52 protein-coding genes and 1 pseudogene (2 of these 53 cut by a window edge) are annotated in these 57,671 nt (G+C 63.9%); 35 read left to right on the top strand and 18 right to left on the bottom strand.

Translation table 11 applies throughout. The features are described 5' to 3' along the window. The 5 genes from FJ943_RS20545 to FJ943_RS20565 form a co-directional block, all read left to right on the top strand. A protein-coding gene (locus tag FJ943_RS20545; RefSeq protein ID WP_015319115.1) for a DUF427 domain-containing protein crosses the window boundary here: on the top strand, window positions 1-183 show its 3' portion. The gene continues 228 nt to the left of window position 1, outside the view; only the last 183 of its 411 coding nucleotides appear in the window; the start codon falls outside the window, past its left edge; its stop codon occupies window positions 181-183. Between the two features lie 277 nt (window positions 184-460). Continuing rightward, complete coding sequence (locus FJ943_RS20550) at window positions 461-1,081, top strand: (2Fe-2S)-binding protein (RefSeq protein ID WP_015319114.1); 621 nt, start codon at window positions 461-463, stop codon at window positions 1,079-1,081. 1 nt (window position 1,082) lies between these two features. Continuing rightward, on the top strand, window positions 1,083-2,105 hold the full coding sequence (locus tag FJ943_RS20555; protein ID WP_140724296.1) for a xanthine dehydrogenase family protein subunit M: 1,023 nt from the start codon (window positions 1,083-1,085) through the stop codon (window positions 2,103-2,105). A 2-nt stretch (window positions 2,106-2,107) separates the two neighbouring features. Continuing rightward, window positions 2,108-4,387 (top strand): xanthine dehydrogenase family protein molybdopterin-binding subunit, encoded by a 2,280-nt coding sequence (locus FJ943_RS20560; RefSeq protein ID WP_140724299.1) that lies wholly within the window; start codon window positions 2,108-2,110, stop codon window positions 4,385-4,387. A gap of 119 nt (window positions 4,388-4,506) precedes the next feature. Beyond that, a complete protein-coding gene (locus tag FJ943_RS20565) occupies window positions 4,507-4,710 on the top strand; it encodes a hypothetical protein (RefSeq protein WP_140661611.1) in 204 nt (67 codons plus the stop codon). A 299-nt stretch (window positions 4,711-5,009) separates the two neighbouring features. Here FJ943_RS20565 and FJ943_RS20575 read toward each other — a convergent pair whose 3' ends face one another. From FJ943_RS20575 to FJ943_RS20610, 8 genes are all read right to left on the bottom strand, one after another. Further along, a complete protein-coding gene (locus tag FJ943_RS20575) occupies window positions 5,010-5,285 on the bottom strand; it encodes a hypothetical protein (RefSeq protein WP_015319109.1) in 276 nt (91 codons plus the stop codon). A gap of 68 nt (window positions 5,286-5,353) precedes the next feature. Continuing rightward, window positions 5,354-5,872, bottom strand: a complete 519-nt coding sequence (locus tag FJ943_RS20580; RefSeq protein ID WP_015319108.1) for a ferritin-like domain-containing protein — start codon at window positions 5,870-5,872, stop codon at window positions 5,354-5,356. Between the two features lie 157 nt (window positions 5,873-6,029). Further along, a complete protein-coding gene (locus FJ943_RS20585; RefSeq protein ID WP_140724302.1) occupies window positions 6,030-7,031 on the bottom strand; it encodes an ATP-dependent DNA ligase in 1,002 nt (333 codons plus the stop codon). Window positions 7,032-7,098: 67 nt separating this feature from the next. Beyond that, on the bottom strand, window positions 7,099-7,542 hold the full coding sequence (locus FJ943_RS20590; RefSeq protein WP_015319106.1) for a PPC domain-containing DNA-binding protein: 444 nt from the start codon (window positions 7,540-7,542) through the stop codon (window positions 7,099-7,101). 25 nt (window positions 7,543-7,567) lie between these two features. Beyond that, window positions 7,568-7,885: a hypothetical protein gene (locus FJ943_RS20595; RefSeq protein WP_015319105.1), complete on the bottom strand. Its 318-nt coding sequence runs from the start codon at window positions 7,883-7,885 to the stop codon at window positions 7,568-7,570. A 112-nt stretch (window positions 7,886-7,997) separates the two neighbouring features. Next, window positions 7,998-8,183: a hypothetical protein gene (locus FJ943_RS20600; protein WP_140617515.1), complete on the bottom strand. Its 186-nt coding sequence runs from the start codon at window positions 8,181-8,183 to the stop codon at window positions 7,998-8,000. 20 nt (window positions 8,184-8,203) lie between these two features. Beyond that, window positions 8,204-9,916, bottom strand: a complete 1,713-nt coding sequence (locus FJ943_RS20605; RefSeq protein ID WP_140724305.1) for an HAD family hydrolase — start codon at window positions 9,914-9,916, stop codon at window positions 8,204-8,206. A 10-nt stretch (window positions 9,917-9,926) separates the two neighbouring features. After that, complete coding sequence (locus tag FJ943_RS20610) at window positions 9,927-10,898, bottom strand: SDR family oxidoreductase (RefSeq protein WP_140724308.1); 972 nt, start codon at window positions 10,896-10,898, stop codon at window positions 9,927-9,929. Between the two features lie 707 nt (window positions 10,899-11,605). On the opposite strand from FJ943_RS20610, the gene msuE reads away from it, so the two are divergent. Then, window positions 11,606-12,166: an FMN reductase gene (gene msuE / locus FJ943_RS20620; protein WP_015319100.1), complete on the top strand. Its 561-nt coding sequence runs from the start codon at window positions 11,606-11,608 to the stop codon at window positions 12,164-12,166. 201 nt (window positions 12,167-12,367) lie between these two features. Here msuE and FJ943_RS20625 read toward each other — a convergent pair whose 3' ends face one another. Beyond that, entirely contained in the window at window positions 12,368-13,651 is a 1,284-nt protein-coding gene (locus FJ943_RS20625) for an FAD-binding oxidoreductase (protein ID WP_140724313.1), read from the bottom strand. 304 nt (window positions 13,652-13,955) lie between these two features. Between FJ943_RS20625 and FJ943_RS20630 the strand changes: the two genes are divergently transcribed. The 7 genes from FJ943_RS20630 (at window position 13,956) to FJ943_RS20660 (ending at window position 20,869) form a co-directional block, all read left to right on the top strand. After that, window positions 13,956-14,729 carry a glucose 1-dehydrogenase gene (locus FJ943_RS20630; protein WP_140724316.1) on the top strand — a complete coding sequence of 258 codons (774 nt, stop codon included), beginning with the start codon at window positions 13,956-13,958 and terminating at the stop codon, window positions 14,727-14,729. Between the two features lie 79 nt (window positions 14,730-14,808). Further along, window positions 14,809-16,131 carry a histidinol dehydrogenase gene (hisD, locus tag FJ943_RS20635; protein ID WP_140724319.1) on the top strand — a complete coding sequence of 441 codons (1,323 nt, stop codon included), beginning with the start codon at window positions 14,809-14,811 and terminating at the stop codon, window positions 16,129-16,131. Between the two features lie 15 nt (window positions 16,132-16,146). After that, window positions 16,147-17,175 carry an alcohol dehydrogenase catalytic domain-containing protein gene (locus tag FJ943_RS20640; RefSeq protein ID WP_140724322.1) on the top strand — a complete coding sequence of 343 codons (1,029 nt, stop codon included), beginning with the start codon at window positions 16,147-16,149 and terminating at the stop codon, window positions 17,173-17,175. A gap of 1 nt (window position 17,176) precedes the next feature. After that, the gene (hutC, locus tag FJ943_RS20645) at window positions 17,177-17,908 is read left to right on the top strand and encodes a histidine utilization repressor (protein WP_140724325.1); all 732 of its coding nucleotides are present in this window, start codon (window positions 17,177-17,179) and stop codon (window positions 17,906-17,908) included. A gap of 265 nt (window positions 17,909-18,173) precedes the next feature. Beyond that, a complete protein-coding gene (locus FJ943_RS20650; RefSeq protein ID WP_140724328.1) occupies window positions 18,174-19,184 on the top strand; it encodes an ABC transporter substrate-binding protein in 1,011 nt (336 codons plus the stop codon). A 28-nt stretch (window positions 19,185-19,212) separates the two neighbouring features. After that, window positions 19,213-20,076 (top strand): ABC transporter permease, encoded by an 864-nt coding sequence (locus FJ943_RS20655; protein ID WP_041163526.1) that lies wholly within the window; start codon window positions 19,213-19,215, stop codon window positions 20,074-20,076. Window positions 20,077-20,086: 10 nt separating this feature from the next. Beyond that, window positions 20,087-20,869, top strand: coding sequence for an ABC transporter ATP-binding protein (locus FJ943_RS20660; RefSeq protein WP_140617505.1), 783 nt, complete (start codon window positions 20,087-20,089; stop codon window positions 20,867-20,869). Window positions 20,870-20,904: 35 nt separating this feature from the next. Here the strand turns inward: FJ943_RS20660 and FJ943_RS20665 are convergent, their stop codons facing one another. Further along, on the bottom strand, window positions 20,905-21,234 hold the full coding sequence (locus tag FJ943_RS20665; RefSeq protein ID WP_140724331.1) for a hypothetical protein: 330 nt from the start codon (window positions 21,232-21,234) through the stop codon (window positions 20,905-20,907). A gap of 280 nt (window positions 21,235-21,514) precedes the next feature. Here FJ943_RS20665 and FJ943_RS20670 point away from each other — a divergent pair, with 280 nt between their 5' ends. Beyond that, window positions 21,515-22,960, top strand: coding sequence for a DHA2 family efflux MFS transporter permease subunit (locus tag FJ943_RS20670; RefSeq protein WP_140724334.1), 1,446 nt, complete (start codon window positions 21,515-21,517; stop codon window positions 22,958-22,960). A 53-nt stretch (window positions 22,961-23,013) separates the two neighbouring features. Here FJ943_RS20670 and FJ943_RS20675 read toward each other — a convergent pair whose 3' ends face one another. Then, window positions 23,014-24,903, bottom strand: coding sequence for an ABC transporter ATP-binding protein (locus tag FJ943_RS20675; RefSeq protein WP_181174593.1), 1,890 nt, complete (start codon window positions 24,901-24,903; stop codon window positions 23,014-23,016). Then, window positions 24,903-26,756: an ABC transporter ATP-binding protein gene (locus FJ943_RS20680; RefSeq protein ID WP_140724339.1), complete on the bottom strand. Its 1,854-nt coding sequence runs from the start codon at window positions 26,754-26,756 to the stop codon at window positions 24,903-24,905. Before FJ943_RS20680 ends, FJ943_RS20675 begins: the two co-directional genes overlap by 1 nt. Window positions 26,757-27,057: 301 nt before the next feature. Between FJ943_RS20680 and FJ943_RS20685 the strand changes: the two are divergent. Continuing rightward, window positions 27,058-28,462, top strand: a pseudogene (locus FJ943_RS20685) (2-hydroxyacid dehydrogenase); the annotation flags it as partial. Between the two features lie 8 nt (window positions 28,463-28,470). Here FJ943_RS20685 and hutH read toward each other — a convergent pair. From hutH to FJ943_RS20710, 5 genes are all read right to left on the bottom strand, one after another. After that, window positions 28,471-29,967 (bottom strand): histidine ammonia-lyase, encoded by a 1,497-nt coding sequence (gene hutH / locus FJ943_RS20690; protein ID WP_140724342.1) that lies wholly within the window; start codon window positions 29,965-29,967, stop codon window positions 28,471-28,473. A gap of 148 nt (window positions 29,968-30,115) precedes the next feature. Next, window positions 30,116-31,210 (bottom strand): alcohol dehydrogenase family protein, encoded by a 1,095-nt coding sequence (locus FJ943_RS20695; protein WP_140724345.1) that lies wholly within the window; start codon window positions 31,208-31,210, stop codon window positions 30,116-30,118. Between the two features lie 8 nt (window positions 31,211-31,218). Beyond that, complete coding sequence (locus FJ943_RS20700; protein ID WP_140724348.1) at window positions 31,219-32,598, bottom strand: aspartate aminotransferase family protein; 1,380 nt, start codon at window positions 32,596-32,598, stop codon at window positions 31,219-31,221. A 33-nt stretch (window positions 32,599-32,631) separates the two neighbouring features. Beyond that, entirely contained in the window at window positions 32,632-34,125 is a 1,494-nt protein-coding gene (locus FJ943_RS20705; protein ID WP_140724351.1) for an NAD-dependent succinate-semialdehyde dehydrogenase, read from the bottom strand. A gap of 129 nt (window positions 34,126-34,254) precedes the next feature. After that, window positions 34,255-34,746, bottom strand: a complete 492-nt coding sequence (locus FJ943_RS20710) for an Lrp/AsnC family transcriptional regulator (RefSeq protein ID WP_140724354.1) — start codon at window positions 34,744-34,746, stop codon at window positions 34,255-34,257. An 83-nt stretch (window positions 34,747-34,829) separates the two neighbouring features. On the opposite strand from FJ943_RS20710, the gene FJ943_RS20715 reads away from it, so the two are divergent. The 13 genes from FJ943_RS20715 to FJ943_RS20775 all read left to right on the top strand — a co-directional run bounded on the left by FJ943_RS20715 (window position 34,830) and on the right by FJ943_RS20775 (window position 48,417). Then, a complete protein-coding gene (locus FJ943_RS20715) occupies window positions 34,830-36,215 on the top strand; it encodes a PLP-dependent aminotransferase family protein (RefSeq protein ID WP_140724357.1) in 1,386 nt (461 codons plus the stop codon). A 178-nt stretch (window positions 36,216-36,393) separates the two neighbouring features. Beyond that, window positions 36,394-37,185, top strand: coding sequence for an ectoine/hydroxyectoine ABC transporter ATP-binding protein EhuA (ehuA, locus tag FJ943_RS20720; protein ID WP_015319080.1), 792 nt, complete (start codon window positions 36,394-36,396; stop codon window positions 37,183-37,185). A 91-nt stretch (window positions 37,186-37,276) separates the two neighbouring features. Then, on the top strand, window positions 37,277-38,128 hold the full coding sequence (gene ehuB, locus FJ943_RS20725) for an ectoine/hydroxyectoine ABC transporter substrate-binding protein EhuB (protein ID WP_140724360.1): 852 nt from the start codon (window positions 37,277-37,279) through the stop codon (window positions 38,126-38,128). A gap of 172 nt (window positions 38,129-38,300) precedes the next feature. After that, window positions 38,301-38,960, top strand: coding sequence for an ectoine/hydroxyectoine ABC transporter permease subunit EhuC (gene ehuC / locus FJ943_RS20730; RefSeq protein WP_015319078.1), 660 nt, complete (start codon window positions 38,301-38,303; stop codon window positions 38,958-38,960). A gap of 34 nt (window positions 38,961-38,994) precedes the next feature. Continuing rightward, window positions 38,995-39,654, top strand: coding sequence for an ectoine/hydroxyectoine ABC transporter permease subunit EhuD (ehuD, locus tag FJ943_RS20735; RefSeq protein WP_140724363.1), 660 nt, complete (start codon window positions 38,995-38,997; stop codon window positions 39,652-39,654). A 3-nt stretch (window positions 39,655-39,657) separates the two neighbouring features. Next, window positions 39,658-40,437 (top strand): ectoine utilization protein EutA, encoded by a 780-nt coding sequence (eutA, locus tag FJ943_RS20740; protein WP_140724366.1) that lies wholly within the window; start codon window positions 39,658-39,660, stop codon window positions 40,435-40,437. A 5-nt stretch (window positions 40,438-40,442) separates the two neighbouring features. Then, entirely contained in the window at window positions 40,443-41,435 is a 993-nt protein-coding gene (gene eutB, locus FJ943_RS20745) for a hydroxyectoine utilization dehydratase EutB (RefSeq protein WP_140724369.1), read from the top strand. Then, window positions 41,432-42,424 (top strand): ectoine utilization protein EutC, encoded by a 993-nt coding sequence (eutC, locus tag FJ943_RS20750; protein WP_140724372.1) that lies wholly within the window; start codon window positions 41,432-41,434, stop codon window positions 42,422-42,424. Before eutB ends, eutC begins: the two co-directional genes overlap by 4 nt. A 135-nt stretch (window positions 42,425-42,559) precedes the next feature. Continuing rightward, window positions 42,560-43,738: an ectoine hydrolase DoeA gene (gene doeA, locus FJ943_RS20755; RefSeq protein WP_140724375.1), complete on the top strand. Its 1,179-nt coding sequence runs from the start codon at window positions 42,560-42,562 to the stop codon at window positions 43,736-43,738. Window positions 43,739-43,743: 5 nt separating this feature from the next. Beyond that, window positions 43,744-44,745: a N(2)-acetyl-L-2,4-diaminobutanoate deacetylase DoeB gene (gene doeB / locus FJ943_RS20760; RefSeq protein ID WP_140724378.1), complete on the top strand. Its 1,002-nt coding sequence runs from the start codon at window positions 43,744-43,746 to the stop codon at window positions 44,743-44,745. Continuing rightward, window positions 44,742-44,969, top strand: a complete 228-nt coding sequence (locus FJ943_RS20765; RefSeq protein ID WP_246671912.1) for an FCD domain-containing protein — start codon at window positions 44,742-44,744, stop codon at window positions 44,967-44,969. The genes doeB and FJ943_RS20765 overlap by 4 nt, the downstream gene beginning before the upstream one ends. A 99-nt stretch (window positions 44,970-45,068) precedes the next feature. After that, window positions 45,069-45,857, top strand: coding sequence for a DeoR/GlpR family DNA-binding transcription regulator (locus tag FJ943_RS20770; RefSeq protein WP_041163907.1), 789 nt, complete (start codon window positions 45,069-45,071; stop codon window positions 45,855-45,857). A gap of 82 nt (window positions 45,858-45,939) precedes the next feature. Next, window positions 45,940-48,417, top strand: a complete 2,478-nt coding sequence (locus FJ943_RS20775) for an FAD-dependent oxidoreductase (protein ID WP_140724380.1) — start codon at window positions 45,940-45,942, stop codon at window positions 48,415-48,417. Here FJ943_RS20775 and FJ943_RS20780 read toward each other — a convergent pair. Further along, window positions 48,414-49,283 (bottom strand): LysR substrate-binding domain-containing protein, encoded by an 870-nt coding sequence (locus FJ943_RS20780; protein ID WP_140724383.1) that lies wholly within the window; start codon window positions 49,281-49,283, stop codon window positions 48,414-48,416. The two genes, FJ943_RS20775 and FJ943_RS20780, sit on opposite strands and share 4 nt — an antisense overlap. A 265-nt stretch (window positions 49,284-49,548) precedes the next feature. Here FJ943_RS20780 and FJ943_RS20785 point away from each other — a divergent pair, with 265 nt between their 5' ends. The 7 genes from FJ943_RS20785 to FJ943_RS20815 all read left to right on the top strand — a co-directional run. Then, window positions 49,549-50,748, top strand: a complete 1,200-nt coding sequence (locus FJ943_RS20785) for a 2-aminoethylphosphonate--pyruvate transaminase (protein ID WP_140724386.1) — start codon at window positions 49,549-49,551, stop codon at window positions 50,746-50,748. A 24-nt stretch (window positions 50,749-50,772) separates the two neighbouring features. Further along, a complete protein-coding gene (phnA, locus tag FJ943_RS20790) occupies window positions 50,773-52,029 on the top strand; it encodes a phosphonoacetate hydrolase (RefSeq protein WP_140724388.1) in 1,257 nt (418 codons plus the stop codon). A 266-nt stretch (window positions 52,030-52,295) separates the two neighbouring features. Next, on the top strand, window positions 52,296-53,753 hold the full coding sequence (gene phnY, locus FJ943_RS20795; RefSeq protein WP_140724391.1) for a phosphonoacetaldehyde dehydrogenase: 1,458 nt from the start codon (window positions 52,296-52,298) through the stop codon (window positions 53,751-53,753). 73 nt (window positions 53,754-53,826) lie between these two features. Continuing rightward, a complete protein-coding gene (locus FJ943_RS20800; protein WP_140724394.1) occupies window positions 53,827-55,185 on the top strand; it encodes an aspartate aminotransferase family protein in 1,359 nt (452 codons plus the stop codon). Window positions 55,186-55,187: 2 nt separating this feature from the next. Beyond that, complete coding sequence (locus FJ943_RS20805) at window positions 55,188-56,201, top strand: NAD(P)-dependent oxidoreductase (RefSeq protein ID WP_140724397.1); 1,014 nt, start codon at window positions 55,188-55,190, stop codon at window positions 56,199-56,201. Window positions 56,202-56,451: 250 nt separating this feature from the next. Beyond that, complete coding sequence (locus FJ943_RS20810; RefSeq protein WP_140724400.1) at window positions 56,452-57,480, top strand: 2-aminoethylphosphonate ABC transporter substrate-binding protein; 1,029 nt, start codon at window positions 56,452-56,454, stop codon at window positions 57,478-57,480. A gap of 32 nt (window positions 57,481-57,512) precedes the next feature. Then, a protein-coding gene (locus FJ943_RS20815; RefSeq protein WP_140724403.1) for an ATP-binding cassette domain-containing protein crosses the window boundary here: on the top strand, window positions 57,513-57,671 show its start. The gene runs 987 nt beyond the window's last position; the window shows 159 of its 1,146 coding nt (coding positions 1-159); it begins with the start codon at window positions 57,513-57,515; its stop codon lies beyond the right edge, outside the window.

The raw sequence follows: 57,671 nt of genomic DNA on the forward strand, positions 1-57,671 counted from the left end.
ACAGCGAGCTATTGGCGTGTTCATGCTGTCGGCGGCTCGGCCGATGACTTCATGTGGGCGTATGAGACGCCGGATACCGCGGCCCTGGCCATCGCGCGTCATGGCGCCTTCGATCCGAAAAAGGCACGTATTGACGTCGATCCGAAGGAGGATAAGCGGCACACTCCACATGTCATGGAGTAGGATGCCGCCTCGACCGTCGTTCTTCTTGCTTGCCGGCATGCCGGCAAGTGGCCGCCGCCAGGGTCAGCGGCACCGGTGCGAGTCCGAGCCTTCCCCTCATCGATCCACCCTCCACCAAGAAGCCTCGTTGCGGCCGCTTCGATCGGGTTTAGCCGCGCCTCACCGCCATGCCGGAGCAAAATCACTCTTTCGCGATCAGGCAGGGTTTTGTCGCACTGCATTCGGAACAATGCCCGGAGTGAAAGGTTAGCGGCGAAAGCCAGCCCAGGAGCGAGCCATGTCCGAAACCCTCGTCCCAAAGCCAATTAGCCTCAGCCGGAGACGTTTCATGACGGGCACGGTTTCGGCCGCTGCGGTCGCACCGCTCCTGTCTCCTGAGGCCAAGGCGGAGGAAGTGGCCGCGTCCCGTTCCAAGCTGCGGGAGCCGGTCGTCACCTCGCTTCGTATCAACAGGCAAGCTTACGAGCTTTCGCTCGACACCAGGACCAGCCTGCTCGACGCCTTGCGTGACCACGTTGGGCTGACCGGGACGAAAAAGGGCTGCGACCATGGGCAATGCGGTGCATGCACCGTGCTCGTCGACGGAAAACGGGTCCTCTCCTGCCTGAGCTTCGCGGTGATGATGCAGGGCAAGGATGTGACGACCGTGGAGGGGCTCGCCTCGCGCGACGGCGCCCTGCATCCGATGCAGCAGGCCTTTATCGACCATGACGCCTTCCAGTGCGGCTATTGCACGCCGGGCCAGATTCTGTCGGCCATCGGCTGTGTCAACGAAGGCCACGCCGGTTCCGAGGCCGATATCCGGGAATACATGAGCGGCAACATCTGCCGGTGCGCCGCATACCCCAACATCGTGGCCGCGATCGTGCAGGCTCGCGACGAAACCGGGAGAGCCTGACATGCGTCCTTTCGTTCTCGAGCAACCGGCCAACATCCCGGCGGCTATCGCCCTCGCTTCGAACTTTGCCGCGCCGGATCGGCCGCCGACCCAGTCAGACATGCAATTCATCGCTGGCGGCACCAATCTGGCCGACTACATGAAGCTCGACGTTGCCCGGCCGAACCGCCTGCTCGATCTCAATCGTCTCTCCGAGCCGGCGCTTCGGCAAATCCGAGTCACCACCGAAGGGGTTCGTTTCGGCGCGCTGGTGCGGATGGGCGAGGCGGCTGACGATAAAGACGTCAAGCTCCACTATCCGGTCATTGCCGACAGCCTCAGGCTGGCAGCCAGCGGCCAACTCCGCAACATGGCCAGCCTTGCCGGCAACGTGCTGCAACGGACGCGGTGCGAGTATTTCAGGGAGATCTCATGGGCCTGCAACAAGCGCCAGCCGGGTTCGGGCTGCGCGGCAATGGACGGTTTCAATAGGCAACACGCGGTGCTGGGCGTCAGTGACGCCTGCATCGCCACCTATCATGGTGATTTCGCCCAGGCACTGATTGCCCTTGACGCCAACCTCCATGTCGAGGGTTCTGGCGGCGCGCGCGAAATCCGGTTCGCCAACCTGCATCGCCTGCCCGGCGATACCCCTCATGTCGAGACCGGCCTCGCCGCTGACGAGATCATCACCGCCATCGATGTGCCCGCGGGTCCTTGGACCCGGCGTTCCCGCTACCTTAAGGTTCGTGACCGCGAATCCTATGCCTTCGCCCTGGCTTCCGCGGCGGTCGCTCTCGACCTCGACGGCAACAGCGTCCGCGAGGCACGCATAGCCCTTGGCGGCGTCGCCACGGTCCCGTGGCGGGCGAGGGAAGCGGAAGCGGTCCTGCACGGCAAGATGCTGGACGAGGCAATGGCGCGGGCGGCCGCGGAGACGGCTTTCGCCGATGCCAGGCCGCGCGGCCACAATGCGTTCAAGATCGAGCTTGGCAAACGGACGCTGGTGCGGGCGCTCCTCGAAACCCGTGACATGAAGGTGTGATCATGAACGCAGCCGCTCCGCAGCCCAAGGAGAACATGGGTGTCCCGCTGCCGCGCATCGACGGGCGGCTGAAGGTGACCGGCCAGGCGAGTTATCCGGCGGACCTCGCGGCGGCCAATGTCGCCTATGGCGCGCTGGCCACCAGCAGTATCGCCAGGGGCACGGTGACGGCACTTCACCTGGACAATGCCCGAGCGGTGCCGGGCGTGCTCGACATCGTGACCTATGGCGACATGGACGCGGTGGACAAGCCGAAATTCGGCAATACCGCCGCCGCCTCGATCGCGCCGCTGCATGACCGGAAAGTCTTTCACGATGGGCAGATCATTGCCTTGGTGGTCGCCGAGACCTTCGAGGCGGCGGAGGAGGCTGCGCTGCTGATCCGCGCCGACTACGCCGAGGAGAAACCGAGTGCGGGCTTCGACAGCCCTGGAGCAACGACCATTGCCGCCGCGGGCAAAAGCCCGATGTTCAAGGAAGACGTCAAGGTCGGCGATTTCGATGCTGCCTATGCCGCTGCTCCGGTCAGGATCGATGCACGCTATTCGACACCGACGCAGCACCACAATCCGATCGAACTGTTTTCGACGACGGCAATGTGGCAGGGCGATCAACTCACCATTCATGAGCCGTCCCAGAACGTCACCGGCTGGAAGGCCGAACTTGCCAGGCAGTTGAAGATCGATCCGGCGAAGGTGCGCATTGTCAGCCCATATATCGGCGGCGCATTCGGCTCGAAGGGACCGATGACGGCCCGCACGGCGATCGTCGCGGTCGCGGCAAGGCGTCTCGGCCGGCCGGTGCGTTGCGTGGTCAGCCGCATGCAGGCGTTTGGTACACAGACCTATCGCGCCGAGACCAGGCACCGGATCCGCATGGGCGCAGACAAGGACGGCCGCATAACCGCTTTCGCGCATGAGGGCTGGGAGGTGACATCGCGCCCCGATCCCTACGTGGTCGGGGGAACGTCGGCGACCGGCCGCATGTATGATTACGGCGCGGTGCTTACGCACGTGTCGCTGGTCCAGGCGGACCGCAACACGCCCGGCTACATGCGTTCGCCTCCCGAGACGCCTTACGTCTATGCGCTGGAGAACGCCATGGACGAGATGGCGGTGGCCCTGGCCATGGACCCGGTGGAGTTCCGGAGGGTGAACGAGCCAAAAGCCGAGCCGATTGGGAGAAAGCCGTTCTCGAGCCGCTCGCTGATGCAATGCTACGATCAGGCGGCGGACGCGTTCGGCTGGACGAAACGGGACGCCAAGGTCGGATCGACGCACGACGGCGACTGGTTGATCGGCATGGGTTGCGCGACGGCAGTCTATCCGACCTCGTCGGCTCCCTGCGCTGCGCGCGTATGGCTGACCGTCGACGGCGATGTGCGCGTCCAGAGCGGCTCGCATGAAATCGGCACCGGCGTGCGCACGGTCGCCGGCCAGATGGCAGCAGAGCGCCTCGGTGTCGCCATGGACAGGGTGAGCGTCGAGATGGGCGACAGCACCTTGCCCCCGGCGCCCGTGTCGGGAGGGTCTATCTCCACGGCAAGCGTCTGTTCGGCGGTGCTCAAGGCCTGCGACGCGATCAGGACGAAGCTGTTTGCCGCGGCGATCGGCGAAGGTGGTCCGCTTGCCGGCGCCCACAATGAGGAACTGGATATCCTCGATGGCAAAATCATTGCCAAGGGCGGCGCTTCGGCAAAAGTCGGGGACGTCTTGAAAGCCATGCGGGTGGGGGCGATCGAGGAGTATGCCGAGTATGCGCCCAAGGGGGCGAGCCCCGAAGCGCTCAAGAAGCTCTATGCCGGCCAGCCGGAGTTTCACGGCGGCGAGCAGGACGAGGATTCGGTGAAATATGCATTCGGCGCGGAATTCGTCGAAGTTCGCATCAATCGCCTTACCAGGGAAATCCGCGTGCCGCGCATTGTCGGGGCCTTTGCCGCCGGCCGCATCATGAACACGCGCACGGCGCGCAGCCAGCTGATGGGCGGAATGATCTGGGGCATCGGCCAGGCGCTGCATGAGGCGACCGAGGTCGACAGCCGCTATGCCCGCTACGTCAATAGAGATCTGCAGGACTACCTCGTGCCGGTCAATGCCGACATCAAGGATCTCCAGGTGATTCTGGTTCCGGAGATTGACCACGAGGTCAATCCGGCAGGCGTCAAAGGCCTCGGAGAACTGGGCAATGTCGGCACGGCGGCCGCCGTTGCCAGCGCGGTCTACCATGCGACTGGCAAACGCATCCGCGATCTTCCGATCAGGATCGAGCAGCTTATCGTCTGATCTGGCCTACCCCATGGGCGGTCCGATTCACGAAATATTACGTGAGGGAACGTCCGGGCCGCCAGCGTCTTTGACCCTTGAGGCGGTTGATCGCCTCGCATAACTCAAAGGAGAAGAAGATGCCCAATCAAGGTGGTAGCCATGAGCAACATGTGAAAGCAGGCCAGCAGAGCCACAAGAACATGGACGATAAGAACCGCCGTCAGCAGCAGGCGGCCGGTGACAACCATCGCCAACAAGGCGGCGACAGCGCCGGCACGACGCGTGGCGGAACCCATGAACAGCATGTGAGAGCTGGCGAGCAAAGCCACAAGAATCGCTAGCAAACCTGTGTGGCTCCGTGCCCGTCCCGAGCGCTCGGGACGGGCTCTGCATGCGACCGTGCTGGGCAGAGCCGACCCGCACAGTTCGCCGAAAGAAAGAGAGACAGATTTGATGCCCGATCCGAGAGAACCCGACCCCAACCGCGACGTACCCATGCCGGCTCCCAATTGGAAGCCCAAGCCGATCGGCGAACCGGAGCCGGAAGGATTGCCCGATGAGGCGCCGTTACCCAATCCTGACGAGAACGAAGAGCCCCCAATGCACGCGGTCGGCTGAGCGGAATCCGCCCGTAGTTTGGTCACTCCTCGTCGAAGCGGCCGCCTTCCCTTGAAGGATCGCGTGACAGCACCGCTTCCTCGACATCGTCGGGCAATGCCTCGTCGCTTTCCTGGTAGGCGTTGTCGTCATCTTCCTCGGGCAATTCGCCGTCGGCCTCGTCTTCCACCTCGACGTCATCCGGTAGGATTTTCGCGCCTGCTAGCGCGTCCCAGTCCTGCTGCTCTACCGTGGGACCTTCAGTCTCCGTCGGGTCTTCCGTCTGAACTGCGGGTTGCTCTCTTTTGCGGGGGTCCATTGTCGTTCTCCGAAATCCGGGGAGTTTGCCCCGGATCGCCTGAAGCGCCCGGGGCAACAGCTCGCCAGCTAGGCGGCCTGTTCCAGGGCACGCTCGTTGACGCCACCCTCGCCAAGGCTGGAAAGTGCCTCGTCGGTCGCCGTCTCCTCCTCGAGAGTCTCGTTCAGGAGTTTGACCACGTCGCTCTTGCCTAGCTGTTCAGCCCAGGCGATCAGCGTCCCGTAGCGCGCGATCTCGTAGTGTTCGACGGCCTGCGCCGCCCCGACCAGCCCAGCATCCAGCGCGGGGTCGCCCTTGTATTCCTGAAGGATTTCCGAACCCTCCTCGATGATGCCGTCGATGGCCGGACAGGTCTTGCCCCGGGCCGGCTTGTCGAGGAGTTCGAAGATCTGTTCGAGGCGGTCGACCTGGCCCTCAGTCTCCTGCAGGTGTTTCTCGAATGCTGCCGAAACATCTTCGGATTCGGCGCCTTTTGCCATTTTCGGCAGCGCCTTCAGGATTTTCTTCTCGGCGTAGTAGATGTCCTTCAGCCCGTCGAGGAACAGGGCTTCAAGCCCTTTCGTTGCCGCTTTCTTCGCAGTCGCCATGATTGTCATCTCCAATTGTCGTGAAGCCCACCAGCGGTGTAGCTGGAGCACAACTTGCCGTGAGGACGGTTGTTCCAGCCATCTCGCAAAGAGGCGACCGTTGCGTCGGCTCTCATCGCGACCGGGCGTCGCAAGCGCGTCCGCGGCACGAACTCCATCACTGGATCTGTTGCATGGTGCATTGACGCGGCGCCTTGTCCGGCCGCCAGCGCAACAGTTTGGTGCCATGCCGGAACCTGTCGCCGGTGACATGGTCGAAGCGGACCTCGACCACCAGTTCCGGCCGCAGGGGCTCCCATTCGCCGCTGCGCTGCGTGCTCCAGCGGCTAGGCCCGCCCGGCGCCTTGCCGGTGAAGCCGGGTCCGCCACGCAGCTTTTCCAGCTTTCGGGTGACGCCAGCCCGGTCATCCCTGCCGATGGTCGAGGTAAAGCCGACATGGTCGAGCTTGCCCCTATCATCGTAAAGGCCGAGCAGGAGCGAGCCGACCTCCTTGCTGCCGGTCAGATAGCGGAATCCTCCAACCACGCAGTCGGCCGTACGCAACCGTTTGACCTTGACCATCGCGCGTTCCCCTGGACGGTAGGGGTCGGCCAGCAATTTGGCGACCACGCCGTCGGTGGAACCATGGCCGGCTTCCTCAAGCCAGCGTCTGGCGGCCGCCGGTTCGGTCGTGCTGGGCGAGAGCCGCAAGCCAGGCTCGGCGTAGTCCTGAACGAAGCCCTCGACCGCCCGGCGTCGTTGCGACAACGGCTCGCCGAGCAGGATCGTGCCGCCCGGCGCGACCGGCATGTCGAACAGGATCAGCCGGGCAGGCGTTTGCGCGCTCAGCTTGCGGATGCGGCTTTCGGCTGGGTGAAGCCGCATCTGCAGCGCGTCGAAAGAAAGCTGGCCTTCGAGCTCGATGACGATCTCGCCATCGGCCACGAAATTGCGGGCCTCGACTTGCCGCAGCATGGCGACGAGCTCCGGGAAGTAACGACCGAGCGGTTTGCCGGATTTGGCGCGCAAGTCGACATCCGTGTCGCCTTTGAAGGCGAGGCAGCGAAACCCGTCCCATTTGGGCTCGTATTGCCAAAAGCCTTCCCTATCCGGCAGAGCGTCGGCTGCCTTGGCCTCCATGGGGGGCGTGTTCAGGGGTAGGGCAAAGCTGTCCGTCATTGCCTTTACGTCGCTTTCTGGGGCACGCGCCAGCGGCGAAGCCCGCCAACCGACACCCGCGGCAGCTTCAGGCACCGAGATCGATCAAAGCCACGCCGAATTCGGCTCGCTTGCGGCGGCGCAGGTGACCCGGCGCTTCCACCACGGTAATTTCCAATGTCGGCCGAACGGTGCCTTCGAGCAGATGGCCGCCTTTGGTCGTGCCGTCGCTCAAGCCAAGCACCGCGTGGACATGAAGGCTTGGCTTGCCATCATCGCCCGTCGCGACATCACCGATCGCGCTCAGGACCTCGCATTGTTCGTCGATCGGGATTTTTCGATAGCTCTTCGCCTCCAGGTCGAACCAACCGACGGTGGCCCGTTGGAACGCGCCGATCGCCGTCAGGGAGGCGCTGCCGATCTTCTGCTCGACCGCGAAGCTGGTCAGTGCCGCGAACGCTTCCTCGCCCGGGTCGAGCACCACGACAAATGTCCGTTGGCCATTGGCCTCGTTGACGAGTCGCGATTTCATGCCGGCGTCCAATCCTCGCGGTCGGTCAGTGGGCGTGGTGTTCGGCGTTCCTCTTGCGGGTCGCCGCCGCCTTCTTTGCCGATTCGGACCGGCTGGCGGCCGATCGGGAAGCGGACGCCTTTCCGCCGCTTTTGCCGCCCTTGTGCGCCGCTGGGTGACCTGTGTGCTTGCCACGCCCGGAGCCGCCTTCCTTCTTGCCGCCACCATCGTCCTTGTTGACCGTCGCCCATGCGCGCCGCTCGGCTTCCTTGTCGGAGACGCCACGCTTCTCGTAGCCTTCGGCAATATGGTCGGCCTTGCGTTCCTGCTTGTCGGTGTATTTGGATTTATCGCCTCGGGGCATGATCGTTTCTCCTTCTCGATGGAGGTTGAACGCCAAGTCGGCGCCCGGGTTCCAATCGCGGTCAGCCTTGCCCGACACACCCTGTCGCGGCGGCTGCTGCAACAAGGCAGGTTCAACCGATCGCGAACCTGACCACCGCCGCCAGGATCAGGATGCCGACCAGTCCTGCCACGAAGATGATCCGGCGCGTGCGGGTTCGCAGGATGATCTCGCCTTGCGAAGCCTGGCGCGCGGAGAAGACAGGTCCATTTTCGCCGCGTCCGTCTTTGTCGTCTTTGCCATGCCGGTCGTCGCTCATGACCGCCTCCTGTCGGGCTGTTACGCCTCGGGCGCCGTCGCGGGTGCCGTGTAGCGCCGCCGAACGGCATCGAGCACCCGTTTGCGGCTCTCGTCAGCCGAAAGCTTGCTGTCCTTTTCCGCCTCGGCGGTTTCGCGGGCGAGGTCCTTGTCCCTGATCTGGTGGCGGAACCATTTCGAATAGTCGCCCGCGCGCAAATGGAACTCCCAGGTCTTGTCGTCTATGCCTTCGGCCATCTGAGCAAAGATCATCAGATTATGGGCCCTGAGGTTCATCGCGTCGTCGGGACCGCGGAAATAGAAGCTGCCTGTCTCATCGAGTTGACCCTCGGCATATTTGCGGCTGTGGCGCTTGAGCGACTGGCGAGGTTCTATGACCTTGACCATTGTGAGTTTTTTGCGCGCCCCCGGCCGCCAGAACAGAACCCGATCGCCCTTGGGCGTGGGAATGTCCTTCGGCGGCTCGATGCCGGTCTCATGGCAGAAGGTCTTCACCACGTCCTTCGCCTTCGGGCCAAGGGCGATGACGGCCGTCATCAGGCGCAGGGCGTCGGTCGAAATCGCCTCGGGATGGACGGTGATCAGGATCGTGCCCGGCAGTTCCAGGGAGAGCACGGCGCGGGTGTCGTCGCGCCGCTTCGGAAGAAGATGGTGCGCTTCGTCGATGATCAGCCAATGCGGCCTTGCGGTGCGGCGACGGAAACTGCCAAGGCCAGGCAGCAGGTCGGCAAAGAAGTCTGGCCGTTCGTTGACACGCAGCGCCAGCCCGTTGACGACGACATTGCTGTCGGCCTTGGCGATCAGGTCGAGCACCTGCGCCTTTGTCGGCGCGCTCGATGCATCCCCCAGCCGAACGGCGCCCTCGAGGCCGTCATAGTCACCCTCTGGATCGAAGACGCAAAATTGAAATTGGCTGTCGACGAAGCGTTCCGTCAGTGCGGTGGCCAAAGTGGATTTGCCGATGCCCGAACTGCCGGCGATGAGCACGCTTTCGGTCGGCGACGGATAAATGTCGTCACCACCGGACGATCCCAGAACAATCCCGCCATGACGCTTCGGCACGATCCCGTGGTCGCTTTTTATCAGCTTGGCGATCAGTTCCTCGACGCCTTTGCCGCGTGCGCCGCGCGTGACCAGGTCCGCGGTGCTTTTGACCGCGGGAATGGCATTGTCGACCGCAACGCTGCAGCCGCAGGCCTTCAGGAAGGCGTGATCGTTCTCGGCGTCGCCGATACCCACAACATTGTGCGGCGACAGGTGAAGGTCCTCGAGCGCGGCCGCCAGACCGGTGGCCTTGTTGACGCCGCTCGGCAGGATCATCACCGCGCCCTTGTTGAAGATGATTTCGAGTTCGAGCCCCATCTTCTTGATGACCTCGAGCACGGTCGCCTGATGCGGTTCCCAGGTGGCGACGATCGACCGTCCCACGGAAAGTGGCTTCACCCCCTGCTTTTTCAGCCTGGCGACGAATTCGGGCTCCGGCGATGGTGAGATCGCCCGCTCTTCCTCGCTGGCCGGTGTGTAGATCAGGGCGCCGTTTTCGGCGACGACCTTGTCGAACAGGCCGACATCGGGAAACACGCGCTTGAGGTCGGGCAACTCGCGGCCGGTGACCAGAAGCAGTTTACGGCCACTTTTCTTGAACCGCTCCAGTGCCGCGAGCGTCTTGTTGGAGACCGTCCCGTCATGTGCGAGGGTCCCGTCATAGTCGGTCGCCAGGGCAATGAAATACATTGCGCTGACCTCAGTAGCCGCCGACGATCGGCAGGATCTCGCCGGTGATGTAACTCGAACAGTGCGGGGAGGCGAGGAAAACATAGGCGGGAGCCAGTTCCTCCGGTTGGGCCGGCCGTTTCATCGGCGTGTCGGCGCCAAATTTCGAGACGTCGTCGGCTTCCTTGTCGGACGGATTGAGCGGTGTCCAAACCGGGCCAGGCGCGACCGCGTTCACCCTGATGCCCTTGGCGATGAGGTTGCCCGAAAGCGCGCGCGTGAAAGCATGGATGCCGCCCTTGGTCATCGAATAGTCGACCAGCTGCTTCGAGCCTTCTATGCCGGTAACCGAACCCGTGTTGACGATCGCCGAGCCCGGCTTCATGTGGGGCACGGCTTCCTGCGCCATATGGAAATAGCCATAGAGATTGGTCTTCAGCGTCGTGTCGAAATGTTCTTCGGTCAGGTCGCCGAAGTCGCTGGAATGGATCTGGAAGGCGGCGTTGTTGACCAGCACGTCGATGCGGCCGAATGTTTCGACCGTGGTCGCCACGGCATCGTGGCAGTCCTGGCGTTCACTGACGTCGGCCTTCAACAGGATGCAGCGTCGGCCTTCTTTTTCGACAGCGGATTTTGTCTCCTCGGCATCCCTGTCCTCGGCCAGGTAGACGACTGCGATGTCGGCGCCTTCGCGAGCGAACAAAACCGCGACCGCGCGGCCGATACCCGAATCGCCACCAGTGATGAGAGCCACCTTCCCTTCGAGTTTCTTTGATCCGACATAGTAGGGTGCATCGTAGAGCGGAGCAGGCTCGATCGCCGCTTCATGCCCGGGTTTCGCCTGATGTTGCTTGGGGAAGGGCGGCTCGGGATAGGGGCGCGCGCCTGCCTGCATGGCGTGCTCCGCCTTTCCGTTGCGCTTCGATTTGTCCTTGGCATCGATGCTGCGCTGGATATGGCGCTGCTTGGCGACTTCACCGGCCGTTTGTGACTTCGTCTGCATGGTCGTCTCCTCGGCTGAAGAAAGTTCAACGCGCGGCAGACCGGCGGTCTGCGCGGCGCATGGCTTGTCAGAAGGTATCGCCCCCGTCCGCGTCAGTCCTTGACATAGGCGCCGGGTTGGCGGCCCGACCTTGGAGCCTTCGCGTCCTTCGAGTGCTCGGAGATCGCCGGGCCCGCGCCGGATGTCTTCTCCGTTGCGGGGCTGGGCGTCGCCTTGCGAGGCGGGTTCTGTCCTTCTGACTGGTGTGTCTCTTCATTTGTCTGATCCGCCGGTCGCGTAAGCCCCATTCCGCCTGCCGGCGGCTTGTTGCCCGCTGCGTCAACCGAGAAATCATTGTTCGGATCCGGGCCGGTCCTGGCGGGATACTTCCGTGCGCCGGTTTCATATTCGGTTCTGTCGCGTGCCATGGCTTCCTCCGTATTTGGCTGAACGGAAAACAGCCGCCGGGCGATCAGGTTCCGAACAAACGGTGATGGTCCCCCTTTTCGCCACCGGTCGCATCGCCCTTCGCGTGCGACGGCTGCCAAGTGCATCTGGATCGGGTGACGTCATCATCCGGCATGCAGGCGGGCGATCTGGCTCCCCGGGAGAAAAATCTTTTCCGATTTCGTCCCACGGCGACCGTGAATTCCTTTTGTTCGGCAGCAATGTCTATAAAAACTATGGACATTGGCAAACTGGTTCGAAAAGATCACAGGGCATCCATCATGACCAATCCGGCCATTGTCGGCTTCTCCGGCAATTTCACGCGGCCCTCCAAGACCCGTGGCTTCGTGGACCATATCGTGACGGAGATCGCCGGACGATACGGCCTCGCCGCCAGTACCCATGACATCGTCGATCTCGGTCCCAGCCTTGGCAATGCCAAAGCCACTCGGGACCTGGACGAGCAGGCCCGCGCCGTCCTCGAGCGGATCCTGACCGCCGATGTCCTGGTGGTCGGCTCGCCCACCTACAAAGGCAGCTATACCGGGCTGTTCAAGCATTTCTTCGATCTCGTCGATCCGGCGGCCCTCAGGGGCAAGCCGGTGCTGCTGGCGGCGACCGGCGGCGGCGATCGCCATGCATTGATCGTCGAGCATCAGCTGCGGCCGCTGTTCGGCTTTTTCGAAGCCTTTGCGTTGCCGACGGCCATATACGCCTCGGAGAAAGATTTCGCTGATGGCGTGCTGGCATCCGAAGCGATCCAGACCCGCATTGGCCTCGCCGTGGACGATGTCGGTCTGGCGCTCTTCGGCCGGCAGCGCGCCAGGATAGCCGCCGAGTAGCGTGCTCGGAACATATCCCGCTCCGACCGCTGGCGCGCTGAGGCGCTTGGCTGAAGCCGGCCGTTGAACGCGCCTGCGCGCCGCAGGGCGACTTGCAGTGCACGGTCGCAAATCAGCAGGCGCTGATGCTCCGCATGCATGGACGACCACGCCCGAAGATTGTCCGATGCCAAGGCCGGAGCATAGCGGCGTATTTTTCCGTTATCGGCCGAACCGGTCCTTCACCCGGCCCGAAAGGATCGCCGCTCTGACGCCAAGCGGCCAGAAGCGGTGGAGCCGGATCGGCTTCAGCCCCGATATCGGCATCGGGAAGGGAATGGTCTCGTCGCCGCGAAGGCGGTTTGCCAGCGCATTGCCCATCGCCGAGGCCATGGCAACACCGCGGCCATTGTAGCCAAGGCAGATCAGCACGCCGTCTTCCGGCTCGTGAACGTGTAGAAGATGGTCCTTGGTGACCGCGACCCGGCCGTTCCAGCCATGTGTCCACCCCGCTCCAGCAAGCGCCGGCCAGAGCCGTAGCGCATAGTCGGTGAGATAGCGGATGGCGGAAGCATCGCCGATGGGCCTCATCGGTCCCCGTCCGCCCATGAGGAGCCGGTTCTGGACGTCGATGCGGTAATAGACGGTGATGTTGCCGGCTTCGTAGACGACCGGCCTTTCGGGAAGAATTGCGGCCGCGACCGTGGGCGACAGCGGTTCGGTCGCCGCGATGGCGCTGAACACCGGAACCAGCGACTGCTCCAGGCCAGGCCACAAGTTTCCCGTGTAGCCGTTTGTCGCCACAAGGACCTTCTCGGCGCTGACGGATCCGTTTGCGGTCTCGAGGAGCCAGCGCCCGGCCTGCCTGCTGAGCGAGAGAACCTCGCTGCCGCCAAATATCCGCGCGCCGGCCTTCCGCGCGGCGGCCGCCAGGCCACGCGCGTATTTCAAGGGATGGAGGTCGCCGCCGCGAGCATCGAACATGCCGAACATGTATCTGTCCGTGCCGGTTCGCGCCGCCATCGCTTTTGCGTCAAGCAAGCCGACCGGCATCCCCCGCCGCTCGCATTGGTTGGCCGTGGCCCGCACCGCGGCTGCCGGCTGCGGCCGGATGGCCGCGCGTATGGTGCCGTTCTGCCGGACCTCGCAATCGATCGACAGGCGCTTGATGAGGCTGAAGGTGAAATCCGGAGCACCGTAGGAGAAGTCGATCATCCGCGACCCCAGCTCGGGGCCGAACATGGCTTCGATCGTGTCGGGATCGTATTTGAGGCCGGGATTGACCTGGCCGCCATTCCTGCCCGAGGCTCCCCATCCCGGCTGATAGGCCTCGAGCACGCAGACGTCGTCGCCGGCTTCCGCCAGATGCAAGGCAGTCGACAGGCCGGTCAAGCCAGCGCCGACAATGGCGACCCTTGCCCGCTGCGCGCCGGCAAGGGAGGGGTAGTTGCCGGTGCCGCCAGCCGTATCGCGATAGAGGCTCCGGGGCGGGCTGCTTTCGTTCATGGACGAGGCTCTCACGACAAGGCGGCCGGCTCGAGGGGCACGATAGTTTTCAATGGCCGATATCCCGCACGCGCGGCAGACCCAGACTTTCGTGTCGGGTACGCCAGGCAATTCTGCTTGCTTTCGGGAGGTTACGACATTTGCGACAGGGCTGCCGCCCGTGGCATCTCGTATGAAGAGCCAACTACGCGATCCTGGTGCGGCGGCTGACGTCACGTTATCGCAATCAGCTTTGTTTGTATATGCTTGTATATGTAAGTCGATCTGGTAGTCTCTGGGCTATGGAGCGGCCAAGGAGGATCACATGCGCGACGCTTCTCTTTTCGACCTCTCCGGCAGGAAGGCGCTTGTCACCGGCGCCAGCCGTGGCATTGGCCGCAGCATCGCCGGGGCGCTGAGCGCGGCCGGCGCCGACGTCGCGGTCACGGCGCGTAGCCTGGACTCGCTTGACGAGACGACGGCGGCCATCCGCGCGGCCGGCGGGGTTGCGCACGCCATTGCGCTTGACGTGACCGATGTCGACCAGTGCCGCACGGTCATCGCCGAGGCAGCCCGCCTGCTTGGCGGCTTCGACATTCTCGTCAACAATGCCGGAGTGGAAGAGGTCCGGCCCTCGCTCGACGTTGACGAGCCGCTGTGGGACCGGATCGTCGATACCAATCTCAAAGGGGCGTTCTTCTGCGCCCAGGCGGCGGCACGGCAGATGCGGGACGCCGGGCGGCCCGGCGCCATTATCAACCTCTGCTCGTTGACTTCAGAAGTCGGCATTCCGACGGCGGTGCCATACGGCTCGTCCAAGTCGGGCCTGCTCGGCATGACCCGGGCGCTGGCAGCGGAATGGGCGCAGCTTGGCATCAGGGTCAACGCCATCGCCCCGGGCTATTTCAGGACGGCGATGACGGAGGTGTTCTACGCCGACGAAGCGTGGCGGCAATCCATACTCGCCAAAATCCCGCAGCATCGTTTCGGCGATCTGCGCGACTTGCACGGCGTCGCCGTGTTCCTTGCTTCGGATGCCTCAGCCTACATTACCGGCCAGTCCATTCCGGTGGATGGCGGTTTCCTCGCATCGATCTGAGGCGGCTCGCCCAGGTTAGAGAACAAAGTCTTCCGCAATGTGACCGGCCGGCGCATTGCTCTGAACAGAAGGAGCACCCATGTCCGACATCAGCTTCCACGATCTGTCATCCCTCGATACCACGCAACGGGCCGGTCTGCTGAAACGCGCCGAAGGCGATCTGTCGGCCTTCGTCGAAAAGGTCCGCCCGATCATCCAGGCCGTCAGGGAAGAGGGTGACGCCGCCCTGATCCGTTTCGCCAGGGAGTTCGACAAGGCCAATGTGAGGGAAGGCGGACTGAAAGTGTCGGAAGCGGAGTTCGATGCGGCCTTCGACAAGGTCGAGAAGGAAGTCGTGGAGAGCATCAGGTTCGGCATCGAGAATATCAGGCATTTTCATGAGGAGCAGAAGCCGGAGACCATGTGGCTCAAGGAGATCCGGCCGGGCGCCTATGCCGGCGACCGGTATACGCCCATCGCATCGGTCGCGCTCTACGTGCCGCGCGGCAAGGGCGCCTTTCCATCGGTGACGATGATGACGTCGGTTCCGGCTGTGATTGCCGGCGTGCCGCGGATCGCGATCGTGACGCCGCCAACTTCGGATGGTTCGGTGGACGCGGCCACGCTGGTCGCCGCTCGCCTTGCCGGCGTCGAAACCGTCTATAAATGCGGCGGCGCGCAAGCCGTTGCCGCCGTCGCCTACGGCACCGAGACGGTTAAGCCGGCGCTCAAGATCGTCGGCCCGGGCAGCCCCTGGGTGGTGGCGGCCAAGAGCGTGCTGTCCTCAATGATCAATACGGGCCTGCCGGCCGGACCGTCGGAGGCCATCATCTTTGCCGACGACAGCGTCGACGGAGGCCTTGCCGCGCTCGACCTGCTGATCGAAGCCGAGCACGGGCCGGATTCTTCAGCCTATCTGGTGACGCACAGCCGAAAGGTCGCCGAGGCAGCCCTTGCTGCACTTCCCGACCACTGGTCGCGGATGACCGAACAGCGTGTGGAATTCTCGCGCGCGGTGCTGACCGGAAAGCGCGGCGGCATCGTGCTGACGGCGTCGCTGGAGGAAAGCTATCGCTTCATCAACGACTACGCGCCCGAACATCTGGAAATCCTGTCGAAGGAGCCGTTCGCGCATCTCGGCCACATCACCGAGGCGGCCGAAATCCTCATGGGCCCGCATACGCCGGTAACCCTTGCCAACTTCGTCCTCGGGCCGAATGCGGTGCTGCCGACCAGCCGCTGGGCGCGAACCTACGGGCCGCTTTCGGTGACGGATTTCGTCAAGCGCTCTTCGGTCGGCTATGTCACCTCGGCCGCGTATCCGGAACTGGCGCAGCATGCCCGCAGGCTCGCCCGCTACGAAGGCTTCAGCTCGCACGAAAACGCGGTCTCGGAAATCCGCGACCGCTATCTCGCCGGCTGAGCGGAGACGATCGCGATGAGGGCGGCACGACTTTATGGACCGGGCGACCTGCGCGTCGAGGACATCGCCGCGCCAGGCATTCCCGATGCCGGCTGGGTAAAGCTCAGGGTCGATGCCGCCGGCATCTGCGGTTCGGACCTGCACAATTTCCGCACCGGCCAATGGATAAGCCGGGCGCCCTCGACGGCGGGCCACGAGTTGACCGGCACGGTGATCGCGCTGGGCGAGGGCGTCGATACCATTGCCGTCGGCGACAGGGTCGTCGCCGATTCCCGTTTCTGGTGCGGAGACTGCGCGCAATGCCGTGCCGGCAAGCGGCATCTCTGCGCTGCGCTGGGCTTCGTCGGCGAAATCTGCGACGGCGGCTTTGCAGAACAGGCGGTGTTGCCCGCACGTCTGCTGCATGTCATCGATGGGAGCCTTGACGAGCGCGTCGCGGCGATGGCCGAGCCGCTTGCCGTCGCGCTGCACGCGGTGCGGCGTCTGCCGAAGACGGTAGGTTCGGTTCTGGTCGTCGGCTGCGGGCCGATCGGTGGTCTTGCCGCGCTGTTGCTTTCGCGAACCTTCGCCGGCACGGTGCTTGTCGCCGACCGCAACCAGGCGCGCTGCGCCCGCGTGGCGCGGGTGACGGGCGCCACGATCGTCGATCTCGACCGCGAGGCCATTGCAGCCGCGACCGCCAATGTCCCGTTGCTGGCGGCCATCGAGGCGACCGGTAGCATCGCGGCGTTCAGCCAGTTGCTCGGCGTTCTCGATCCTGGTGGTGCGATAGCGATGGTCGGCATCTTCCATGGCCGCCTCGACATCGACCCCAATGTTCTTGTCGAACGCGAGATCGCGTTGCTCGGCTGCCATGCTTTCGCGGACGAATTGCCAGACGCTGTCCGGATGCTGGGTGAGCTGAGTGAACCGCTGCTGGCCCTGGTCGATTGCGAGATCGGTCTGGACGACATCCCAGCTGCCTATGAGCGGCTGTTGGCGGGAAGCAGCGATGGCTTGAAAACAATCATCCGCATGCGGCAACCTGCCGGAAAGGGTTTTTGAAATGATCGATTTGCCCGACACGGCAAGCCCCCTCTACGAGAAGGTGAAGGACTATATCCTGACCAATATTGGGACGGGCCGGTGGGGCAAGGACCGCAAGCTGCCGTCCGAGAACGAGCTGGTGGCGTCACTGGGCGTGTCGCGGATGACGGTCCACCGGGCTCTGCGGGAGCTGACCTCGGCGGGATTCCTGATCCGGCTGCAGGGTGTGGGAACATTCATCGCGCCGCCCCGGCCGCAGTCGACGCTGATCGAGATCAACAATATCGCGGCGGAGATCGTCGAGCGCGGCAACAGCCACCGCTCCGAGGTCCTCGTTCTCGAAACGATGATGCCGAGCAAGGAATTGGCACTGTCGTTCGAGTTTGCGAAGCGGGTTTCGATCTATCACTCCGTCGTCGTCAATTTCGAGAACGACTTGCCGGTGCAACTGGAGGAGCGTTTCGTCAATCCGGGCCTGATCCCCGACTACGACAAGCAGGACTTCACCAAGACAGCGACCTATGACTACCTGATGCAGAAGACGCCGGTGACCGAGGTCGAGCATATCATCTCCGCCATCCCGGCCACCAAGGAGGCCGCACAGCATCTCGGCATCGATGTCGGCAGTTGCTGCCTTCTCCTGCATCGCCGGACATGGACGGGGGCCATCGTGGCCACGGTCAGCAAGCTGACCTATGCCAGCAGCCGCTACTCGCTCGGCAGCCGCTACTCGCCTTCCAAAGCGAGCTGAAGGCGACGAGAGCGAGCTGAAGGCGACGGGCCAATGCAAGCCGCCGAGCTGGATCAACCTGAAATTTGAGTCTCTCCAACTTGTATATGCATGTATGTATTTCAGCCTTGACATCCGCTGCCGCTGCCGCTGAAATATGTCAGCGCTTCAACCATGAAGTGGCGGGCAAGACGCCGAGGCACAGTGCCGCAAGAGCAGAACCCCGCACTCTCACCAGACCGGATGCCTGGGTAAAAAGCGGTCTGATCATCAAGGGGAACGAAAGATGACGCTTAACCTAGCAGGACAATTTCGCGCGCTCGTGATGGCCGCCGCGATCGGGCTCGCCACCGCCCCGGTGGCCCACGCAGCCGATGCTGCCATCCCGACGACACCTGAAGCTGGATCGTTCAAGATAGGCATCGAGCCCTGGCTTGGATATGGTCAATGGCACGTCGCCGAGGCCAAGGGACTGTTCAAGACAAACGATCTGTCGGACGTCCAGATCGTCAACTTTGCCGAGGACAAGGATATCAACGCGGCGCTCGCAAGCGGCCAACTCGACGCCGCCAACATCGCCACCCACACGGCGATGGGCATGGTTGCGGCCGGTCTGCCGGTGAAGATCGTGCTGCTGCTCGATGTCTCCATGACCGCCGACGCCATCGTCGCCGGCAAGGATGTCACCTCCATCGCCGATCTCAAGGGCAAGCAGGTCGCTTTCGAGGAAGGCACGACGAGCGACATCCTGCTCAAATACGCGCTCGCCAGGAACGGCATGTCGGTCGCCGATATCCAGCCGGTTCCGATGCCTGCCGCCGACGCCGGCGGCGCCCTGATCGCGGGCCAGGTGCCGGTCGCGGTCACCTACGAGCCGTACCTCACTGTCGCCATGGCGCAGAACAAGGACGTCAAGCTGCTGTTCACCGCCGGCGAGGATCCCGGCCTGATCAGCGACGTGCTGGTGGTGCGTGACGAGGTGATCAAATCGCGACCCGGCCAGGTGCTGGCCATGATCAAGAGCTGGGACGCCGCGCTCAAGGATTATAACGCCGACACCCCCGGCGGCCGCGCCATCATCGCCAAGGCGGTCGGTTCCGACGTCAAGGACCTCAACACCGCTTTCGACGGGGTGCGCTACTATTCGCTCGCCGAAAACAAGACGGCGCTCACCGGCGAGTTTACCACCAAGACATTCGCCGATGTCGAAGCGGCCGCCAAGAACGCCAAGCTTCTGCAGGCCGATGTGACGCCGGAGCAGATGATTGATCCGTCCTTCGTCAAGGCGGCGCAGTGACGAGATCCGGATCGCGGTGGTAACGCGGATGTCCGGGGAGCCTCCCGCGAAAACCGGCTTGGCCCGCCCGGCACGAGCGCCCGCCGCAACACAGGCAAGGCGACGCCGATCCTCCGGGATCGGCGTGCCCATCGCCCGGTCGCGTTTCCTTGCGATAGCGGTGGCCGTCTTTGTTGGCCTTGGCCTTGCCTGGTGGGCAGCGACCGGGCTGGGATGGGTGAAACCCATCTTCCTGCCGTCGCCGGGCAGCGTTGCGACCCAGATCGCCAAGCTCGCCGCCGACGGCACCTTGTGGCTCGACCTCAGGGCTTCGATGTACCGCATTTCCATCGGCTTCCTCCTCGCCTCGGCACTGTCCATACCGATCGGCGTGCTGATCGGCAGTTTCCGTTCCTGGGAGGCGGCCATCGAGCCGCTGGTCGATTTCATCCGCTACATGCCGGTTGTCGCCTTCGTGCCGCTCTCCATCCTGTGGGCCGGCACCGGAGATACCCAGAAATTCCTGATCATCTTCATCGGCACTTTCTTCCAGCAGGTGCTGATGATCATGGACAATGTGAAACGGGTTCCCGCCGACTTCATCGGCCTTGGGCGCACGCTCGGCCTGCCGGACCGCAAGATCCTGACGCGCATCGTCGTTCCCAGCGCCTTGCCGGGCATCTGGGACACGCTGCGCATCAGCCTTGGCTGGGCATGGACCTGGCTGGTGCTGGCCGAACTCGTCGCTGCGACATCCGGCCTCGGCTATCGCATCACCGTGTCGCAGCGCTATTTCCAGACAAACACCATCATCGGCTACATCCTGCTCTTGGGCGTGCTTGGCCTCATCACCGATCAGGTCATGAAGGCCCTGGAGAAGGTGCTGTTTCGGCAGGAAGGCCACCAGCAATGAGGAACCGCCGGTGACTGTTCCCAAATTGCGCATCGCGGGTCTCGACAAGAGCTTCGGCACCGGCGAGCGGCGCACGCAAGTGCTGCGGGACATCAATCTCGACCTCGCCGACAACGAGTTCGTCTCCCTCGTCGGCACGTCGGGCTGCGGCAAGAGCACGCTGCTGTCGATCGTCGCGGGACTGCAGGATTTCGACGCCGGCGATCTCAGCATCGATGGCGCGCCGATCCTGCAGCCGGGCCTCGACCGTGGTGTTGTCTTCCAGTCCTATACGCTGCTCCCCTGGCTGACGGCGCGGCAGAACATCGAGTTTGCTCTCAAGGCCGCCGGCTATGATCGCGCCGCCTGCCGCGAGATCGCGCTCGAGCATCTCGACCTCGTCAAGCTCACGCAAAGCGCCGATCGCTTCCCGTCCGAACTGTCGGGCGGCATGAAGCAGCGCGTCGCCATCGCGCGCGCTCTCTCCTATCGCCCCAAAATGCTGCTGATGGACGAACCCTTCGGCGCGCTCGATGCCTTGACCCGACACCAGATGCAGGAACTGCTGACCCAGATCTGGGAGGAGCACCGGCTCACGGTGCTGTTCGTCACGCATGACGTGGAGGAGGCCGTTTATCTATCGGACCGCATCGTCGTCATGGGGATCGGCCCGGGACGCATCATGCAGACCTTCAACGTCGACATTGAGCGCCCGCGCCGGGAAGAGGTCATGGAGACTCCGGCCTTCATGGATTTGCAGCGCGGCGTGCATAGGGCGATCCGCGAGGCGTCGAGACGTCCCGAAATGGCGTGATGCCAGCAAACTTCGTCGGCTCCGGCGGTCAGGCGTTAGGGGCCGTGGGGACCGCACAGGCCGAGCGTCCACTGGATGGTTCCACAGAAGTCGTCGGCACGGCCCCGGTAACTGCCGTAGCCATTGTAGTAGCTGTCCATCCAGTCGTTATTGTCGGCCGAATTCTCGCCGGTCCAGCCCCTGCCGACCCAACCGTGACGGTGGCCGCGTCCGCGGTTCGCGGCGTGCGCGTGGTCATTATGGGCGGCGATGACGCGGACATAATGGTGCCTGGTGACGGCGGCATCGGCCACAGTGGCAAACGGGACGGCGCTCGCGGCCAACAGCACCACGAGGGAGCCGAGGAATACGCTTCGCTTTCTCATCAGCATGTCTCCTTGCCATTCGAGACATATGGGAAAGAACGCCCGGCTCGCTGCACACGTTCCTTCACGAAATCGGGACGGCGCTCGCTGAAATGGGCAGTGTTTGTCCGCGGCACTCGTGGTGCCGGTCAAGATTTGTTGACTTCCAGCGAAGCGGAAATGACTACCGCTCGCCGATTTGCCGGATCACAAGAGGGCCTGCGATCAGGCCCGGCTGGCCGGCAAGGCAATCTTGCCTTTGAACCGGGACAAGCCACTTTGGCCGGTAGAAGCCATCTGCATGACGGAATTGACCAGAGCATTGGAACAGCCTCAATTTGCCACCGAGCGCGACCCGAGGCTGCGGCTGATCATTCCGATCATCGTCGCCATCGCGTTTTTGATGGAGCAGCTCGATTCCACCATCATCACCACCGCGATCCCGGCAATAGCGCAAAGTCTCGACACGACGCCGGTCCGTCTGAACCTTGCGATCACCACCTACATCTTGACGCTCGCCGTGTTCATCCCGGTCAGCGGTTGGTTTGCCGACAGGTTCGGCGCGCGCAGGGTGTTCGCGCTGGCGCTTTTCACCTTCACCCTTGGCTCGGCGCTGTGCGGCATGGCCGACAGTTTCGGCATGCTGCTGGCGATGCGTGCCCTGCAGGGGCTGGGCGGCGCCATGATGACGCCGGTCGGCCGGCTGATCCTGCTGCGCAGCTTTCCGCGCAGCGGCCTGATCACCGCCATGACCTATATGACCCTGCCGGCCATCATGGGGCCGGTCATCGGGCCGCTGCTCGGCGGCCTGCTGACCACCTACGCGTCGTGGCGCTGGATATTCTATGTCAACGTGCCGTTCGGCTGCCTTGGTATCGTTGCCGCGCTGCGCTTCGTCGACGACTTCCATGGCGAGGCGGTGCAGCATTTCGATGTCCCGGGCTTCCTGATGGTGGGGTTTGGCGTGGCACTACTGCAGTTCGGGCTGGAGAATATCGGCCGGCCGGTCATTCCCGGGTCCGCGACGGTGCTGGTGTTGGCCGCGGCCGCGTTGCTGCTGCTTGCCTTCGGGCGCTATGCACGCCGCGTCGTGGCGCCGGCTGTCGACCTGACGCTGTTTCGGTTCCGCTCGTTCTGGGTCGGCACGCTGGCGGGCGGCCTGTGCCGCGTCGGTCTCAACGGCGTGCCTTTCCTGGTGCCGCTGATGCTGCAGGTCGGCTTCGGCATGAGCCCGGTCACATCAGGCTCGCTGACATTCGTCGGCAGCTTTGGGGCGCTGCTCATGCGGCCGCTGCTGTCGCCGCTGCTGCGGCGCTTTGGCTTCGGTGTGGTGCTGGTCGGCAGCGCGCTCGTCGGCTCCGCCACCGTGGCGGGCTTCGCCCTGATGGGTCCCGATACGCCGCATTGGCTGATCGGTTTCTATGTCTTTCTGTTCGGCATCGTCCGCTCGGCGCAGTTCATGACATCCAACACCCTGTCCTACGCCGATCTTCCGGCCGACAAGCTCAGCCGCGCCACTAGCCTTGGCGGTGTGCTGCAGCAGCTCAGCGTGTCGCTTGGCGTCTCGATCGCCGCGATGCTGCTGGGCCTGATTGCGGGCGAAAGCCATCTCCTCACGCCGGAACGCTTTCACCAAGTGTTCCTGCTGACCGCGATCATCCCGCTGCTCTCGATTCCGGGCTTCCTGTACCTGCGCGCCGAAGACGGCGTTCAAGTTAGCGGCCACGTCAGGGGATCTCGCAAATAGGTCTTGTCGGAGGCATCAGGCAATCCGTCGGCTCGCACCCTGCCAGCACCGGCTCACGTCGCTTCGCCGACCGAAGCGTCCATTCCCATGGCTTCCTCGGAAATGTCGTCGAAGGAAGCGTAGTTCATGTTGTAGAGGCGGGCGTAAAGACCTTTTCTCTTCATCAACTGTTCATGGTTGCCGCTTTCGACGATATCGCCATTCTGCAGCACGATGATGCGGTCGGCGCCCCTTATGGTCGCCAGCCGGTGCGCGATGACCAACCCGGTGCGCCCTTCGAGCAGCTTGATCAATGCCTTCTGGATCAGCATCTCGGTGTAGGAATCGATGCTGGCGGTAGCTTCGTCGAGCACCAGGATCTTGGCGTCGGCCACCAGCGCCCGCGCGAAGCTGATCAGCTGGCGCTGACCGAGCGAGAGATTGCCGCCGCGCTGCTCGAGTTCGGTGTCGTAGCCGTCAGGCAGTTGCTCGATGAAGTCGTGCGCGCCGACGGCTTGTGCGGCGCGGACCACCTCTTCGCGGCTGGCGCCGGTCTTGTGATAGCGGATGTTCTCCAGCACCGTGCCGGAGAACAGGAACGGCTCCTGCAGCACCATGGCTACCTGATCGCCGAGCGAATCCTGCGTCAGGTCGCGCACGTCATGGCCGCCGACCAGGACCTCACCCGACCAGACATCGTAGAAGCGGTGCACCAGCGCCATCGAACTCGACTTGCCTGATCCGGTCGGCCCGACAAGCGCGACCGTCTCGCCCGGATTGACGCGGAAGGAGATGTTCTTCAGCACCGGCTGGTTCGGCCGGTAGCCGAAGGTGACATTCCGGAACTCGACCGAACCGTCCATGTCGCGCGACAGCGCCACCGCATTTTCCTTGTCGCTGACATCCACGGGCACGTCGAGCACTTCGGAAATGCGCTGGCCTGACGCCATGGCGCGCTGCATGACGCTGTATTGCATGGTGAGCGAGCGGATCGGGTCGAAGAAGCGCTGGATGTAGAACAGGAACGCCACCATCACGCCGATATCGAGACTGTGCGACAGCACCATCGACCCGCCGACGACGATCACGGTCGCCATGGCGATGCCCGTCAGTGTGTCGACGATCGGCACCATCACCTGCGCATATCTCGCCGACCGCAGATGGGCGTTGAGATTGGCCAGCACCTTCTCGTCATAGAGATCGAAATTGACGTGCTGGCGCTCCAGGCTCTGCACCGTACGCACGCCGTGGATGCCTTCGGCCAGCGCACCGTTGGCGATGGAGTTGGTCTCGTGCGCGGCCATGAAGGCGATCTTGGCGCGCGGCAGCCAGAACAGGCGCACGATGAACAGCGCCGGCATGGTCGACAGCGTCAGCAGCCCGAGCCGGAAGTCCAGCCACAGCAGGACGGTGACGATGCCGAACAGAAGCACGATGTCGCCAACCGACATCACGGACGTCTCCAGGAATTCCTGCATCGAATTGACGTCGCCCTGCAGGCGCGACATCAGCCGGCCGACCTCGGTCTTGTCCATGAAGCCCAGAGAGACACGCTGCAGGTGGCTGAACATGGCGCGGCGCAGGTCGGACAGCACGTTCTCCGCCACCTTGCCGACGACGCTCTCCTGGACATGGCTGGCGGCGTAGTTGATGAGGATGATCACGGCAAAAGCGGCGATCGCGGTGATCATCACCGAACGGTCGAGCCTGCCTGGCGCCATGCCGTGATCGATGGCGTAGCGGATGACCAGCGGGATCGCCAACTGTGTCAGCGTGAACACCAGCACCGCCGCGACCGAGATGAAGATCCGGCCCCGATATGGTCTGACGAAGCTCCAGATGCGCCTGACGATTCGTGGATCGTAGGCCTTGCCGAAGACCTCTTCCTCATCGCGGTGCGAGCCGACGACGGCCTTGGTCGGGCGTCGGCTTGTATCTTCCTTCTCGTCGTCCTGCGTCGACATCAGGCGGCTCCCTCGAGCCGATCGTCGTCCGGCCGCAACTGCAGGTCGTAAAGCGCGCGGTAGCGTCCGCCGAGCGCCAGCAATTCCTCATGCGTGCCGCGCTCCACGATCCGGCCGCCCTCGACGAACAGGATCTGGTCGGCATGCATCAGCGAACTCAGCCGATGCGAAATGATGAGCGTCACGCGATCCCTGGCGAAGCGCTTCATCGCCGCCCGGATCCGCTGCTCGGTGCCGGCGTCGACCGCGGCCGTGGAATCGTCGAAGACCAGCACCGATGGTCTTAACATCAGGCTGCGCGCGATGGTCAGGCGCTGCCGCTGGCCGCCGGAAAGCGAGGCGCCGCGTTCCCCCACGACCGTGGTGTAGCCGGCCGGAAGCCCGATAATGTAATTGTGCAGCTGGGCATACTCAGCGGCCTGGCCGATGCGGGTCTCGCGCGCCCAGGGATTGCCGTAGGCGATGTTGTTTTCGATCGAGGTCGTGAACAGGAACGCATCCTGCTGCACGACGCCGACCGCCTTGCGCAGCGATTGCAGCGTGACATTGCGGATGTCCTGTCCGTCGATGGTGATCGCGCCCGAGGTCAGGTCGTAGAAGCGCGGGATCAGGTGCGCGATGGTCGACTTGCCGCTGCCTGGCGGCCCGACGATGCCGACGGTCTCGCCGGGCCTGGCTTCGAAGGAAACGCCGGAAAGCGTCGGACGCTCGCCCGCGCCCTGATAGCGGAAACCGACATCGTCGAAGCGCAGCACGCCCTCGGTGATGACGAGCTCCCTGGCGTCGGGCGCGTCCTTGATGTCGAGCTCAGCGTCGAGCAGTTCGAACAGCCGCGTGCCGCAGGTCGAGGCGCGCGCGAAGGAGTTGACCATCAGGCCGAGCTGGCGCACCGGCATCTGCAATATGGTCATGAAGGTGAGGAACTGGGCCAGCGTGCCGACGCTGATCTGACCCGCGATCACCTTCTGTCCGCCGAACCACAGCACCAGGCCCATGGCGGCGAGGAAGGAAAAATTCATGGCGCTGGTGTTCGAGACGCGGATGTCGACGCGCTCATTGGCTAGGTCCAATGCGTCTCGTTTGGCACGGTCGAATTTTGCCAGCTCATGCCGTTGAGCCGCGAAGGCGCGCACGACACGGATGCCGCCGAGATTCTCATCCATCACCCGGCTCAGCACCGACAGCCGCTCCTGCAGCGTCAGCCAGGTGCTGCGCAGTCGGAGCTGCGTCACTGACGAGCGCCAGGCAACAAACGGCACGAAGCTGAGGCTCAACAACCCGAGCACGAGATCGGTGCTGATCAACAGATAGGCGCCGACACCGATCAGCACGCCAAGCAGCACCACGCGCAGGATACCGGTCGAAAAGAACATGCGCACGCCGTCGAGGTCGAGCAGCCCGAGGGTGATGAGATCGCCGGTATGGACCTTGTCGTGGAAGGAAAAGCTCAGCCGCTGGATTTTCTCGTAGAAGGCGAGCCGCAGCTCATAGCCTGTCCGGTGGCCGACGGCCTCGCCATAGTAATTCTGCGCCATGGTGAAGAGGCCTCGCAGGATGCTGACGACCAACAGCGTCAGCGCCGTATTCCACAGCGCCCGCTCGGCCGCGGTGCCGGCCCCCGCCGCCATCACCCCTTGCGCCTGGTCTATGGCGCGTCCCAGGAGACGCGGAATGAAAAGCTGCAGCGTCGCCGCGATAAAGGTCGAGATGAGGGTGATTGCAATCTGCCAGGGATGGCGCAGCGTCATGCGCACGATGCGCAGCAAGGTGCTGAGGCCCTTGCCCCAGGAGGCTTCCGCCACATGGGCAAATGATTTGCCGCGCTTGGCCGCGCTGGTCGCATCAGTGTGCAAGGAAATACCAGACCAATCCGGACATTAGCCCGAACGAATGTAGCAGACTCAATCAGATAGCGCGATTTTACGCGCGTCCGACCTGCCCGTTCAAGGGACCAATGGCGGCATCGCACTGTACCTGAAACCGGCAAGATCGTGTCGCAACTCGCCGCTGGTCTGCCGCCGGTGATCGATCTCGCGCCGTTCCCGGCGGATAGGTTCTGATTATTCAAAGCCTGCCGGACCAGCAGGACTCCGCTCTTGCACGAAGGAAACCGACGTGATCGCAAATGCCGACACCCGCGCCGTTGAACCGGTCGATCCGCAACGCGCCTACACCGTGCTGGTCTGCGATCTGATCGGCCTGCGCTTCGACGCCGACGGAAAGCCCGACCCCGTCGGAGGTGCGTGCGCATATCGAAGCCAAGGGCGGCCGCTTTCATGCGGCTGCGCTTGGCGACAAGGCCGCTCTCGAATCTGGCCGCGTGCATTTCTTCTATCAGCCGGACCTCAGCACCCGCGAAGAGCTGATCGAAGTCGCCGGCGATGGACGCTATGATGCCGTCATTGCCGCCGCGACCTTCCTGCCCGCCGAAACCGTCTTTCCGCTCGCCGGCGTGCGCATCGGCGCCGGCACCGGCAATATGGGTTCGCATTCCTGGGGCGGCGGCAGCGGCGAAGGCGGTACGGCCGTGCTGATGAATACGCCCGGCATCAACAGCCGCGCCACGGCGCAGATGGTGATGAAGGCGATCCTGAAAGTGCTGCCGGATCTCCCGGTTGACTTGCTTCACAACCGGGTGGCGCGCGGCGCCTTCGACACCGGCAGGGAGCTGCGCGATTTCCCGACCGAAAAGCTCGAAGGCAAGACGATCGCGATCGTCGGCTACGGCAATATCGGCAGGGAGGTGGCCAAACTTGCCCGGGCCTTCGGCATGCGCGTGGTGATCCACGCACGGCCCCGGCATCGGGACTGGATAGAGGCCGAAGGCTTTGTCTATGCGCTGGATCTCCTCGATGCGGCTGATGGTGCCGATGTGTTGAGTGTTCATGTCGGCCTGGGTAAGCAGGATGCGCAGACCGGCCGCTACGCCAATGCCGGGCTCATCGGCGCGGATGTCCTGTCGCGCATGAACAAAGGCGCGGTGCTGGTCAACTACGATCGCGGCGAGCTTGTCGACGTGGCGGCCCTCGGCGAAGCCTTGTCCTCGGGCAGGATGCGTCATGCCGCGATCGATGCCGACCTGTTCAAGGATGCCGCGACCGGTCGCCTTTCCGGACCGATGCTGCCCTATCTCGGCCTCGTCGAGAAGCACAGCGGAAAACTCGGGCTTCTGCCGCATGCGGCAGCCGATACGGATCATCCCTCGCGCGTCGCCGGCGCCAAGCAGGCCGTCGACCAGTTATTCGATGTCATCTGCCGAAAGTCGGTGACGAACGCAAAAGGCAGCGTGCCGCCGGCCTATCTTTCCCTTGGAGCAACCACGCCTCCAGGCATTGGATTGGTGACCGCCGGCCACCTCTTGAAACTGACCGCCAGCGAATGTTCCGGACTGGCGGATCTCTGCGATCGGCAAGGCCGGTTGTGGAAGGCTCTCTCCGATACCTCGCCTGCCGAGCGAGGCGCCGTTGTCGCCGAGCAGGGCGAAGACCTTGTCCGGTTGATCGACCGCTTCTGCCTTCTGGCCGAGAACCTCAATCTCAGGGGACCTTTCCAGCGATAAGCGGGAACTCAGTCTCGGGGACCCGCCACCATCCGGGCGACCCGCGTCATGTCCGCGCTCATCTCGCGGTCATCGTCGAGCGGGCTGACGAGCGCACGCACGGCGGCATAGGTGCGCCGTGGTCCTTCGCCCATGCTGTCGACGACGCCGCGCAACTCCACGCCCGTCGCCGCGAAGATCAGCTCCATCGCAACGAGATAGCGCAGGCGTTCGACAATCTCGGCGGTCTTGGCCACCACCCGTGGTGCCATCGACGACTGGTTCTCGATCCCGTCCGATACGGCAAGCGGGCTGAGCGATATCGGGTTGGCCAGATGCCGGATCTCGGCCTCCAGCGCGGCAAGCGGTTTCTGCAATTCGGCGTAGCCCTGACGGCTGCCGCCCCTGGCCGACAGGAAGCGCGGGAGTTCCGCCACCGTCGGCGACATCAGCTTCATGCAGCGATTGGCGGTACCCACGGCGCAATGCGCAAGCGCTTGGCCGAGCTGCTCCCAGGCCAGCGTCATCGCGGTGAGGTCGAAATTTCCGTTCGAGACGACGCGTCCGTCCTCGGGTAGGATCACCGGGTTGTCGCCGGAATGGGCCAGTTCGATCTCCGTTGCCAGCTTTGCCTGTTCGAACGCATGCAACAGGCCGCCCCACACCTGCGGCACGCAGCGATAGCTGAGCGGATCCTGGAGCCGCCGCGCGGCGTTCTCCTTCCAGAGCCCGCTTCCAGCGAACTCCGCCCGCAGTCGCGCCCCGATCTCCCGCTGGCCGAACGCCGGTCGCGCCGACAGCGCAGCTTCATCGATGGCGGTGAGTGACGAGCGGAACGCTTCGTGGTTGAGCGCCACCGCGGCCAGCGACCAGTCGATGAGGTGGGCGACATCCTCCAGGCAGAGGCACGCCGTGCCGGTCGACAGGCTGTTGGCGACGATGATGGCATGGCCATCCTTCTCGCGCAGGTCGAGCGGTTCGAGCCGGGCGAGCGCGAGCGCCTCGGCCGACGGCATGATCCTGCCCTGGAACTCCGTCTCGCCGTCGCCGCGCAGCGCTCGCGCCATGTGGCCGAGATGGGCAAGGTCCGCCGCTCCGATCGATCCCCAGGTCGGGATCACCGGATGGACGCCGGCGTTGAGTGCCGCCACAAGGCCCATCACCACGCGTTCGGAAGCGCCGGTGCCGCCGGCGGCCATGCCCGAAATGCGCGCGGCCATCAGCGCGCGGACCGCCTCGGTCGGAAGGGCCGGGCCGATGCCCATGCTGTGGCTGAGCGGCACGCTGTGTTGGAAGGCGATCAGATCGGCCTGCGCGAGCGGCGTGTCGACGCAGGCGCCGAGGCCGGTGGTGACGCCGTACATCGGCTTGCCGAGTTGCGTCAGCTGCTCGATGAGCGCGCGGCTCGCCCGGATGCGGCGCATCGCCTCCTCGCCCAACATCAGCCGCGCATTGCGCCGCGCGATCTCGGCGACATCCTCGATGCCAAGCGGCTTGGCGTCGAGCAGTATCATTCGGGCTGTCATGTCTCGCCTGTATCCGTGACCGTATGCCCGGGCCGACGGCGCGGCGGGCGTCGCCGTTTGTGGCGGCTTACCGGCTGGTCTGCAAGCCATTCCGATTGTGGCGGCAGCAGGCGAGGGGAGCTTCAGGCGAAATGCAGGTTTCGGCAGGTCACTTCGCGACGGCGTCGGGCACCACCACCAGCTTGCCGACGAAATCCTTGGCGACGAAATCGGCTTGTGCGCGGTGGAAATCGGAGAGTTTGTAGACGCCGCCGATAAGCGGCCGGATCTTGCCCTCTTCGATATAGCGAACGATGCGGCGGAAATCGGAGCGCGTGCCCTGGCTCGATCCGTGCAGCTGCAACTGTTTCAGATACATGGTCCTGAGATCGAGCTGGACGACCGGGCCGGCGATCGCGCCGGCCGTGGTGTAGCGGCCCTCCGGCCTCAGGACGCGCAGCAGATCGTTGAAGATCGCGCCGCCAACGAGATCGGCGACCACATCGATCGGCTGGCCGCCGGTCGCCTCGCTCACGGCTTGCGGCAGGTCCGCGACGCCACGGGTGACGACCGCCTCGGCGCCGATGTCGAGCACCGCCTGTTCCTTGCCCTTGCCGACGACGGCATAGGGAATGGCGCCGCGCGCCCGCGCCAGTTGCACGATGCCGGAGCCGACGCCGCCCGACGCGCCGGTGACCAGCACCCGCTCGCCTGCCTTGAGCTTGGCCCGTTCCAGCATCTGTTCGCCGGTGAGGTAGGCGCAGCAGAAGGTGGCGAGTTCGACGTCGCTCAAAATGGTGTCGACAACATGCGCGTTCTCGGCCGGCACGGTCTGATACTCGGCATAGCCGCCGTCGCGGCCATGGCCCATATAGTCGATGTCGGCCAGGGAATCGTCGTCGCGGTTGTAGATGGAGAAATCGACCATCACCCGTTCGCCGATTCGATCCGACGAAACGCCTTCGCCGACGGCAACGATGGTGCCGACAGTGTCGGTGCCCTGGATGCGCGGGAAGGTCAGCGTGTTGCCCTGGCGGCGCCAAGTCGAAACGGCGGCCGCGTCCTCTTCCGTGCCATAGGCGCCCTGGCGCACCCAGACATCGGTATTGTTCATGCCGCAAGCGGTGACTTTCACCAGCACTTCACCTGACGCAGGCGCGGGCACTTTCACATCGGTTCGGTAGACGAGCTTTTCCGGTCCGCCGTGCCCGGTGAGCAGCACGGCGGCCATGGTGGCGGGGACGGTTTTGGTCATGGCATTCATCGGTCGTCTCAGAGATTGGCAAATACGCTGGTCACGGCATCGGCGGTCTTGGCCACCACGATGTCGGCTTCCTCGCGGGTCAGGCACAGCGGCGGCGCGAAGCCAAGAATGTCGCCCTGCGGCATGGCGCGGCCGATGACGCCGCTCGCGGCAAGGGCCGTGGCAATTTGCGGCCCGATCTTCAGCGAAGCATCGAAGAAGACACGGTCGTCACGGTCTTTGACGAATTCCACTGCCGCCAGCATGCCGTCGCCGCGCACCTCACCGACGTGTTTGTGACCCCCGACGGCCTTGGCCAGTTCGGCACGGAAATAAGCGCCGGTCTCGCCGGCATTCCGCACCAGGTCCATCTCATCGATCAGTTCGAGATTGGCGACGCCGGCGGCAACGCAGATCGGATGCGCCGAATAGGTCCAGCCATGGCCGAGCGAGCCGAGCTTGTCGGAGCCTTGCACCAGCACCTGCCACATCTTGTCGGCCACGATGACGCCCGACAGCGGCGCATAGGCCGAGGTCAGGCCCTTGGCGATGGTGATAAGGTCGGGCTTCATGCCGTAATGGTCGGAGCCGAACATGGTGCCCAGCCGGCCGAAGCCCGTCACCACCTCGTCGGCGACCAGGAGCACATCATACTTCTTCAGCACCGCCTGGATCTTTTCCCAATAGCCGGCGGGCGGCGGCACGATGCCGCCGGTGCCGAGGATCGGCTCGCCGATGAAGGCGGCGACGGTTTCGGGCCCTTCGGCGAGGATCATCTCCTCGAGCTTGTCGGCGCAATGCTGCGAGAACTGCTCCTCGCTCATCGAGCGGTCGGCGCGGCGGAAATAGTAGGGCGCCTCGGTGTGCAGGATCGGCGCGCGCGGCAGGTCGAAGGCATTGTGGAAGAGGTCCAGCCCGGTCAGCGAGCCCGTCATGACGCCCGAGCCGTGATAGCCGCGCCAGCGCGAGATGATCTTCTTCTTCTCCGGCCGCCCCAGCACATTGTTGTAGTACCAGATCAGCTTGATGTTGGTTTCGTTGGCGTCGGAACCGGAGAGGCCGAAATAGACCCTCGACATGCCCTTCGGCGCGCGGTCGATGATCATCTTGGCGAGCGTGATCGACGCCTCGGTGCCGTGCCCGACATAGGCGTGGTAATAGGCCAGGTTCTTCGCCTGGGTCGCGATGGCATCTGATATCTTCTGGCGGCCATAGCCGACATTGACGCAATAGAGGCCGGCGAAGGCATCGATGCTCTTCCTGCCATTGTTGTCCCAGACGGTGACGCCTTCACCGCCGGCCATGATCCGCGTCGGCGATTCACCGCGTGCGTGGGTGCCCATATGCGTTGAGGGATGGAAGAAATGGTCGCGATCCCATGCGGCGAGTTCGTTGGATTGGTCGAGCATTTTTAACTCCTTGAAAGAGATCCGGGTGCGAGCCTACGCCACATCCAGGCAAAGGTATTTGAGGTCGGTGAAAGCTTCTAGCCCGTGGCGCGAACCTTCGCGGCCGATGCCGGACTGCTTGACGCCACCGAACGGGATCGGCGCGCCGGTGATCTTCACACGGTTGATGGCGACCATGCCGTAGTCGAGCGCGCGGCCCATGCGCTGCTGGCGCGCGCCGTTCTCGGTCACCACATAGGCGACCAGGCCATATTCGGTCGCATTGGCGCGGGCGATGACTTCGTCCTCGCTGTCGAAAGGCGTGACGGCGGCGACCGGACCAAAGGTCTCTTCGCGCATGATCAGCGCGTCGTCGGCGACATCGGCCAGCAGCGTCGGCTGGTAGAAGAGCGGTCCGGCCTGATGGCGCCTGCCGCCGGCGAGGCAACGCGCGCCGAGAACCACCGCGTCGGCGACCTGTTCCTCGACCTTCTTGACGGCCCGCTCATGCATCAGCGGCCCGATGTCGATGTCATCGGCCAAGCCATTGCCGGCCCGCAGCGCCTCGACGCGCTTGGCGAAAGCGGCGCAGAAGCGGTCATAGAGCGGACGCTGGACATAGATGCGGTTGGCCGCAAGGCAGTCCTGGCCTGATGTGGCGAATTTGGCGTCGATGGCAATGGTCACCGCTTTGTCGAGATCGGCATCGGCAAAGACGATCAGCGGCGCGTGACCACCAAGCTCCATCACCAGCCGCTTCATCGTCGGCGCGCTCTGTGCCGCGATCAGCCGGCCGATCTCGGTCGAGCCGGTAAAACTCATGGCGCGCACGCGCGAATCTTCGCACATGCGTCCAACGATCGTCGCGGCCTTGCCGGTGACGATGTTGAAAACGCCGGCCGGCAGTCCGGCGCGTTCGCTGAGTTCGGCCAGCGCCAGCGCCGAAAGTGGCGTCTCAGAAGACGGATGGGCAACGATGGTGCAGCCGGCGGCAAGAGCGGCGGCTGCCTTGCGGGTCAGCATCGCCGAAGGAAAATTCCACGGCGTGACCACGCCGACGACGCCGAGTGGTTCGCGCCGCACCATCATTTCCGCGTTCGGCAGATGGCTGGTGACGCTCTCGGCGTTGAGGCGTTTTGCTTCCTCGGCATACCACTCGATGAAAGAGGCGGCGTAGTCGATTTCGCCAAGCGACTCCTTGAGCGGTTTGCCCTGCTCAAGCGTCATCAGCAAAGCGAGGTCGTCTTTCGCCGCGATGATCAGCTCGAACCATTTTCGCAGGATTTTGGAGCGCTCCTGCGGCAGCAGCGCCCGCCAGCCCGGAAAGGCGCGCGCGGCGGCGTCGATGGCTTTTGTCGTCTGGCCGGCATCGAGCGCTGCGACGAAGGCCACGGTGGTGCCGGTCGCGGGATCGGTGACCTCGAAACTCTCGGCCGCCTCGCTTGCCGTCCAGTGGCCGTCGATATAGGCGAGTTCGCGCAGCAGCCGGCGGTCGGCGAGCCGGTCGAGCGCTTCGTGGCGATGCGAGCGGGCGAAATGCGCGGACATGGTCGAAGCCTCCCGGTTCGGTTTGATGCGGGGAGACTACCCATCACCGGCAGACAGAGAGGCTGTTTGGACGCCTGGCCGTAGAGAGAGTCTCTCTATTGCGGCGAGGGGGCAGTCGATCTCTCCGGTCTAGGTCGACGCCGGCAGCAGGTCCGCTATCGGCAGCGCGATGTCATCCTTCACCGTCTTGGTGACGATGTAGGTGAAGTAGCGGTCGATGCCGATCTCGCGATCGAGCAAGCCGTCGACCAGCCGCTGATAGGCGTCGATGTCGCGCGCCATCACCTTCAGCACATAGTCGACGCCGCCGCCCACCGACCAGCAGGCGACGATCTCGGGAATGTCGCGCACGACGCGCTCGAAGCGGTCGAAATCGGCCTGGCGATGGCTGGCCAGCGTTACCTCCATCAGCACGGTGGCGACTGGCGCCACAACGCGCATGGCGATCCGGGCATGATAACCCGAGACGATGCCGGCCTTTTCCAGCTTGCGCAGCCGCATCCAGCACGGCGTCGGCGACAGCCCGACCTGCTCGGCCAACGCCAGCTTGGTGATGCGTCCATCACGCTGGATGGCGTCGAGGATTTTGAGGTCGATCGCGTCGAGTTTCGCAGCAGTCATCAGCGCCTACTTTTTCGTCGATCGTACCATGACGGCGCATTATTTCGATTGTCAATTGCACTGATTTCGATCTCTAATAAGTCATGACATTGTGGCACCCAGATCCCGCGCTCATCCGGCGGCCGGCCTATCAATCGTTGGCCGACCAGTTCGCACGCGCCATCCACGACGGCCGCCTCGCCAACGGCGCGCGGTTGCCGACCCACCGCCGCCTGGCCGACGACCTCAAGCTTTCAGTGCAGACGGTCAGCCGTGCCTATGAGGAACTGATCCGGCGCGGCCTGATTTCGGGCGAGATCGGCCGCGGCAGCTTTGTGCAGACGCAGCGCCGCGAACCGGAGCCGCCTTATCTGCCGGAGCGCCTGGGCGAAGTCATCGACCTGTCGATCCTGAAGCCGGTCTGCGAGCCGATGCACCTGGAGCGGATGAAGCAGGCGCTGGGCTGGCTCGCCGAAAACCTGCCGTCGAGTTCGGCACTGTCGTTCCGGCCAAATATGGTGTTCCCGCGCCACCGTGCCGTGGCGGTCGAATGGCTGAAGCTGTGCGGACTGGACGCCTCCGCGCAGAATATCAGCCTCACCAATGGCGCCACCGCCGGCATGACGGTGGCGCTGATGAGCGTGGCGCCGCCCGGCTCCACCGTTGCCACCGAGGCGATCGGTCATCATACGCTGGTGCCGCTGGCGCGCTATCTCGGCTTCAATCTTCAAGGCCTGCCGATCGATGGCAATGGCCTGATTCCGGAAGCGCTGGACGAAGCCTGCCGGCTGTCCGACATCCGCGCCGTCTTCGTGCAGCCTTCGGTAATCAATCCCACGGCAACGCTCATGGATGCGGAGCGTCGCGAGCAGATCGCGGCGGTGGCGCGCAAGCACGACATCGCCATCATCGAGAACGACGTGCTGGGTCCCTTGGTCGAGGATCGACCGCCGCCGGTCGCCGCTTTCGCGCCGGAACGGACGCTCTACGTCACCTCCCTCACCAAGATCACCGTGCCCGGCCTGCGCATCGGCTATCTCGCCGCGCCCGATCGCTACGTTGCCGCCGTCGCTAACCGGCATCTCGTCTCGAACTGGATGGCGACACCGCTGGTGGCCGAGATCGCCACCAAATGGGTGACCGACGGCACCGCGATGGAGCTAGTGCGCTGGCAGCGCGCGGCGTTGCGGCGGCGACAGGACATCGCGGGCGAGGTGCTGGCCGGCGTCAACTACCGTGCCCGTCGCGACGGGTTGCATATCTGGCTGCAACTGCCGGCCGACCGTTCCGAGGAAAGCTTTGTCGCCCAGGCTCGGCTGCAAGGCGTGGCCATTGCGCCGGGCACCTCCTTCCGTATTTCGGATACGCCCTGGCATCCGGCGGTGCGCATTTCGCTGGGTTCGACCACCGAGGGGGAACTGCGCGCGGGTCTCGGCGTTGTCACCAAGCTCTTGCTTGGCGATCCGGAGCATCTGCTGCTTGCAATCTGAGCATGCCGCCCAATACACCAAGGCGTTCTGACAAAGGCATGTCCAAAAAGCCGGCTGGGATTGACCGGCAAATGTGCGCAATCAGAATAATTGTCATGATATTATTTTCCCAATTGACATGATTTGGCGCGTTCCGCATCGTTAGGGCACCAGGCTTCTCCAGCACGGGGAAATTCATTTGTCCGCAACCGCGCCCATCATCAAGATCGACAGCATCTCGAAGAGCTTTGGCAGCTTCAAGGTTCTGGACGGCCTGTCGATGCAGGTCATGCCGCGTGAGAAGCTGGCGCTGATCGGCCCCTCCGGCTCGGGCAAGACGACGATCTTGCGCATCCTGATGACGCTGGAGCGCATCGACGGCGGTCACATCCAGATCGACGGTGAGCAACTCTACCACATGGAGCGCAACGGCCAGCTGCTGCCGGCTGACGAGCGCCACCTGGCGCGAATGCGCCAGAAGACCGGCATGGTCTTCCAGCTGTTCAACCTGTTTCCGCACAAGAGCGTCATCGACAATGTGACCCTAGCGCCGATGCTGACCAAGGGCACGCCGCGCGCCGCGGCGCAGAAGCGGGCGATGGAACTGCTCGAGATGGTCGGCATGGCCGACAAGGCGAAGGCGATGCCGGCGCAGTTGTCAGGCGGTCAGAAGCAGCGCGTGGCGATCGCCCGTGCGCTTGCTTTGCAGCCGAAGATCATGCTGTTCGATGAGGTGACGTCGGCGCTCGACCCGGAACTGGTCGAGGAGGTGCTCAGTGTCTTGTGGCGGCTCTGCGCCGAGACCGACATGACCATGCTGCTGGTCACCCACGAGATGGGTTTCGCCCACGACTTCGCCGACCGGGTGCTGTTCTTCGATCGCGGCAGAATAGTCGAGGAAGGCAAGCCCGACGAGATTTTCCGCAATCCCAAGCAGGAGCGCACGCAAGGGTTCCTGAAGAAGATCATCGCGGCCGGACATCGTGTCTGACCGCATGCCAAAGGCGGCAATGCCGTCCCCATGGGCGGTTGAGCCGTCCTAAGATCACGCAAACCAAGACAAGAACAAGGAGTTGGGAACAATGAAGAAACTTGGCACTCTGGCCGGCGTCGCCGGTCTCGCGCTTTCGGCGGTTCTGGCCGCCTCGATCCCGGGTTCGGCCGACGACAGCAAGCTCGAACAGCTGAAGTCGCAAGGCTTCGCTCGCTTGGCCATCGCCAATGAGCCGCCCTATACGGCTGTCGCCGCCGACGGCAAGGTTTCGGGTGCCGCGCCCGACGTCGCGCGCGAGATATTCAAGCGGCTGGGCGTTGCCGATGTCGCCGCCTCGATCTCGGAATATGGCGCCATGATTCCCGGCCTGCAGGCCGGCCGCTTCGACGTCGTCACCGCCGGCCTGTTCATGAAGCCGGAGCGTTGCGCCGCGGTTGCCTATTCCGAGCCGGTTCTGTGCGACGCCGAGGCGATGCTGGTGAAGAAGGGCAATCCGAAACACTTCAAGAGCTACGAGGATGTCGCCAAGGACACGTCCGCCACCATCGGCGCGCCGGGCGGCGGCACCGAGGAGAAGCTTGCGCTCAACGCCGGCGTGCCACGCGAACGCGTCATCGTCGTGCCGGACGGCCAGAGCGGCCTGAAGATGGTGCAGGACGGCCGCATCGACGCCTATTCGCTGCCTGTGCTTTCGATCAACGACCTGATGAAGAAGGCCGCCGATCCGAACCTCGAAGTCATCGCCCCGGTGCAGGGCGCGCCGGTCTATTGCGACGGCGCCGCCTTCAAGAAGGGTGACGAGGCGTTGCGCGACGCCTTCGACGTCGAACTCGCCAAGATGAAGAAGTCGGGTGAGTTCGCAAAGATCATCGAGCCCTACGGCTTCTCGGCGGCGGCGGCTATGTCGACCACGCGCGATAAGCTCTGCGCGGCGAAATAAGGGCGTCTTTCTTGCCTTCTCCCCGTTCACGGGGAGAAGGTGTCACGAAGTGACGGATGAGGGGCGGCGCCATGTTTGGACAAGCTAGCGCTGCCCCTCATCTGCCTGCCGGCATCTTCTCCCCATAAACGGGGAGAAGGAAGCTGAAACCAACGTTGGAAACTTCAACTCTATGACCCAGTGGTCCGGCTATTTCGGCCTGATATTGCAGGGAGCGCTTGTCACCATCGAGCTGACGCTGATGGGGTCGGTGCTCGCCCTGATCATGGCCTTTCTCGCCGGCATGGGGCGCCTGTCGCGCTTCTTCGTGCTGCGGGCCCTGGCCACGGCCTATATCGAGTTCTTCCGCGGCACCTCGATCTTCGTGCAGCTGTTCTTCGCCTATTTCGTGTTGCCGCTGGTGGGTTTCGAACTGACCCCGCTGCAGGCCGGTGTGTTGGCGCTAGGCTTGAATGTGGGCGCCTATGCAGCCGAGGTGGTGCGCGGCGCCGTGCAGTCGATCGGCCGCGAACAGCATGAGGCCTGCGTCGCGCTCAATCTCGGCCGTTGGCAAGGCATGCGACACGTCATCCTGCCGCAGGCGTTTCTGGTGATGCTGCCGACCTTCGGCAACAACGCCATCGAGCTGCTCAAGGCGACATCGGTGGTCTCGCTGATCTCGCTCGCCGACCTGACGTTCCAGGCACAGGTGGTGCGCGCCCAGACCGGCAACACCATGGTGCCGTTCACCACCATCCTCATCATCTATTTCATCCTGGCGCTGCTCATCTCGTGGGGTGTGCGCTCGCTGGAACGCCGCATGGCGCGCGGCCTCGATGGAGTGCGCGTCTGATGCCCAGAGCATTCCTGATGAATTGGGTCCGCTGATGGATTGGGACTGGGACTTTGTCCGGCAGATCCTGCCGACCCTGATCCAGGGGGTGAAGATCACCATCCTGGCGACGCTGCTCGGCTCGGTGCTGGCCGCGATCGTCGGTCTGGGCATCGCGCTGGCGCGCCGCTCGCCCAACAAGGCGCTGTCGCGCGCCGTCGGTTGGGTAGCCGAATTCATCCGCGGCACACCGCTCCTGGTGCAGCTCTATTTCATTTTCTACGTCTTGCCCGACATCGGCATTCTCTTGCCGCCGCTGGTCGCCGGCGTCATCGGACTTGGCCTGCACTACGGCACCTACACGGCGGAGGTCTACCGGGCCGGCATCGACAATGTGCCGCGTGGTCAGTGGGAAGCCGCCAAGGCGTGCAATCTCAGCGCGCGGCAGACCTGGTCCCACATCATCATCCCGCAGGCTATTCCGCCGATGATCCCGGCGCTGGCCAACTATTTCATCGCCATGTTCAAGGAGACGCCGCTGCTCTCGGCGATCACAGTGCTGGAGCTGATGAACCAGGCGAAAAGCGTCGCCAACACCTATTATCGCTACCTTGAGCCGATCACGCTGGTCGGCGCCTTCTTCCTCGCCATCAGCCTGATTTCGGTCGTGCTGCTGCGCTGGCTGGAACGCCGCTACGGCAAGATCGAAAGATAAAAGATGAAGCTCTTGTCCGAGATCAAGCTTGTGCCCGACCGGCCAGCGCTCGATGAGCGTCCGCTGGAACGCCGTGTCGGGCTGATCATCCTGGCCACCGACCACACGACCGAGCCGGATTTTCGCCGCATGGTGGCGAGCGAACGGATCGGCGTCTATGTCGCGCGCATTCCCTACGCCAACCCGACGACGCCTGAGAACCTGCGCAAGATGCAGCCGGCGCTGACGGCGGGCGCTGCCTTGATCCTGCCCGACGAGCCGCTCGACGCCATCTGCTACTCCTGCACGTCGGCCTCGGTGGTGATTGGCGATCGCGAGATCGAGACGGCGATCCAGGCCGCCAAGTCAGGTATACCCGTTGTCACTCCTCCGATGGCTGGCGTGCGCGGGCTGAACGCCTTCGGCGTGCGCCGGATCAGCATCCTCACGCCCTATACCGTGGAAACCTCCAGACCGATGGCGACCTATTTCGCCGAACGTGGCTTCGAAGTCCTAAGCTTCACCTGTCTCGGCTTCGAGGACGACCGCGAGATGGCGCGCATTGCCCCGGCAGCCCTCATCGATCTCGCGCGCCGGGCGATGCATCCGCAAGCCGACGCGCTGTTCGTGTCGTGCACGGCGCTGCGCGGCGCGCTGGCGGTCACTGGCATGGAACAGGCGATCGGCCGCCCGGTGGTGACCAGCAATCAGGCGACCGCCTGGAATTGTCTGCGCCTTTGCGGTGATGAGACAGCCCATCCCGAATTCGGCCGTCTGATGACGCTGCCCTTGCCGCGCGGTTGACGACCATGGCGACCGTGACCCTTGGCGATATCCGTGCCGCGCGCGAGCGAATTGCCGGCAAGATCGAGCGCACGTCGATCGTGCTTTCGGCAAGTCTCTCCGAAGGGCTGGGCGTCCCGGTTCAACTCAAGCTCGAGCACCGCCAGACCACCGGCAGCTTCAAGCTGCGCGGCGCTTCCAACGCCGTCGCTTCGCTCAGCGCAGGGGAGAAGGCGCGCGGCGTCGTCGCGGCATCGACCGGCAATCATGGCCGTGCGCTTGCGCATGCGGCAAAGCTCGAGGGCATGCGTGCTGTGATCTGCATGTCTCGACTGGTACCCAGGAATAAGCTGGACGAAATCCGCCGCCTCGGCGCGGAAATCCGTATCGTCGGCAACAGCCAGGACGATGCCCAGCAGGAGGTCGAGCGGCTGGTGACGGAGGAGGGGCTTGTCATGCTGCCGCCCTTCGACCATCCCCATATCATCGCCGGGCAAGGCACGCTCGGGCTGGAGATGATGGAGCAGGTCCCGGATGCCGCTCTGGTGCTGGTGCAACTCTCCGGAGGCGGGTTGGCCTCGGGCGTAGCGGCGGCCGTCAAGGGTGTCCGTCCCGGAACAAGAGTCGTCGGCGTTTCGATGGCGCGGGGCGCCGCGATGAAGGCCAGCCTCGATGCGGGCCGCCCCGTGCTGGTCGAGGAACTGCCGACGCTGGCGGATTCGCTCGGCGGCGGCATCGGCCTCGACAACCGGCTGACCTTCGCCATGTGCCGCGACCTGCTCGACGATGTCGTCCTGCTCAGCGAGGACGAAATCGCTGCCGGCATTCGCCACGCCTATGAACAGGAACGCGAGATCGTCGAGGGAGCCGGTGCGGTAGGCATCGCGGCGCTGCTCGCCGGCAAGGTCAAGGCGGAGGGGCCGGTGGTGGTTCTGCTTTCCGGCCGCAACATCGACATGCAACTGCACAGGAAGATTGTCTGCGGGGAAATGCCATCGATTTCGGAGCGCGCCGCATGAGCAGGATGACCATCCTCACCGAAGCTGAACTGCGCGCAATCGTGACGCTCGATCTCGACGCCGTCGCCTGTGTCGAGAACGCTTTTCGTGCGCTCGCCACGCTGCCGGTGGCGATGCCGCCGATCCTGCGGCTCGATATCCCGCAGCATCGCGGCGAGGTTGACGTCAAGACCGCCTATGTGCCTGGTATCGATGGCTTCGCCATCAAGATCAGCCCCGGCTTCTTCGACAATCCCAAACTTGGCCTGCCCAGCGTCAACGGCATGATGGTGCTGCTGTCGTCGAAGACAGGGTTGGTCGAGGCTTTGCTGCTCGACAACGGCTATCTCACCGATGTTCGCACCGCTGCTGCGGGAGCCGTCGCGGCCAAGCATCTGTCGCGGCCGGACTCGTCGGTCGCCTCGATCTTCGGCGCCGGCGTGCAGGCTGGGCTGCAACTGCAAGCGCTGATGCTGGTGCGGCCGATCACGCAGGCCCGCATCTGGGCGCGCGATGCCGCCAAGGCCGAAGTGACCGCGGCCACCTTACGCGAAAGGCTCGGCATTGACGTGCGCGCCGAGACTGACGCAGCCAACGCTGTTGCCGGTGCCGACATCGTCGTCACGACCACCCCGTCGACCGAACCACTGATCAAGGCAGGGTTTGTCTCGGCCGGCCAGCACATCACCGCCATGGGTTCGGACGCCGAGCACAAGAACGAGATAGCGCCGGCGATCCTGCGCATGGCCGATCTCTATGTCGCCGACAGCGCGAAACAGACGCGGCGCCTGGGCGAATTGCACCATGCCATCGCGGCGGGCGTGATGGCTGGAGACGCGGAGGTGACCGAGCTCGGCCAGATCATCGCCGGCGCGAGGCATGGCCGGCGCTCGGCCAGCGACATCACCATCGCCGATCTGACGGGCACGGGCGTGCAGGATACGGCGATCGCCACACTCGCCCGCGACCGTGCGCTGGCCGCGAAAGCCGGAACGATCTTTGAAAGCTGACGCCGGCCGCAGGAGCATGATCCGGAAAATGGCAACCGGTTTTCCCCCGCAGATCATGCTCAATCAAAAAATTCCCTGGAGCCAGATTCAACGAGTTGAAACGGGCTCCAGCCCCAACAAACGAGGACCAACAAAATGCAGCCGAACCTGAAATTCTCGCGAAGCGAATATGCGGAACGCCTCGCCAAGACGCGGAAAGCCATGGAGGCGAAAGGCGTCGATCTTTTGATCGTCAGCGATCCCTCCAACATGGCCTGGCTGACCGGCTACGACGGCTGGTCCTTCTACGTCCACCAGGCGGTCATCGTGCCGCCATCGGGCGAGCCGGTCTGGTACGGCCGTGGCCAGGACGCGAACGGCGCCAAGCGCACCGCCTACCTCGCACATGACAACATCGTCGGCTATGCCGATCACTATGTGCAGTCGACCGAGCGCCACCCGATGGATTTCCTATCGGGTGTGCTGACCGATCGCGGCTGGGGCAAGCACACCGTCGGCGTCGAGATGGACAATTACTGGTTCTCCGCCGCCGCCTTCGCCTCGCTGCAAAAGCATATGCCCAACGCCCGTTTCGTCGACGCCACCGCGCTGGTCAACTGGCAGCGCGCGGTGAAGAGCCCAACCGAGATCGACTATATGCGCAAGGCCGCCCGTATCGTCGAGGCGATGCACCAGCGCATCGTCGACAAGATCGAAGTCGGCATGCGCAAGAACGATCTCGTCGCCGAGATCTACGATGCCGGCACGCGCGGCGTCGACGGCATTGGCGGTGACTACCCCGCGATCGTGCCGCTGCTGCCCTCGGGCGTCGACGCCTCGGCGCCGCACCTGACCTGGGACGATAAGCCGATGAAGTCGGGCGAGGGCACTTTCTTCGAGATCGCCGGCTGCTACAACAGGTACCATTGCCCGCTGTCGCGCACCGTTTTCCTCGGCAAGCCGACGCAGGAATTCCTCGATGCCGAGAAGGCAACGCTGGAAGGCATGGAAGCTGGCCTTGCCGCGGCAAAGCCGGGTAATGCCTGCGAGGACATCGCCAATGCCTTCTTCGCCGTGTTGAAGAAATACGGCATCGTCAAGGACAACCGCACCGGCTATTCGATCGGGCTTTCCTATCCACCGGACTGGGGCGAGCGCACGATGAGCCTGCGCCCCGGCGATCGCACCGAACTCAAGCCCGGCATGACCTTCCATTTCATGACCGGCCTGTGGCTGGAGACGATGGGGCTGGAGATCACTGAATCCATCCTGATCACCGAAACCGGTGTGGAGTGCCTGGCCAACGTGCCGCGCAAGCTGGTGGTGAAGGATTGAGCCCGATGTCCAGTCTTCGCCCGTCGCCGGTCACGCCGACCGTCGATTTCGATCGTGACGGCGTCCAGCATGGTTTCCTGCGCCTGCCCTATAGCCGCGACGACTCGGCCTGGGGCTCGGTGATGATCCCGATCTGCGTCATCCGCAACGGCAAGGGGCCGGCGGCGCTGCTGACCGGCGGCAATCATGGCGACGAGTATGAAGGGCCGCTGGCGCTCTACGAACTCGCCCGCACGCTCGATCCCACCCAGGTCAGCGGCACGGTCATCATCGTGCCGGCGATGAACTATCCCGCTTTCCGGGCCGGCACGCGCACCTCGCCGATCGACAAGGGCAACATGAACCGCAGTTTCCCCGGCCGGCCCGACGGCACGGTGACGCAGAAGATCGCCGATTATTTCCAACGCGAGCTGCTTCCCCGCGCCGACATCGTCTTCGACTTCCATTCCGGCGGCAGAACGCTGGATTTCGTGCCGTTCTGCGCCGCCCACACTTTGCCCGACAAGGCGCTGGAGCAGACAGCCTTTGCCGCGGTGGCGGCATTCTCGGCACCATTCTCGATGCGCATGACCGAGATCGATGCGATCGGCATGTATGACACGGCGGCCGAAGAGATGGGCAAGGTCTTCGTCACCACCGAGCTCGGCGGTGGCGGCACGTCGCGAGCCGAGACGGTGCGGATCGCGCGGCGCGGCATCCTCAACGTGCTGCGTCATGAGGGTATCGTCGCCGGGGCGGCCGAGACGGGCATAACGCAGTGGCTGGACATGCCCTCGGGCGATTGCTTCTGCTTCGCCGAGGATGACGGCATGATCGAGACCATGGTCGATCTCGGCGAACCTGTCGAGGAGGGCGCGGTGGTGGCTCGCATCCATTCCACCGGCCGCACCGGCGTCGCGCCGCAGGAAATCCGGGCCAAAATGTCGGGCATGCTGGCGGCGCGGCATTTCCCTGGCTTAGTCAAGGCCGGCGACTGCGCCGCGGTGGTCGCCGTAAAGGTGGATTGACTGATTTCTCCGCCCGGACCATGCCGGGCGGACCCACTCTTCTGCTCGAGATGTCGAATCCGGATTATCGCACCCGCTCGCGGAGCGAACACCGCGATCTGCTGGCCGCCTGCCGCCGGCGCGACGGCAAGAAGGCGGTGAGCGTTCTGAGACAGCATCTTCGCGAGGGAAGCGACACGCTGGTCAAGGCGACGGAGGGCGGCGGGCTGGCGCGAAAATCCTAAGCCCGAGGGAAAGGGGCAGCCCGCAATCGTGGCGCGTGGTTGCCACCGCGCCGGTTCGCTGCCACATATTGCAACATCAATGCTTGACACGAGGATGCCATGTCTCCCGTCAGCCGCCTGCCGGCACGTGCCCTTGCCCCGCGCCGCCATGACGAGATCCTGCGGCGGCTGGGCGCCCAGGGTTCCGTTAGCGTCGCCGAACTGGCTGGGTTCTTCGACGTCTCGCGCGAAACCATCCGCCGCGATTTGAAGCTGCTTTCCGACCAGGGCAGGCTCGGCATCGTGCATGGCGGGGCCGCCCGCTTCGAACCGAGCGAACCCGCGATGAGCCAGCGCAGCCAGGAAAATGCCCAAGGCAAGGCCGCGATCGGCAGGGCGGCCGCCGGGCTGGTCCGGGATGGCATGGTGGTCTTTCTCGATTCCGGCACCACCACTTTGGCCATCGCGCATGCAATGACGGAACTGCGCGATCTGACGATCTGCACGGCCAGCCTGAAGATAGCGCTGCACCTATGCCATGTTCCCGGCATGCGCGTGCACATGCTGGGCGGCGAAGTCGACCCGGGCGAGGAGGCGGCTTCCGGCATCGACACGCTCGATGCGATGGCGCGCTTTCGCGTCGATATGGCCTTTCTGGGTGGCGGAGCGCTGTCTCCGGTCGGCGAGGTGACCGATTTCACCCGCGCCGGGGCCGAACAGCGGGGCCGGATGATCAGCCTCGCCGGCAAGGCCTATTTCGTGCTCGACAGCAGCAAATTCGGCAAGCTGACGCCGCTCAGAATTCCGAATTTCGAACGTGCCGCTGGGGTAATCGTCGACACCGACCCCGAATTCGCGCTTGCCGAGGCGCTTTCGCACAGGGGGCCTGAACTCATCGTTGCAGCTTGATGTGATATTTTGTGATATTATGAGTTGATATTTGGTTTTCCCATGGTAATGTCTCGGCTATCCCTCAAATGGCGGAACGCTCATGGCACATGAATTTCCCACCCAGGCTCGAATTGTCATTGTCGGCGGCGGCATCATCGGCTGCTCGGTCGCCTATCATCTGACCAAGCTGGGCTGGAGCGATGTGGTGCTGCTTGAGCAGGGACAGCTCAGCGGCGGCACCACCTGGCACGCGGCCGGTCTTGTCGGTCAACTGCGCAGCCATTCCAACATGACCAGCCTGATCCGGTACTCCACGCAGCTCTACAGCGAACTGGAGGCCGAGACCGGCCTCGCCACCGGCTGGAAGAACTGCGGTTCGCTATCCGTCGCGCGCACCACCGACCGCATGGCGGTGTTGAAGCGCACGGCCGCGTCGGCGCGTGCCCAAGGGGTCGAGATCGACGTCATCTCGCCTCGCGAGGCAGCCGAGCTCTGGCCGGTGATGGCGACAGACGATCTGGTCGGCGCCGTCTGGCTGCCCGGAGACGGCAAGGCCAATCCCACCGATCTCACGCAATCGCTGGCCAAGGGCGCGCGCAATGGTGGCGTCAAAATCTTCGAGCGGGTGCAGGTCACCGGCATCACGGTGAAAAACGGCGTCGCCTGCGGCGTCGAGACGGACCGCGGCGACATCGCCGCCGAGATCGTCGTCAACTGCGCCGGCCAATGGGCCCGCAAGGTCGGGCTGATGTGCGGCGTCTCGGTGCCGCTGCATTCGGCCGAGCACATGTACATCGTCACCGGCCGGATCGAGGGTGTGCATCCGGACCTGCCCGTGATGCGCGACCCCGATGGCTTCATCTACTTCAAGGAGGAGGTCGGCGGTCTGGTGATGGGTGGCTTCGAGCCGCACGCCAAGCCGTGGGGCATGAACGGCATTCCCGAAAATTTCGAATTCGCGCTGCTGCCCGACGACTGGGACCAGTTCGAGATCCTGATGGAAAACGCGCTGGTGCGCGTGCCGCAACTGGCGCGGGCCGAAGTCAAGAAATTCTACAACGGACCCGAAAGCTTCACGCCGGACAACAATTTCCTCCTCGGCGAGGCGCCGGAGTTGAAGAATTTCTATGTCGGCGCCGGCTTCAATTCGATGGGCATTGCCAGTGCCGGTGGCGCCGGCAAGGCACTGGCCGAATGGATCGTCAACGGCGCGCCGACCATGGATTTGTGGCCGGTCGACATCAGGCGCTTCGCCGCTTTCAACAACAATCCGCGCTGGCTGCATGACCGCGTCAAGGAGACGCTCGGCCTGCATTACGCCATGCCGTGGCCGAACCGCGAATTGGATACCGCGCGGCCGTTCCGCCGCTCGCCGCTCTATGATCGGCTCGCCGCCAAGGGCGCCTGCTTCGGTTCCAAGATGGGCTGGGAGCGTGCCAACTGGTTCGCGGCGCCGGGAGAGAAAGCCGGGAACGACTATGCCTTCGGTCGCCAGAACTGGCACGAGGCCGTGCGGCGCGAGATGAAGGCGACGCGCGAAGCCGTCGCCATCTTCGACCAGACCTCCTTCGCCAAGCTTCTTGTCCAGGGCCGCGATGCCTGTGCCGTGTTGAACCGCATCTGCGCCGGCGACATCGATGTGCCGGTCGGCACGTCGGTCTACACCGGCGTGCTCAATGCGCGCGGCGGTTACGAAAGCGATCTCACCGTGATGCGGCTTGGCGCGGAAAAATTCCTCATCGTTACCGGTTCCGCCCAGGCGGTCCACGACGCCGACTGGATCGTCAAGAACATTCCGCCGGATGCGCATGCCGTCCTGACCGACGTCACCTCGGCCTATGCGGTGCTGGCGTTGATGGGGCCGCGTTCGCGCGATCTCCTCGGCAAACTGTCGTCGGCCGATCTTTCCAACGCCGGCTTTCCCTTCGCCACTATCCGCGAGATCGATATCGGCTACGCCACTGTCTATGCCAACCGCATGACCTATGTCGGCGAACTCGGCTGGGAACTGATCGTGCCGGCCGAATTCGCCGTCGGCGTCTACGAGGCGTTGCATGAGGGCGGCCGCGAATTCGGTTTGGCCGACGCCGGCTACTACGCGCTCGACGCCTTGCGCATCGAAAAAGGTTTTCGAGCCTGGGGTCGGGAACTGACGCCTGATATCAATCCCTGGCAGGCGGGGCTTGGCTTCGCCGTTGCTATGGACAAGCTGAGTGGGTTCATCGGCCATGACGCGCTTGTTGAGGCAAAGTCGTCGTCGGCACCGGCAAAGCGTATCGTGCTCCTTACGCTCGACGATACCGAGCCGATGCTGTGGGGCGGCGAGTTGGTCCTGCGCGACGGCAAGCCGGTCGGCGAGGTTCGCTCGGCCGCCTACGGCCATACGCTTGGCCGGTCAGTGGCGCTCGGCTTGATCGAAAACGAAACCGGCGTGGATGCTGTGTTCCTGAGCGGCGGCCATTTCGAGATCGATCTAGCCGGCGTACGCCATGCGGCTACCGCGCATCTGCGCAGCCCCTACGATCCGAAGTCGGAGCGGGCGAAAGCTGATGCAATGGAGATCAGGGCCGCGGCTTAATCCGTCGACATAGAGCGCGCCATGTCGAGAAAGGCGCGCACCAGTTTGCCGCCGCTGCGCTCGCGCAGGCAGATCAGCGCCTCGTCCATCAAGGTCTCGGGCGCGTCGATGGTGATTGGGACGAGCCGCGAATCCTGGCCGAATTCGGCCGCCGAGACAAAGCCGATACCGGCGCCCGAGGCGACGATTTCGCGCACGGCTTCCCGGCCTTCTGCCTCGATCACAGGCCTGAGTTCGATCTTCGACGCGGCGGCCAGGTCTTCGAGCTTCTGGCGCGTCTTCGAGCCGCGCTCGCGCATGACCAGGGATTCCTGTGCGAGCTGCTTGAGCGTCAGCGATTTCTTCCCCGACAGCGGATGGTCGATCGAGGTGAAGGCGATGATCGGCGTCGAGTTCAGTTTCAGCACTTCGAAGTCGCGTCCGGCGGGCACCTCGCCCAGCACGCCGATATCGGCATCGTAGCTGTAGAGGCTGCTGATCACCGTCTCGGTGTTTCCGGCACGCACCGAGACCTGCACTCCGGGATAGCGGGCGCGGAAGCTGCCGAGAATGTGAAGCAGATGATGCGCGGCGTCGGCGACGATGCGCAGCGTGCCGGAACGCAGGGCGCGCGACTCGGTCAGAAGCTCCAACGCCTGCTGCTCGGTGTCGAACATGCGGTGGGTTATTTCGAGCAGTTTCTGGCCGGAATGGGTCAGCGTGACCTGCTTCTTGTTACGATTGAACAGCAGGACATCATACTCTTCCTCGAGCTTGCGGACCTGGTCCGATATCGCCGGCTGGGTCAGGAACAGCGCTTCGGCCGCCCGCGAAAAGCCGCCGGAGATCGCCACCTGATGAAAGGCCCGCAACTGAACATAGCGCATCTTCTTCGCTCCCGAGCCTCTCTGGTTACCAGCAGCCTATCATAAGCCCTGCTATGCAAAAGCCGGAAACAAACGATTCGGTTTATGTCTTGGAATGGGCCTGCCGGGTTTCACGAAGCTGTCACGAGCGCCATGCAGCTTCTGCTGTCTGTATCGGATCATCACTGAAATCGATACGTCGATACAAAATAACGATTTTACAAATATATGCCCTCAGCCAACAATGGCGCCAGATCAAAAAAGCAGCGACCTGTCGGAGGACATCATGCTCGCCGAAACGAAATTTGCCGCGGAGCCGCTGACCAGGCCGGCGCTGGGCGAGCCCTATCTGTTGACCCCCGGGCCGCTCACCACGGCCTATTCGGTCAAGCAGGCGATGCTGCGCGACTGGGGATCGTGGGACGGCGACTTCCGCGCCATGACATCAGACATGCGCCGCCGCCTGCTGGCGCTGACCGGTGACACCAATGGCGAGTTCGACTGCGTGCCGATGCAGGGCTCAGGCTCGTTCTGCGTCGAGGCGATGCTGGGGTCGTTCGTGCCCAGGGATGGCAAGGTTCTGGTGCTGGCCAATGGTGCCTACGGCCTTCGCGCCGCACAGACCATGCAGTATCTCGGCCGCGCCTATACGCTGATCGACAAGGGCGATTACCTGCCGCCGCGCGGCGACGAGGTGGCGGCAGCGCTCGAAGCCGACCACGCCATCACCCACGTCATCGCCATTCATTGCGAGACCAGCTCCGGCATTTTGAACCCGGTCGCCGAGATCGCCGAGGCGGTGCACACCAAGGGCCGCAAGCTGCTGGTCGATTCCATGAGCGCGTTCGGCGCCGTCGCGCTCGACGTCAACGAGATCCGCTATGAGGCGATGGTCTCGTCGGCCAATAAATGCATCGAGGGCGTGCCCGGCTTCGGCTTCATCATCGCCCGCAAGAGCGAACTCGAGGCAGCCAAGGGGCGCAGCCATTCCCTGTCGCTCGACGTCCACGCGCAGTGGGCGCACATGAACAAGACCGGCCAGTGGCGCTACACGCCGCCGACGCATGTCGTCGCCGCTTTCCTGGAGGCGCTGCGCCAGCATGAGGCTGAAGGCGGCGTCGCCGGCCGTGGTGCCCGCTACACCAGGAACCGCGACGTCATGGTGTCGGGCATGCGCGAACTCGGCTTTGAGACATTGCTCAAGGACCGCTGGCTGTCGCCGATCATCGTCACCTTCTTCAACCCGGCCCACGCCAACTTCGCCTTCGATCGCTTCTACGAACTGATGAAGGACAAGGGCTTCATCATCTACCCCGGCAAGCTGACGGTCGTGGACTCCTTCCGTGTCGGCTGCATCGGCCAAATGGACGAACATGTCATGCGTCGCGTCGTCGAGGCGGCGGCGCAGTCGCTTGATGAAATGGGCGTCGACACCGCCGCTCCACCCGCCGCGGCAATCGCCGAGCGCGCCAAACTCGCCGCCTGAAGCGGCCGATTTCGAGGATTTTTGATGAACCAGATGTCTCCCATCAACGTCGCGGTCAACGGCCGCACCTACGCCTGGCCGCGCGTGCCGGCGATCGCCATCTGCCTCGACGGCTGCGAGCCGGCCTATCTCGATGAAGCGATCAAGGCCGGGCTGATGCCGGCCCTGGTCAGGATCAAGGAGAAGGGCACGGTGCGTTTCGCACACTCGGTCATTCCGAGCTTTACCAATCCCAACAATTTGTCGATCGCCACCGGTCGCCCGCCCTCGGTGCACGGCATTTGCGGCAACTATCTCTACGAGCGCGAGACCGGCAAGGAAGTGATGATGAACGACCCGCGCTTCCTGCGCGCGCCGACCATTTTTCAGGCCTTCTATGATGCGGGCGCCAAGGTTGCCGTTGTCACCGCCAAAGACAAGCTGCGTGCGCTGCTCGGCAAGGGTCTGTCTTTCGACGAAGGGCGCGCGCTGTGCTTTTCGGCGGAGAAGTCCGATACGACCACGGTTGGCGAGCACGGCATCGACAATGCCTCGAAGCATTTCGGCCTGCCTGTGCCAGAAGTCTATTCGGCCGAATTGTCGGAATTCGTCTTCGCCGCCGGCGTCCAGTTGCTGAGGGAATTCCGCCCCGACATCATGTACCTGACGACGACGGACTATGTGCAGCACAAATACGCACCGGGCGTGCCGCAGGCCAACGCCTTCTACGAGATGTTCGACAAGTACCTGACCGAACTCGATGCGCTGGGCGCCGCGATCGTTGTCACCGCCGACCATGGCATGAAGCCCAAGCACAAGGCCGACGGTGCGCCCGACGTCGTCTACGTCCAGGACCTGCTTGACGAATGGCTGGGCAAGGATGCCGCCCGCGTCATCCTGCCGATCACCGACCCCTATGTCGTGCACCATGGCGCGCTGGGCTCTTTCGCCACCGCCTATTTGCCTGATGGCGCGGACCAGGCGGGCATCATGGCGCGGCTGGCCAAGGTTGACGGCATCATGCTGGTCGTCGATAGCCGGACGGCCTGTGAGCGCTTCGAACTGCCGGCTGACCGCATCGGCGACATCGTGCTGGTCTCGACCGAGAACAAGACGATCGGCACATCGGAACATCGCCATGATCTGGCGGCGCTGAACGAGCCGTTGCGCTCGCATGGCGGGCTAACCGAGCAGGAAGTGCCGTTCATCGTCAACCGCGTGCTACCCGATTTGCCTGATGAGCCGGCGCTGAGGAACTTCGACGCCTTCTACTACGCCACGCTTGCCGCGGCGCTCGCGTGACGGATGGGTCGGGTGCCGGTAGGTGTCGCCTCCATGATGGCGCTGGTCGACCCCCACTCCGTCGAGCTTCGCTCGACACCTCTCCCCCGATCGACGGGGGAGAGGAAATCAGGCGAGGTCGGCGCCACCACGCTTTTAGGCTAAGCCGCCGCTAGCCCTGGCGGCCTTCCTCTCCCCCGTTGATCGGGGGAGAGGTGGCCCGAAGGGCCGGAGTGGGGGTCGACGCCTCGCCGCGACGTACCCAAGAATCTGCCGGAGCAGAGCACATGACCAAGCTTGACCCTGCCATCAAAGTTCGCCACGAGCCGATGCGCATTGCCGGCAAGAAGGTCGATGCCGGTGGTGTTGTCGAGGTGCGTTACCCCTGGAACGACACCGTCATCGGCATCGTCCCCGCCGGCCGCGCCGAACACGCCCGCCAGGCGTTCGAGATCGCTGCAGGCTACAAGTCGAAGCTGACGCGCTACGAGCGCCAGCAGATTCTGTTCCGCACGGCGGAAGCACTGGCGTCGCGCCGGGAAGAAATATCCGATCTGATCACGCTCGAGCTCGGTATCTCCAAGGCCGACTCGCTCTACGAAGTCGGCCGCGCCTATGATGTGTTCACGCTGTCGGCGCAGATGTGCATCCAGGACGATGGCCAGATCTTCTCCTGCGACCTCACCCCGCACGGCAAGGCGCGCAAGATCTTCACCACGCGCGAGCCGCTGAAGGCTATCTCGGCGATCACGCCATTCAACCATCCGCTCAACATGGTCTCGCACAAGGTGGCGCCGGCCATCGCCACCAACAATTGCGTGGTGGTGAAGCCGACCGAACTGACGCCGATGACGGCGTTGGTGCTGGCCGACATTCTTTATGAAGCCGGCCTGCCGCCGGAAATGCTTTCGGTGGTGACCGGCTGGCCGGTCGACATCGGCAACGAGATGATCACCAACGAGAATATCGACTTGATCACCTTCACCGGCGGCGTGCCGGTCGGCAAGATGATCGCCCGCACCGCCGGTTACAGGCGCCAGGTGCTGGAACTCGGCGGCAACGATCCGCTGATCATCCTCAACGATCTCTCCGATGACGATCTGGCCAAGGCCGCCGATCTGGCGGTCGCCGGTGCGACCAAAAACTCCGGCCAGCGCTGCACGGCGGTCAAGCGCATCCTCGTCCAGGAAAGCGTCGCCGACCGCTTCGTGCCGCTGGTGCTGGAGCGGGCGAAGAAGATCCGCTTCGGCGATCCGATGGACCGCTCGACCGATCTCGGCACCGTCGTGCACGAGAAGGCGGCGGCGTTGTTCGAAGCGCGCGTCCACATGGCGGCCGAGCAGGGGGCTGAGATTCTCTACAACCCGGGTCGTCAGGGTGCGCTGCTGCCGCCAATCGTCGTCGACCGCGTGCCGCACACATCCGAACTGGTGATGGAAGAAACGTTCGGGCCGATCATCCCGATCGTGCGCGCGCCGGATGACGATGAAGCACTGATCGCGTTGTCCAACTCGACCGCCTTCGGCCTGTCGTCGGGCGTCTGCACCAATTCGTTTTCCCGCATGCAGAAATACATCGCCGGCCTGCAGGTCGGCACGGTGAACATCTGGGAAGTGCCGGGCTACCGCATCGAGATGTCGCCCTTCGGCGGCATCAAGGACAGCGGCAATGGCTACAAGGAAGGCGTCATCGAGGCGATGAAGAGCTACACCAATGTGAAGACATTTTCGCTGCCTTGGTCCTGACCGGATCACATAAGCTGGCGGAACAAACCGAGGGAGCGTCCCACGCTCCCTCATTCGCATTTCGGAGACAATGATGGCCGCGATATCAGAGCTTGTGCATACCGAAGGCGATTCCAACACGACGGCGGCGCGCGGCCGCTGGGATGCGGGCCAGGACGATCCCCGCATTCGCGGCCTGCTCGATCGCGATGCCGCCGCGTTCATGCACCAGAGCCTGTCCAGCCCCTGTCTTTCGACGATCGCTAGGGCGGAAGGCATCTGGATCGAGGACACCGCCGGCCGCCGCTTCATGGATTTCCACGGCAACAGCGTGCATCACCTCGGCTACGGCCACCCGAGATTGGTGGCGGCGATCAAGAAGCAACTCGACGACCTCTGCTTCGCGCCGCGCCGTTTCACCTGCGAGCCCGCCGTCGAACTGGCCGAAAAACTGGCCGCGCTGGCTCCCGGCGATCTCGGCAAGGTGTTGTTCACCACCGGCGGCTCCGATGCCATCGAGGTCGCGCTGAAGATCGCGCGGGCGGCCACCGGCCGTTTCAAGACGGTGTCGTTCTGGGATGCTTTCCATGGCGCCGGCTTCGGCGCGGCCAGCGTCGGCGGCGAGGCGACGTTCCGCTCGCATATATCAGGCCCAATGATGACCGGCACCGAGCATGTCGCGCCCTGGGATGGCTATCGTTGCCCCTATGGCCACGATAGCCTCGAGGCATCGGGGCTCGCTTGCGCCAACATGATCGCCTATGTGCTCGGCCGCGAGCAGGACGTGGCGGCTGTCGTTGCCGAGCCGATGCGCGCGACGCCCAATCCACCGCCGCCCGGTTTCTGGAAGCGCGTGCGCGAGGCCTGCGATAGGCACGGCACGCTGCTGATCTTCGACGAGATTCCGACCGGCCTCGGCAAGACCGGAAAATTTTTCGCCCATGAGCATGACGGCGTAACGCCCGACATCGTTGTCCTCGGCAAATCACTCGGCGGCGGCATCCTGCCGATCGCCGCCGTCATCGCCCGCCGCGACCTCGACGTCACCGGCGGCTTTGCCATCGGTCACTACACCCATGAGAAAAACCCCGTGACGACGCGTGCGGCGCTGACGACCATCGACATCATCCTGGAAGAAGGACTGGTCGAACGTGCGGCCGAGCTTGGCCGGCATATGCTGGGACGCATGCAGGATCTGATGGGGCGCTCGCCCCATGTCGGCGACGTCAGGGGCAGGGGATTGATGGTTGGCGTCGAACTCGTCGAGGACCGGGCCTCGCGCCAGCCCGCGCGCGATCTTGCCGAACGCGTCTTCTATGCCTGCCTCGAACAGGGGCTGAGCTTCAAGGTCAGCCACGGCAACGTGCTGACGCTGTCGCCGCCGCTGGTGATTTCGAAAGCCGATCTCGACCGTGCGCTCGACATCGTCGAACGCGCCGTGTTGACGGCCTGACCGTGAAAGCCGTCCGCACCGACCGCGAGCTCGAATGCCCAGGCATCGATGCCGGCTTGCGGGCAAGGGGCGTCGAGCTGGTAACGCTGCCGGATGGCATCCCCGAGGCGGAGCTCAAAGCCGCGATCGCCGACACCGATCTGCTCTTGATGTGCTACACGCCAATCACTGCGGGGGTGATCGACGCGGCGCCCAGGTTGAAGGGCATCGTCAAATATGGCGTCGGCATCGACGCCATCGATATTCCCGCAGCGATGCGGCGTGGCATTCCCGTGGTCAACGTGCCCGACTATGCCGAGGAAACCGTTGCCGAAGGCGCCTTCGCGCTGATGATTGCGCTCGCCAAGCGGCTGCCGGGGATCACCCAGGCAATGACGCGAGACGGCTGGATCTGGCCCGAACAGCGCTGGCTGGGACGCGATATATCAGGCGCCACGCTTGGGCTGGTCGGCTGCGGCAAGATTGGCCGCAGCATGGCGCGCATGGCCGGCCAGGGGTTTCGCGCGCGCGTCGTTGGTTTTGATCCCGGTGTCGATGCCGCGACGATGCGCGCCGCCGGCATCGAGAAGGCCGACGACCTGCACGCCATGTTGCGTGCCTGTGATTTCGTTTCGTTGCATTGCGTGCTGAATGACCAGACACGCGGCCTGATCGGCAAGCATGAGCTCGCCTGCCTGAAACCGTCGGCCATCATCGTCAATGTCTCGCGCGGTGCGCTGATCGATGAGGCGGCGCTCGTCGAGGCGATCGTTGCCGGTCGCATCGGTGGTGCCGGGCTCGACGTCTATTCGGTCGAGCCGCTGGCGAGGTCAGGCCATCCGATGAGCGCATTGTTCGGTCGCGACAATGTGATCCTGTTTCCGCATCTTACCTTCTTCACCTACGAGGCGATGCGCCGGCTGGAAGACGACACGCTCGCGCGCTGTTTCGAAATTCTCGAAGGCCGGCCAGTGACCATCCGCTCGCATGATCCGCGATTGCGGGCGCAGACCGCAGGCATTGTGTTCGGCCGATAACCTATATTTTCAAACCGGTAGCCGCCATCGGCGCAGCATATTTGTATCCACGACATCGATGCGACAGTTCCATGACAAATATCAGAGAAAGTTTGCGTCTCATAAAATAAATAGATTTTACTTATCGATGCCCAATCCCCAGAGTTGTCACAACGAAGACATCCAACCGGCTCAACGTCCGCCAGAGACCCAAAGGCCGGTTGGTCCTAGTGCATCGCAGAATGTGCCTTCAATCAAAGGGGAACTGGTTATGAAATCAAGAAACGCAACCATGGTCGGGGCCTTCGCCGCATTGCTCGCATCGGCGGCTCTCATTGGGCCGGCACTCGCCGACGGCGTCGTCACCGTCTACTCCGCCGATGGGCTGCATGATGGCAATGGCAGCTGGTACGAGACCGAATTCGCAGCCTTCACCAAGGCCACCGGCATCACCGTTCAGTATATCGAGGCGGGCTCGGGCGGCGTCGTCGAGCGCGTCGCCAAGGAAAAGTCGAACCCGCAGGCCGACGTGCTGGTGACCTTGCCGCCCTTCATCCAGCGCGCCGCCGCGGACGGTCTGCTGCAGGATTACAAACCCGAAGCCGCATCCCAGATCGACGGCGGCACCGACAAGTATCGGCCGCTGGTCAATAACTACATGAATTTCATCTACAACAGCGCCGTGCTGTCCGAAGCGCCGAAGAGCTATAACGATCTGCTCGATCCGAAGTTCAAGGGCAAGATCCAGTACTCGACCCCCGGCCAGGCTGGCGACGGGACGGCCGTCATGCTGCAGATCATCCATGCCTTTGGCGGCGAGGATGCCGGCTTCGAATTCATGAAGAAGCTGCAGGACAACAATGTCGGCCCGTCCGCCTCGACCGGCAAGCTGACCGCGCTGGTCAACAAGGGCGAGCTGCATGTGGCCAATGGCGACCTGCAGATGAACATGTCGCAGATGGCAGACAATCCCAACATCAAGGTGTTCTGGCCCGCTGGCCCCGATGGCACCCGCTCCACCTTTGCGCTGCCCTATGAAATCGGCCTGGTCACCGGTGCGCCAAATAGCGACAACGGCAAGAAGCTGATCGACTTCCTGCTGTCCAAGGAGGCACAGTCGACTGTAAGTTCCGTTGCCCTCGGCATGCCGGCCCGCAAGGACGTGACGCCGTCCGACGCCAATTTCGCCAAGCTGCAGGAGGCGATGAAAGGCCTGACCATCTGGTCGCCGAACTGGGACGAGGCGCTGAGCAAGCTTCCCGACTACGTCAAGAAGTGGAACGAAGCGACCGGAAGTTGATCCGCACGGGAAGCAATCCGGAGAACAATGCCATGTCGGCCGCCGCCTTCACGGGCCCTAGTGTCACGGACATCGACGCCGCGAAGGTTCGCGGCGCCGGCTCGAACGTCCACTTCGACAAGGTCGTTGTCGCCTATGGCGCCCATGTCGTCCTGCATCCGCTGACCCTCGACATCGCGCCTGGCGAAATC

The organism is Mesorhizobium sp. B2-3-10, assembly GCF_006442275.1.
Lineage (GTDB): Bacteria > Pseudomonadota > Alphaproteobacteria > Rhizobiales > Rhizobiaceae > Mesorhizobium > Mesorhizobium australicum.

Coding starts and splice junctions, on each gene's coding strand:
- FJ943_RS20670 (WP_140724334.1), top strand. CDS start 21,515: ATGACGGAATTGACCAGAGCATTGGAACAGCCTCAATTTGCCACCGAG.
- FJ943_RS20575 (WP_015319109.1), bottom strand. CDS start 5,285: ATGGACCCCCGCAAAAGAGAGCAACCCGCAGTTCAGACGGAAGACCCG.
- FJ943_RS20655 (WP_041163526.1), top strand. CDS start 19,213: ATGTCCGGGGAGCCTCCCGCGAAAACCGGCTTGGCCCGCCCGGCACGA.
- FJ943_RS20665 (WP_140724331.1), bottom strand. CDS start 21,234: ATGAGAAAGCGAAGCGTATTCCTCGGCTCCCTCGTGGTGCTGTTGGCC.
- FJ943_RS20630 (WP_140724316.1), top strand. CDS start 13,956: ATGCGCGACGCTTCTCTTTTCGACCTCTCCGGCAGGAAGGCGCTTGTC.
- FJ943_RS20715 (WP_140724357.1), top strand. CDS start 34,830: ATGACATTGTGGCACCCAGATCCCGCGCTCATCCGGCGGCCGGCCTAT.
- eutC (WP_140724372.1), top strand. CDS start 41,432: ATGAGCAGGATGACCATCCTCACCGAAGCTGAACTGCGCGCAATCGTG.
- msuE (WP_015319100.1), top strand. CDS start 11,606: ATGACCAATCCGGCCATTGTCGGCTTCTCCGGCAATTTCACGCGGCCC.
- FJ943_RS20560 (WP_140724299.1), top strand. CDS start 2,108: ATGAACGCAGCCGCTCCGCAGCCCAAGGAGAACATGGGTGTCCCGCTG.
- FJ943_RS20775 (WP_140724380.1), top strand. CDS start 45,940: ATGGCACATGAATTTCCCACCCAGGCTCGAATTGTCATTGTCGGCGGC.
- FJ943_RS20700 (WP_140724348.1), bottom strand. CDS start 32,598: ATGCTCGACCAATCCAACGAACTCGCCGCATGGGATCGCGACCATTTC.
- ehuB (WP_140724360.1), top strand. CDS start 37,277: ATGAAGAAACTTGGCACTCTGGCCGGCGTCGCCGGTCTCGCGCTTTCG.
- FJ943_RS20600 (WP_140617515.1), bottom strand. CDS start 8,183: ATGAGCGACGACCGGCATGGCAAAGACGACAAAGACGGACGCGGCGAA.
- hutH (WP_140724342.1), bottom strand. CDS start 29,967: ATGACAGCCCGAATGATACTGCTCGACGCCAAGCCGCTTGGCATCGAG.
- FJ943_RS20585 (WP_140724302.1), bottom strand. CDS start 7,031: ATGACGGACAGCTTTGCCCTACCCCTGAACACGCCCCCCATGGAGGCC.
- FJ943_RS20770 (WP_041163907.1), top strand. CDS start 45,069: ATGTCTCCCGTCAGCCGCCTGCCGGCACGTGCCCTTGCCCCGCGCCGC.
- FJ943_RS20800 (WP_140724394.1), top strand. CDS start 53,827: ATGGCCGCGATATCAGAGCTTGTGCATACCGAAGGCGATTCCAACACG.
- eutA (WP_140724366.1), top strand. CDS start 39,658: ATGAAGCTCTTGTCCGAGATCAAGCTTGTGCCCGACCGGCCAGCGCTC.
- FJ943_RS20785 (WP_140724386.1), top strand. CDS start 49,549: ATGCTCGCCGAAACGAAATTTGCCGCGGAGCCGCTGACCAGGCCGGCG.
- FJ943_RS20625 (WP_140724313.1), bottom strand. CDS start 13,651: ATGAACGAAAGCAGCCCGCCCCGGAGCCTCTATCGCGATACGGCTGGC.
- hutC (WP_140724325.1), top strand. CDS start 17,177: ATGATCGATTTGCCCGACACGGCAAGCCCCCTCTACGAGAAGGTGAAG.
- ehuD (WP_140724363.1), top strand. CDS start 38,995: ATGGATTGGGACTGGGACTTTGTCCGGCAGATCCTGCCGACCCTGATC.
- FJ943_RS20580 (WP_015319108.1), bottom strand. CDS start 5,872: ATGGCGACTGCGAAGAAAGCGGCAACGAAAGGGCTTGAAGCCCTGTTC.
- FJ943_RS20550 (WP_015319114.1), top strand. CDS start 461: ATGTCCGAAACCCTCGTCCCAAAGCCAATTAGCCTCAGCCGGAGACGT.
- FJ943_RS20605 (WP_140724305.1), bottom strand. CDS start 9,916: ATGTATTTCATTGCCCTGGCGACCGACTATGACGGGACCCTCGCACAT.
- FJ943_RS20565 (WP_140661611.1), top strand. CDS start 4,507: ATGCCCAATCAAGGTGGTAGCCATGAGCAACATGTGAAAGCAGGCCAG.
- FJ943_RS20650 (WP_140724328.1), top strand. CDS start 18,174: ATGACGCTTAACCTAGCAGGACAATTTCGCGCGCTCGTGATGGCCGCC.
- FJ943_RS20610 (WP_140724308.1), bottom strand. CDS start 10,898: ATGCAGACGAAGTCACAAACGGCCGGTGAAGTCGCCAAGCAGCGCCAT.
- FJ943_RS20595 (WP_015319105.1), bottom strand. CDS start 7,885: ATGCCCCGAGGCGATAAATCCAAATACACCGACAAGCAGGAACGCAAG.
- FJ943_RS20555 (WP_140724296.1), top strand. CDS start 1,083: ATGCGTCCTTTCGTTCTCGAGCAACCGGCCAACATCCCGGCGGCTATC.
- FJ943_RS20780 (WP_140724383.1), bottom strand. CDS start 49,283: ATGCGCTATGTTCAGTTGCGGGCCTTTCATCAGGTGGCGATCTCCGGC.
- doeB (WP_140724378.1), top strand. CDS start 43,744: ATGTCCAGTCTTCGCCCGTCGCCGGTCACGCCGACCGTCGATTTCGAT.
- FJ943_RS20675 (WP_181174593.1), bottom strand. CDS start 24,903: ATGTCGACGCAGGACGACGAGAAGGAAGATACAAGCCGACGCCCGACC.
- phnY (WP_140724391.1), top strand. CDS start 52,296: ATGACCAAGCTTGACCCTGCCATCAAAGTTCGCCACGAGCCGATGCGC.
- FJ943_RS20810 (WP_140724400.1), top strand. CDS start 56,452: ATGAAATCAAGAAACGCAACCATGGTCGGGGCCTTCGCCGCATTGCTC.
- FJ943_RS20705 (WP_140724351.1), bottom strand. CDS start 34,125: ATGTCCGCGCATTTCGCCCGCTCGCATCGCCACGAAGCGCTCGACCGG.
- FJ943_RS20710 (WP_140724354.1), bottom strand. CDS start 34,746: ATGACTGCTGCGAAACTCGACGCGATCGACCTCAAAATCCTCGACGCC.
- doeA (WP_140724375.1), top strand. CDS start 42,560: ATGCAGCCGAACCTGAAATTCTCGCGAAGCGAATATGCGGAACGCCTC.
- FJ943_RS20695 (WP_140724345.1), bottom strand. CDS start 31,210: ATGAATGCCATGACCAAAACCGTCCCCGCCACCATGGCCGCCGTGCTG.
- FJ943_RS20590 (WP_015319106.1), bottom strand. CDS start 7,542: ATGAAATCGCGACTCGTCAACGAGGCCAATGGCCAACGGACATTTGTC.
- FJ943_RS20640 (WP_140724322.1), top strand. CDS start 16,147: ATGAGGGCGGCACGACTTTATGGACCGGGCGACCTGCGCGTCGAGGAC.
- phnA (WP_140724388.1), top strand. CDS start 50,773: ATGAACCAGATGTCTCCCATCAACGTCGCGGTCAACGGCCGCACCTAC.
- hisD (WP_140724319.1), top strand. CDS start 14,809: ATGTCCGACATCAGCTTCCACGATCTGTCATCCCTCGATACCACGCAA.
- ehuC (WP_015319078.1), top strand. CDS start 38,301: ATGACCCAGTGGTCCGGCTATTTCGGCCTGATATTGCAGGGAGCGCTT.
- eutB (WP_140724369.1), top strand. CDS start 40,443: ATGGCGACCGTGACCCTTGGCGATATCCGTGCCGCGCGCGAGCGAATT.